The 40,532-nt window shown below is 64.3% G+C and carries 38 protein-coding genes and 6 pseudogenes; 20 read left to right on the top strand and 24 right to left on the bottom strand.

Translation table 11 applies throughout. The annotated features are described in order from the left end of the window. The first annotated feature begins 60 nt into the window (after positions 1-60). The 3 genes from istB to H0W40_RS07785 all read left to right on the top strand — a co-directional run bounded on the left by istB (position 61) and on the right by H0W40_RS07785 (position 4,399). Positions 61-849 (top strand): IS21-like element helper ATPase IstB, encoded by a 789-nt coding sequence (gene istB / locus H0W40_RS07795; protein WP_292445020.1) that lies wholly within the window; start codon positions 61-63, stop codon positions 847-849. 1,140 nt (positions 850-1,989) lie between these two features. Beyond that, on the top strand, positions 1,990-2,463 hold the full coding sequence (locus H0W40_RS07790) for a hypothetical protein (RefSeq protein ID WP_292445017.1): 474 nt from the start codon (positions 1,990-1,992) through the stop codon (positions 2,461-2,463). Between the two features lie 106 nt (positions 2,464-2,569). Then, positions 2,570-4,399: a hypothetical protein gene (locus H0W40_RS07785; protein WP_292445014.1), complete on the top strand. Its 1,830-nt coding sequence runs from the start codon at positions 2,570-2,572 to the stop codon at positions 4,397-4,399. A gap of 502 nt (positions 4,400-4,901) precedes the next feature. Here H0W40_RS07785 and H0W40_RS07780 read toward each other — a convergent pair. Continuing rightward, on the bottom strand, positions 4,902-5,423 hold the full coding sequence (locus H0W40_RS07780; protein WP_292445012.1) for a hypothetical protein: 522 nt from the start codon (positions 5,421-5,423) through the stop codon (positions 4,902-4,904). 603 nt (positions 5,424-6,026) lie between these two features. Here H0W40_RS07780 and H0W40_RS07775 point away from each other — a divergent pair. The 10 genes and pseudogenes from H0W40_RS07775 (at position 6,027) to H0W40_RS07725 (ending at position 13,533) form a co-directional block, all read left to right on the top strand. Beyond that, entirely contained in the window at positions 6,027-6,200 is a 174-nt protein-coding gene (locus H0W40_RS07775; RefSeq protein ID WP_292445009.1) for a hypothetical protein, read from the top strand. 378 nt (positions 6,201-6,578) lie between these two features. Next, positions 6,579-6,815 carry a type II toxin-antitoxin system Phd/YefM family antitoxin gene (locus H0W40_RS07770; RefSeq protein ID WP_292445006.1) on the top strand — a complete coding sequence of 79 codons (237 nt, stop codon included), beginning with the start codon at positions 6,579-6,581 and terminating at the stop codon, positions 6,813-6,815. Beyond that, on the top strand, positions 6,797-7,246 hold the full coding sequence (locus H0W40_RS07765; RefSeq protein ID WP_292445003.1) for a type II toxin-antitoxin system VapC family toxin: 450 nt from the start codon (positions 6,797-6,799) through the stop codon (positions 7,244-7,246). Before H0W40_RS07770 ends, H0W40_RS07765 begins: the two co-directional genes overlap by 19 nt. A 22-nt stretch (positions 7,247-7,268) precedes the next feature. After that, positions 7,269-7,594: pseudogene (locus H0W40_RS07760) on the top strand (phage integrase N-terminal SAM-like domain-containing protein); the annotation flags it as partial. Between the two features lie 642 nt (positions 7,595-8,236). Beyond that, on the top strand, positions 8,237-8,512 hold the full coding sequence (locus H0W40_RS07755; protein ID WP_292445000.1) for an oxidative damage protection protein: 276 nt from the start codon (positions 8,237-8,239) through the stop codon (positions 8,510-8,512). Between the two features lie 83 nt (positions 8,513-8,595). Continuing rightward, the gene (locus tag H0W40_RS07750; protein WP_292444997.1) at positions 8,596-9,003 is read left to right on the top strand and encodes a DUF971 domain-containing protein; all 408 of its coding nucleotides are present in this window, start codon (positions 8,596-8,598) and stop codon (positions 9,001-9,003) included. Positions 9,004-9,013: 10 nt separating this feature from the next. Next, positions 9,014-10,459: a CUAEP/CCAEP-tail radical SAM (seleno)protein gene (locus H0W40_RS07745; protein WP_292444995.1), complete on the top strand. Its 1,446-nt coding sequence runs from the start codon at positions 9,014-9,016 to the stop codon at positions 10,457-10,459. Continuing rightward, positions 10,411-11,712 carry an ATP-grasp domain-containing protein gene (locus H0W40_RS07740; RefSeq protein ID WP_292444992.1) on the top strand — a complete coding sequence of 434 codons (1,302 nt, stop codon included), beginning with the start codon at positions 10,411-10,413 and terminating at the stop codon, positions 11,710-11,712. Before H0W40_RS07745 ends, H0W40_RS07740 begins: the two co-directional genes overlap by 49 nt. Before the next feature lie 256 nt (positions 11,713-11,968). Further along, a pseudogene (locus H0W40_RS07730) lies at positions 11,969-12,058 on the top strand (SAM-dependent methyltransferase); the annotation flags it as partial. Between the two features lie 419 nt (positions 12,059-12,477). Next, on the top strand, positions 12,478-13,533 hold the full coding sequence (locus H0W40_RS07725; RefSeq protein WP_292444989.1) for an IS630 family transposase: 1,056 nt from the start codon (positions 12,478-12,480) through the stop codon (positions 13,531-13,533). A 472-nt stretch (positions 13,534-14,005) separates the two neighbouring features. On the opposite strand, the gene H0W40_RS07720 is transcribed toward H0W40_RS07725, so the two are convergent. From H0W40_RS07720 to H0W40_RS07700, 5 genes are all read right to left on the bottom strand, one after another. Continuing rightward, on the bottom strand, positions 14,006-14,389 hold the full coding sequence (locus H0W40_RS07720) for a hypothetical protein (RefSeq protein ID WP_292444986.1): 384 nt from the start codon (positions 14,387-14,389) through the stop codon (positions 14,006-14,008). Then, entirely contained in the window at positions 14,365-17,046 is a 2,682-nt protein-coding gene (locus H0W40_RS07715) for an AsmA family protein (protein WP_292444983.1), read from the bottom strand. The genes H0W40_RS07720 and H0W40_RS07715 overlap by 25 nt, the downstream gene beginning before the upstream one ends. Then, positions 17,043-17,258 carry a hypothetical protein gene (locus H0W40_RS07710; protein ID WP_292444980.1) on the bottom strand — a complete coding sequence of 72 codons (216 nt, stop codon included), beginning with the start codon at positions 17,256-17,258 and terminating at the stop codon, positions 17,043-17,045. The genes H0W40_RS07715 and H0W40_RS07710 overlap by 4 nt, the downstream gene beginning before the upstream one ends. A 129-nt stretch (positions 17,259-17,387) precedes the next feature. Beyond that, positions 17,388-17,771, bottom strand: coding sequence for an AsmA family protein (locus tag H0W40_RS07705; RefSeq protein WP_292444977.1), 384 nt, complete (start codon positions 17,769-17,771; stop codon positions 17,388-17,390). Positions 17,772-17,783: 12 nt separating this feature from the next. Then, the gene (locus tag H0W40_RS07700) at positions 17,784-18,434 is read right to left on the bottom strand and encodes a hypothetical protein (RefSeq protein ID WP_292444974.1); all 651 of its coding nucleotides are present in this window, start codon (positions 18,432-18,434) and stop codon (positions 17,784-17,786) included. Positions 18,435-18,676: 242 nt separating this feature from the next. Between H0W40_RS07700 and H0W40_RS07695 the strand changes: the two are divergent. Further along, a pseudogene (locus H0W40_RS07695) lies at positions 18,677-18,909 on the top strand (phospholipase D-like domain-containing protein); the annotation flags it as partial. A 70-nt stretch (positions 18,910-18,979) separates the two neighbouring features. Here the strand turns inward: H0W40_RS07695 and H0W40_RS20020 are convergent. The 8 genes and pseudogenes from H0W40_RS20020 to H0W40_RS07660 all read right to left on the bottom strand — a co-directional run bounded on the left by H0W40_RS20020 (position 18,980) and on the right by H0W40_RS07660 (position 24,357). Then, positions 18,980-19,639, bottom strand: a complete 660-nt coding sequence (locus H0W40_RS20020) for a PRC-barrel domain-containing protein (RefSeq protein WP_367153769.1) — start codon at positions 19,637-19,639, stop codon at positions 18,980-18,982. Positions 19,640-19,758: 119 nt separating this feature from the next. Further along, positions 19,759-20,295 carry a hypothetical protein gene (locus tag H0W40_RS07685; protein ID WP_292444971.1) on the bottom strand — a complete coding sequence of 179 codons (537 nt, stop codon included), beginning with the start codon at positions 20,293-20,295 and terminating at the stop codon, positions 19,759-19,761. Then, on the bottom strand, positions 20,292-20,522 hold the full coding sequence (locus H0W40_RS07680) for a hypothetical protein (RefSeq protein ID WP_292444969.1): 231 nt from the start codon (positions 20,520-20,522) through the stop codon (positions 20,292-20,294). The genes H0W40_RS07685 and H0W40_RS07680 overlap by 4 nt, the downstream gene beginning before the upstream one ends. Then, positions 20,519-21,841, bottom strand: a complete 1,323-nt coding sequence (locus H0W40_RS07675) for an alkaline phosphatase D family protein (protein WP_292444966.1) — start codon at positions 21,839-21,841, stop codon at positions 20,519-20,521. The genes H0W40_RS07680 and H0W40_RS07675 overlap by 4 nt, the downstream gene beginning before the upstream one ends. A 91-nt stretch (positions 21,842-21,932) precedes the next feature. Continuing rightward, positions 21,933-22,631, bottom strand: coding sequence for a glycerophosphodiester phosphodiesterase family protein (locus H0W40_RS20015; RefSeq protein WP_367153766.1), 699 nt, complete (start codon positions 22,629-22,631; stop codon positions 21,933-21,935). Positions 22,632-22,729: 98 nt separating this feature from the next. Next, positions 22,730-23,161 (bottom strand): annotated as a pseudogene (locus tag H0W40_RS20010) (glycerophosphodiester phosphodiesterase family protein); the annotation flags it as partial. Between the two features lie 265 nt (positions 23,162-23,426). Continuing rightward, a complete protein-coding gene (locus tag H0W40_RS07665; protein WP_292444963.1) occupies positions 23,427-23,669 on the bottom strand; it encodes a hypothetical protein in 243 nt (80 codons plus the stop codon). 67 nt (positions 23,670-23,736) lie between these two features. Continuing rightward, complete coding sequence (locus H0W40_RS07660; RefSeq protein ID WP_292444960.1) at positions 23,737-24,357, bottom strand: methyltransferase domain-containing protein; 621 nt, start codon at positions 24,355-24,357, stop codon at positions 23,737-23,739. A 599-nt stretch (positions 24,358-24,956) separates the two neighbouring features. On the opposite strand from H0W40_RS07660, the gene H0W40_RS07655 reads away from it, so the two are divergent. Next, positions 24,957-26,585, top strand: coding sequence for a Mu transposase C-terminal domain-containing protein (locus H0W40_RS07655; protein WP_292445023.1), 1,629 nt, complete (start codon positions 24,957-24,959; stop codon positions 26,583-26,585). Between the two features lie 65 nt (positions 26,586-26,650). Here H0W40_RS07655 and H0W40_RS07650 read toward each other — a convergent pair. The 7 genes and pseudogenes from H0W40_RS07650 to H0W40_RS07620 form a co-directional block, all read right to left on the bottom strand. Then, a pseudogene (locus tag H0W40_RS07650) lies at positions 26,651-26,761 on the bottom strand (SWIM zinc finger family protein); the annotation flags it as partial. A 414-nt stretch (positions 26,762-27,175) separates the two neighbouring features. Beyond that, positions 27,176-29,941: a DEAD/DEAH box helicase gene (locus H0W40_RS07645; RefSeq protein WP_292444957.1), complete on the bottom strand. Its 2,766-nt coding sequence runs from the start codon at positions 29,939-29,941 to the stop codon at positions 27,176-27,178. A 32-nt stretch (positions 29,942-29,973) separates the two neighbouring features. After that, positions 29,974-32,145, bottom strand: coding sequence for a phage integrase family protein (locus H0W40_RS07640; protein WP_292444955.1), 2,172 nt, complete (start codon positions 32,143-32,145; stop codon positions 29,974-29,976). Beyond that, positions 32,142-32,804 carry an N-methyl-D-aspartate receptor NMDAR2C subunit gene (locus H0W40_RS07635; RefSeq protein WP_292444953.1) on the bottom strand — a complete coding sequence of 221 codons (663 nt, stop codon included), beginning with the start codon at positions 32,802-32,804 and terminating at the stop codon, positions 32,142-32,144. The genes H0W40_RS07640 and H0W40_RS07635 overlap by 4 nt, the downstream gene beginning before the upstream one ends. Positions 32,805-32,819: 15 nt before the next feature. After that, positions 32,820-33,176: a hypothetical protein gene (locus H0W40_RS07630; RefSeq protein WP_292444950.1), complete on the bottom strand. Its 357-nt coding sequence runs from the start codon at positions 33,174-33,176 to the stop codon at positions 32,820-32,822. 26 nt (positions 33,177-33,202) lie between these two features. Continuing rightward, positions 33,203-33,661: a type II toxin-antitoxin system VapC family toxin gene (locus H0W40_RS07625; protein ID WP_292444947.1), complete on the bottom strand. Its 459-nt coding sequence runs from the start codon at positions 33,659-33,661 to the stop codon at positions 33,203-33,205. Further along, a complete protein-coding gene (locus tag H0W40_RS07620; RefSeq protein WP_292444944.1) occupies positions 33,661-33,906 on the bottom strand; it encodes a type II toxin-antitoxin system Phd/YefM family antitoxin in 246 nt (81 codons plus the stop codon). Before H0W40_RS07620 ends, H0W40_RS07625 begins: the two co-directional genes overlap by 1 nt. A gap of 305 nt (positions 33,907-34,211) precedes the next feature. Between H0W40_RS07620 and H0W40_RS07615 the strand changes: the two genes are divergently transcribed. Together H0W40_RS07615 and H0W40_RS07610 are read left to right on the top strand one after the other, a co-directional pair. Further along, on the top strand, positions 34,212-35,012 hold the full coding sequence (locus H0W40_RS07615) for a Fic family protein (protein ID WP_292444941.1): 801 nt from the start codon (positions 34,212-34,214) through the stop codon (positions 35,010-35,012). 50 nt (positions 35,013-35,062) lie between these two features. After that, a complete protein-coding gene (locus H0W40_RS07610) occupies positions 35,063-35,392 on the top strand; it encodes a hypothetical protein (protein WP_292444937.1) in 330 nt (109 codons plus the stop codon). A 20-nt stretch (positions 35,393-35,412) separates the two neighbouring features. Here the strand turns inward: H0W40_RS07610 and H0W40_RS07605 are convergent, their stop codons facing one another. Both H0W40_RS07605 and H0W40_RS07600 read right to left on the bottom strand, forming a co-directional pair. After that, entirely contained in the window at positions 35,413-36,438 is a 1,026-nt protein-coding gene (locus tag H0W40_RS07605; RefSeq protein ID WP_292444935.1) for a ParB/RepB/Spo0J family partition protein, read from the bottom strand. After that, positions 36,438-37,706 carry an AAA family ATPase gene (locus H0W40_RS07600; RefSeq protein ID WP_292444932.1) on the bottom strand — a complete coding sequence of 423 codons (1,269 nt, stop codon included), beginning with the start codon at positions 37,704-37,706 and terminating at the stop codon, positions 36,438-36,440. Before H0W40_RS07600 ends, H0W40_RS07605 begins: the two co-directional genes overlap by 1 nt. A gap of 707 nt (positions 37,707-38,413) precedes the next feature. On the opposite strand from H0W40_RS07600, the gene H0W40_RS07595 reads away from it, so the two are divergent. After that, a complete protein-coding gene (locus H0W40_RS07595; protein ID WP_292444929.1) occupies positions 38,414-39,733 on the top strand; it encodes a RepB family plasmid replication initiator protein in 1,320 nt (439 codons plus the stop codon). Between the two features lie 109 nt (positions 39,734-39,842). On the opposite strand, the gene H0W40_RS07590 is transcribed toward H0W40_RS07595, so the two are convergent. After that, positions 39,843-40,082, bottom strand: coding sequence for a hypothetical protein (locus tag H0W40_RS07590; protein WP_292444927.1), 240 nt, complete (start codon positions 40,080-40,082; stop codon positions 39,843-39,845). A gap of 57 nt (positions 40,083-40,139) precedes the next feature. Between H0W40_RS07590 and H0W40_RS07585 the strand changes: the two genes are divergently transcribed. After that, positions 40,140-40,316: a hypothetical protein gene (locus H0W40_RS07585; RefSeq protein ID WP_292444924.1), complete on the top strand. Its 177-nt coding sequence runs from the start codon at positions 40,140-40,142 to the stop codon at positions 40,314-40,316. Positions 40,317-40,387: 71 nt separating this feature from the next. Then, a pseudogene (locus H0W40_RS07580) lies at positions 40,388-40,532 on the top strand (zinc metalloprotease HtpX); the annotation flags it as partial.

Here is a 40,532-nt window from a genome sequence, read left to right as displayed (position 1 = left end):
GAGCACGACAACCTGCGCGGTGCCGCGTACTTCCATTGACCCGCATTGAAGGACTTCCCCATGATGATGAACAACACCCTGGCGCAGCTGCGCGACTTGAAGCTCGCCGGCATGGCGTCTGCCGTTGAAGAGCAACTCTCCAGCGCAGCCAGTACGGCGCTGAGCTTCGAAGAGCGCTTGGCATTGATGGTCGACCGCGAGGTGCATCACCGCGATGACAAGCGCCGCGCCGCGCTCATGAAGAGGGCCGGCCTGAAGTACCCGCAGGCCTGCGTCGAAGATGTCGACAGCAAACCCGGGCGGGGATTCGAGCGCAGTTCCTTGATGAGCCTGGCGCTGTCGCGCTGGGTCGAGGACGGCACCGCGATCCTGGTCACCGGTCCGACGGGTTCGGGCAAGTCGTGGCTGGCCTGCGCGCTGGCGCAGTACGCCTGCCGGCGCGGGCACTCGGCGCTGTACCTGCGGGTGCCACGCCTGGCGGAGGATCTGCGCGTGCTGCACGGCAACGGCGGGTTCGGGCGTTGGCTCGCCGCGGTGGCGCGCACCGATGTCTTGCTGTTGGACGACTGGGGGCTGGCCGCCATGGACGGCCCGACTCGCGCCGATCTGATGGAGGTGATCGACGACCGGGCGGGGACGCGCCCGACGATCGTGACGAGCCAGTTGCCTGTCGAGCACTGGCATGCGTGGATCGGCGACGCAACCGCCGCCGACGCGATCCTCGACAGGCTGCTCTCGCGCAGCCACCGGCTCAACCTCAAGGGCAAGTCGATGCGGCCGAGCAAGGCAGCCGTCGTGAATATCGAAGGCAGCGACACCACGGCACCGCAAGACACCGCCGCCGCCTAGCGACGCCGCCTCCGACAACGTCAACCATGGAGCCGCTCAACCACCTCAAACAGCCACTTCCTACAATTCAGCTTGGGCACCAACCCCATCCACGGTCGTTTGGAGATTGAGGGGGCGCATGAATCAATGGCCGGCGCACTGAAGGGGATTCTGGGTCGACGCGATGGTTCGCCAACCTAGATATTGTTGTCGGCGGCTCAGCCGAGTTCTGGAGTCGATTCGACGCCTTCTCGGGGGGCGCCGCGTCGCTACAGCGATTTTCGCTGACGAATTCCATTTCACAATAACGCAGACAGCGACCAACACGTTGCATTTACGTTGATGGCGCGGCCATGTTCAGACGCCTCCAGAAATTAAGCCAAGAGATATAATGCGTTTGAACGCCACATAGATTGGCCCAATTGCGCTCAGTCCCAGCTGGCGTCAAGACATCAAATGCATTCGAGAATAGACTGCATCGAACAATTCTCGATCTGTCCGGCGGCGAGTAACGCATAAATATTGCTCACATCAAGACGACGCCTAGTTTCTAGCCGGTGATTCTAGGGGCAGGGCTTTTCGAGCCGGCCAGGCGCCTTGAACGATGAGTATCGTCAGACGACGGAGGACGATAGTTCTGCCTGCCTCGTCGGTCTATCGATTCAAAATGATTTGGACCGAGTCGCCCCTGGCCATCTGCGCAAGCCGGCTCGGCGGGAATTTGCGTACTTCCGTTGGCACAGTTCGCCCGTCGCAGTCGAGAGCCTGACCCTTTGACTTGCGCGACATTGCCTCGCCGACGCGGACGCCGTTCCCCCGAGGCCCCCCGCTGGGCCATCAGGTGCCGGCCTTTGGCTTCCTGAAGGACGTCCCTCATCTTCAGCGCGCTGTCCCGGTGCGCTTGATCGTGGTCTCGCAGCCTGATGTCACTGACCCATCCTGACTGCGTCACGTTCGCTCGCGGTGGCGCTGCCACATCGCCCCGTCGGAAGGTCAGCGCCGCGGTGGAGCGTGTCCGCACAGTCGGTCGCCCTTAGTTTTTCCGCGAACTGGTCGATATGAAGCGAGCAAGGGCTAACTCGACGGAGTGAGGATCGGACCAAAGATGCTGGTCCCGCGGCGCGTTGGCCCCCAGTCTCGCTTGGGAACCGGACCGAAAAGATGCCTGACAAGTTGGACAAGAAGCCTGGCCCCGTCGCGAAGCCGGGCGAGCGTCGCATGTACCGCATCGGGGTGTACTTCAACGCCGCCGAGCTCGTGGACCTGGAGCGCGTGCTCGGCGAGCCGGGGTTCGCGGCATCGATCATGGACGCCGGGCCCCACATCCGCAAGGGCATGAAGGCGGCCAGCCGGTACCTGCGCTGCTGTGCGGTTGGCAAGCGGGCACCCCGCCCGGTGCCGGTGCTCAACCGCGCGATGTGTGCTGAGCTTGGCCGCCTCGGAAAGAATGTCCGAGACATTGGGGACGGCCTCACGGCGGGTTCCATCGATCCGACCGAACCAGACATGATTGAGTCGATCTTCGACGAATTGAATTCCCTGCGCAAGCAACTGGTCAAGGTACAGCGACTGGCTCCTGATGTCCCCGAGTTTAAAGATCTGATGCCTCACGAAGAGTTTTTTTTCGGCAAGTAGTCGCATGAAGGGGATGCAGAAAATATCTCGTGGGGCCACCTTCGATGGTGTCCTCCGATACGCATTCGCTGACCCGCACGCGAAGTTTCTGGGGACGAGTGCGTGCATGGCCTCAAACGACGAGGCGGGTCTCGCCGCCGAGTTCTCCATCACCCAGTCGTTTCGAACCGATATCAAGAAGCCGGTCTGGCATCAATCCTTAAGATTGCCGGATGATGAAATCGTCGAACACCCGCGCCAACTCGCCATCGCGCATGACTACATGGCACGGATGGAATTCGATCCGCGCCGGCACCAATACGCGGTGGTCGCGCATGGCCGCAACCATGTGCACATTATTGCAAGCCGCATCGATTTCAATGGTGCTATTTGGTATGGCCGGCAGGAGAATCTGATATCAACCCGTGTCACCCAGGAACTCGAAAGACTTCACGGTCTGCGAATCACCCGTGGTCCGCAGTATCAGACCATTCTCGGTGCGCGCGGCGCCCCGACGTATCGCATTGTGGAGCTCCCTGAGTTCAAAAAGCCGCGCCGCAGGGAAGTTCAGCGTCACGAACGGCTGCAGCGTCGGTCGGTATTGAAGCAACCGCTTCCCAGAAATCGCGTCGCCGCGATTCTCAAAGAAGCCCGGCAAGCGGCACTCGCCGGCACCTTGGCCGACTTCATCAGCGTGGCCGAAGCGCGCGGACTGGCCGTCTATGCCGGCTTTGATGCATCCGCCAAGCCCGCCCCGGATGGGCAAGTTCGTCCGCCCCGGTTCACCGGATTTGTCTTCGAACTGCCGGCCCGTGGCCAGGCCGAGATCCGAATCTCCGGCAGCAAGGTCGGCGCCGCCTATTCGGGCAAGCGAATCCTGGAGGCCATCGGCGTCGACGAGACCAAGGTCTCTGCGCTGCTGGCGACCCGACATGTCCCGTTTGGACCGCATCGGTATCTGAAGCCGGTCTGGCAACTTCCCCAAAGACTCAGCAGGATAGAAAGAAATGAATTCAACCCCCCCGTTGCCGGACTGGCTCCAGCACATGCCTTTGCGCCCGGTCGTTGGCGAACTCTCGACACCATCCCAACCCTCGACAGTCTGCACGCGCTGCCCGGCGGCCCTGTGGTACTTGGAGTCGAAGGGCACCGAGACAGCGAAGGCCTACGCCTTTTGCCGAACCATGAGCGTGATGGTGTGGCAGCCACACGAGCAACACCTTCTGCTGGACTGCGACCAACTTCGGGCGCTGGCGGCCAAGGCCATGCAGCAGCAGGCCGAGAAAGCGCAGGCCAAGCTGGAGCGGGAGGAAAAAGCCAGGGCCAGGCGGGAAGCGAAGGCCAACAAGGCCAAACTCGTCCAAGCGGCACGCGCCCAGTCCCCGTCTCCAACGACACCACCGCTGGTTCAACCGATCTAGGTCGGCGCCGATCCGCGCCGGCAAGGGCCAATGCAAGCCACACCGCAAGCGGCCCCTCGACTGCCGGGCGACCGTCCGGCCATGCAGGAGCCCATCTGCCGAGAGCCCAAGCGCAGGCTCTCCGAGAGCGGACCTGGTCGGAGCGGCTCGCGAGAATCGTTGCATCCCACGCGCCCGGGCTTGGCGCCCATAGGCCAGATCTCGAGACGGCTTACCTGCGCAAGGCCGCCACGTTCTTGACCGAGAGTCGGGCACGCGGCGTCGATCCGGACGCAGCGGGCTGGCGCGCGTGGGACCTATCGGTCGGCGTGCCACTGTTGGACGGCGAGGCGGACCATTCTGCACTGCTCACTCGACTTTCTCTTGGCGCCATCAACTCCGTCGAGACCATCGAGATCCAGATCAACGCGGGGCTTCCGCCTGATCCCGTCGCGCGCGACTACGGTGGCGCCGTGGTGCGTGAGTCGCGCCATGCGCGGTCGATTGTCAACGTCTCGAAGCCAGCGCTCACTCGGCGCCCGAGGATGGGGCGCTGACCCGGGAGGCGCAGCCGCGGAGAGCGACCTGAACCTTCGCCCGCGTGCCCTGGTCAGGTCGCGCCGGACTCTGGTGACGGAGATTGGAGCTTGGCCTGTACAGCGTCAATCTGGATGGCCGGTCGACCATGGCGACAACCTCGGCGCCCGCGGTGTCTGGGGCAAGTCGACGATGTTCGAGGAAGCGGCAGCGATGCCGTTGATCGTCGCCGGTAGGAGCCGTATGCCCGAATCGGGCCCGTACGGATCTGTGCGGGGGTGTCCGGTAACGGGCATCTCTACCGCGATCAACACCCACCCACGTAAGGTGTGCACATGGATAAGACGACGCAGTACTGCCAACTCCAGCCCGAGGATCGCATGACGTTGGCCAGCATGAGGCAGCAGGGGTTCAGCGCCCGGGCCATGGCCGGGCGCTGAGCGGCAGTCAGCGAGGCTTCACTTCAGCAAAACTTTTCGCCTGCATGGCGTCTCTCTCGTTCGTCCAACAAGTTTCGCGCTGTCAGGAGTGGCGTTCCTTTGCCGAGGCGCTTGGCCCCTTGAGCGTCAACCAGGCTGACATCACCGCGAGCCAGTCGCGCAGGTAGTCGAACGCGGCGATTTCCCTGGGGGTGATATCGAGCGCCTTCGCCAAGCGGGGCAGCGACGCATTGAAGTTCCGGTATCGCGTCCAGATGGCCGCCCCGCCCCGCGTCTTCTCGCCGTGCGGCGCCTTGGCGGACAGAAACCCGCGCACCGCCGCAACGACCTTCTCTGGGTCGTTGTCGTGCGTCTTCGGGTCCTGCCCGGCGAGGTCGCTCAACGTCTGCTTGTCCTGGTACGGCACCGCGGCCATCAGCATGAAGTCTCTTTGCGGTGTGCCGGGCGGCCGGAAGCCGAATCGAATCGCTGCCATCGCCAACCCGCACTCGAACGGCATGTTGAAGCGCGGCAGCTTCGACTTGGCAGATGTTTCGACCCGAGAGATGTCGTGAATCGAGTAGCAGGACTCGCGAATGATGCGCAGTATCTTGTCGATGCGCATCTCGTTTGAGCCGGTGTCTTCAACGGCCAAGCGCGCAATGAAACCGCAGTCGTGGATAGCAAAGAGCATCGCGTGCAGCAGCGGCAGGTAGTCCGTGTCGAACGGGCAGTTGACGAAAACGCAGCGCTCGAACGGCGGCGCGACCTTCGTCGGTGTATGAAGAGCGCCCGCTCTCACTCGAGGGCGACTAAGGCTTCAGCAATCTGCTGCTCGGTCACGTGCTTCGGCCGCATCACGGAGCCGAACACCTTGTAGCCACCAACCTGCGACACGCGGACGGTGACCCCCACCCTCGCTTGGGCAGGAGCCTTCTTGGCTGCAGGCTTGGCCCGCACCAGAGACGCGTGCTTGGCAGGCGCCTTCTTTGCGGCCGGAGGTTTCCTGTACATGCCTTCAGTTTAGCCCGCTGGGGCTACTTCCGCTCGCTGGTCCGCGCCGGCGCAGACAGCGACACCGCGCAGCGCGTTCACGATCTGGTGACGGGCCACGCAGCACGACGCGCCGGCCGCGCTGGGGTCGACTCCCGACGCACGGCTGCTCGTCGACATCGACCTGTCCATCCTCGGCAGTCCCGCCGAGCGCTTCGAGCGCTACGACCAGGACGTGCGCAAGGAGTACGCGTGGGTGCCGGGCTTCCGCTACCAGGAAGCGCGCGCCCAAGTCCTACAGAGCTTCCTCGATCGGCCGCAGTTTTATCACGGTGACGCGGCCGTAGCCTTGATCGGAGTTCAGGCCCGTATCAACCTGGCAGCCGCGTTGTCGCGGCTCGCGCAATGAATGCCCGCGACGTCAAGGCGCTGCCGGCGCTGGCCAGAAGGGCGAGCGCCCAGCGCAGGGCGCTCTGGCGCCGTTGTTCGGCACGTCAGTCACCACGACTCGCAGCCCCACCCCGGCCAGCGCCGCGCGACAACGCAGGTTGCTCGTCGGCCACTTCGCCTTCATGCGTTCGGTGGTCCAGGCCTCGACCCCCGCGACAGCTGGGGCGCTACTTCCGCGCCGAAGGCCAGGCTACCGATCAGCGCACCTTCCGCGCCACCATCGCCTGAATCCGCGACGAGTTCGCCGCTGCCGCGAAACGCCAGGACCGCTTCCGCAGGATTGGCGCTAGACTTGCATCCATAGTCTCATCCCATAGACACATTAGGTGTTACCCCCATGAATTCCTCCGAAACGACCATCGGTGCCGGCGAATTCAAGAGCACCTGTCTGAAGTTGCTCGACGAGGTCGCGCACAACCGCATCCCACTGGTCATCACCAAGCACGGCAAGCCCGTGGCCAAGCTGGTGCCGATGCCGCCAGGCACGCAACTGTTCGGTGCGCTGGCCGGCAGCGTCTTGGATGAGGCCGACATCCAGTCACCCATCGACATGGAGTGGGACGCCGCGCGATGACGGTAGAAGACCTCAGCTCTGTCGTGCTGGACACTCACGCACTGGTCTGGCTGATGCAGGGCAGTGAGCGCGTCGGCCCGCGGTCGCGCGAGTTGATAGCAGCGGCAACCGAAGCCGACGCGGTCTTCGTGGCGGCCATTTCAGCCTGGGAAATTGCGATGCTGGTGGCCAAGGGCCGCCTTGCGCTGGATCGCGATGTGGGGACGTGGCTGGATGCGGCCCTGCGCCTGCAGGGTTTGCGCTTGGCAGCGCTCGATCCGCTGGTGGCCGTGGACTCCACCCGTTTGCCCGGTGACGTTCATGGTGACCCGGCCGACCGCCTGATCGTCGCGACCGCGCGCCGTCACGCCGCCGTGCTGATCACCGACGACCGGCAGATCCTCCAGTACGGCGCCGCCGGGCATGTCAAAGCACATCGAGCCGGCGCCTGAACGAGACAGGCCCAAGTTTGCTGAGCACACGCAGGCAGGCTATATCCGAGCCGTCCGCAAGCTGGCTGCATTCATTGGCCGATCACCTGACACCGCCAGCACCGAAGATCTTCGGCGCTTCCAACTGCACTTGGTGGACGCGGGCAACGGCCCGGTGACGATCAAAGCCACCATCACGGGGCTGAGGTTCTTCTTCGACGTCACGCTGAGCCAGCCCGATCTGATGGCCAAGATGCAGCATGTGCACGTCCCGCGCAAGCTGCCGGTGATCCTCAGTCCCGAGGAGGTGTCCGCTTGATCGCAGCGGCGCCGAACCTGAAGCACCAGGCTGCGATGTCGGTGGAATACGCGCCGGCGTCGCTGAAGTCGGCGACGAGGCTTGTGCGGGGGTTCGCGACCTGGCTCGACCACAGTGGGATCTGTGGCCGCAACGTCGAGATCGGACTCGTCGATGAGTACCTGGCCGATCGATTCGTGCATCGATGGCCCAGGCGCGGCGAAGCCTTCACGCTGCGCGAGTTCGTCGGCCTTGTTTCGGTCGATGGCAACGCAGCTGCCAAGCAGCCGATGGCAGTAGCACCAGCACTTCAGGTGCGCCGCAAGTTCGCCGTTTTTGACAGCACTCACAAAACCACCGCAAAGACTGAAGAGCCCGATCAGCTCTACTGGTACGACGCGGAAGGAAGCCGTCACGAAGTGAAAGAGAATTATCCAGACATGCGCGCGCCGGTGGAGTAGCCTAGTTTACATGGGGGAATTCGCTCGATTCACAGAAATATCCGCCAGAATTTCGAACACGAGCCGCTGTTGCGCTTATTGTAAACTGGGTTCAAGCGTGTCCGGCGACATACCATGCGCGAAGATGACGCCCAAGCAGCCTGCACCTTCCAGCGGCAGTGCAATGATTTTGCCGGGATGCAAACATCTAACTCATGTTGATGCGCGACCAGTAGGGTCTTAGATTTACCTGAGAGGAGCGTCGAAATTACCATGCCTAGAACAGTGAATTGCATAAAACTCGGACGCGAAGCCGAGGGGGTTGATTTCCCGCCGTATCCGGGGGAACTCGGCAATCGGATTTTTGAAAACGTGTCCAAGGAAGCGTGGAAAAGGTGGCTCGAGCATCAGAAGATGCTGGTGAATGAAAACCGGCTTAATCTTGCGGATGCCAACGCGCGAAAATATCTTGCCAGACAAATGGAAGCGCATTTTTTTGGCGCTGGCGCCGAAGTAGCTGCAGGGTATGTTAAACCCGGCAGCAAATGAAAACTCATTGACTCGCGAGCAAGACGTTACGCATTGCACAAGGTGATTATTATTCACGGTGACCGGCCTCGCCGGTAATATCCATGTCAAGACTCGATAAATTCACGCCCGTCCCCACGGAAATCAAGCTGCACCAAGTTTCCAGCAAGCTGGAAATCGCATTTGACAACGGCAAACGGTTCGAGTTGCCGTACGAGTTTCTGCGGGTGTCTTCGCCGTCAGCCGAGGTGCGCGGACACGGTCCGGGCCAGGAAGTCCTGCAGGTCGGCAAGAAGAACATCGAAATCAAAGGCATCGAGCCGGTCGGCAACTACGCCGTGCAGCTGACTTTTTCCGATGGTCACGATACCGGCCTTTTTTCGTGGGACTATCTCTATGAGTTGGGCGAGAACCACGCCGAATTGTGGGGTCGTTATATGAGCCGGATGGAGGCCGCGAGCGCTTCGCGCGAACCGCTGGCCGGTGCGGTAGCGCGCCCGAAATCAAAGTGACGATGCGCTAATGAACATCTTGCACGGCAGCACCCGCGCTGCGCAATCTTCTCCGGCCGTCGCTTTCAAGGCCGCGCTCATCAACCCTTACGAACTCGGCCGCCAATCGTTCAACCTGGCCGCGCCCGCGGCACTGCTGAAAGCGGCCGGCTTCGACGTCGTCTGCCTCGACCTCACGCTACAGAAGCTCGATCCCGATGTCTTGCGCGGTGCGGGACTGGTGGCGATTCATCTGGGCATGCACACCGCCACCCGCATCGCCGTTGCTGCGCTGCCCAAGATTCGGGCGCTGGCGCCTTCCGCCCATGTGTGCATGTACGGCCTGTACGCTGCGATGAATGAAGCGTTGCTGCGTGGGCTCGGTGTACAGACGCTGTTGGGCGGCGAATTCGAAACGGGCCTTCTCGCCCTTGCCGGACGCCTGCGCGACGGCGACGACGGCGACGACGGCGCGCAGCGAGAGCCTCTCGTCAATTTTTCACGCGTCGCCTTCGTCACGCCCGACCGAACCGGTCTGCCCAAGCTGGCGCAGTACGCTCACCTGATATTGCCGGACGGCGGCGCCAAGATCACCGGCTTTACCGAGACCACTCGCGGCTGCAAGCACTTGTGCCGCCATTGCCCGGTGGTGCCGGTGTACGAGGGCAAGTTCCGCACCGTGGACAAAGAGGTGGTGTTGGCCGACATCGCGCAGCAAGTCGCGGCGGGTGCTGCGCACATTTCGTTCGGTGATCCGGATTTCTTCAACGGGCCCACGCATGCGCGCAAGGTGCTCGAAGCCATGCACGCGCGCTTTCCGCAACTGACGTTCGATGCCACGATCAAGATTCAGCATCTGCTGAACCACGCTGAACTGTTGCCGGTGCTTCGCGAGTTCGGCTGCCTGTTCGTCACTTCCGCTGTGGAATCGGTGGACGACGGGATCCTCGACCATTTCGACAAGCACCATACCCGCGCGGACTTTGAACGCGCGCTGACGTTGTGTCGCGCGAGCGGCATCTCGCTCGCGCCAACCTTCGTCTCCTTTACGCCGTGGACGACGCTGGACGGCTATCTCGACCTGCTGCGTGAGCTGGTGCGATTGAAACTGCAGGAAGCGGTGCCCGCGGTGCAGCTTTCCATCCGGCTGCTGGTGCCGCAGGGATCGTATTTGTTGCGCCTGCCTGACTTCGTTGATCGGTTGGAACCCTTCGATTCGGAACTGCTGGGCTATCCCTGGCACCATGCCGATCCCTCCGTCGACGCACTGCAAAGAGAAGTGCAGGCCGTGGCGATACGGATGGAGAGCGCGACGCGCGCGGAAGTCTTCGGCGAGATTTGGCGACTCGCCCACGCTGCCGCCGGACGCAAAGAACCGAGTCTCGACGGCGTCGATCCCGGCCCACCCGTGCCCCGATTGTCCGAGCCGTGGTATTGCTGCTCCGAGCCTACGGAACAGCAGCTGCAATCGTTCTGACAATGCCGCGCGTTTTGCTGCTCTTGCCGGCCGCCGGCTATCGCAACGAGGATTTTCTCGCCGCCGCGCAAAAGCTCGGCGCCGAGGTGATAACCGCCGCCGACTACTGCCACCGGCTCGCGCCGCTCATGGGCATGAGCCCGATTTTTTCGTTGCCCTTCGACCAGCCGGAAATCGCCGTCGAACAGGCGCTTGCTGCATTGGGGCGGCGCGTCGACGCCGTGCTGGCGGTGGACGACCACGGACTCGAACTGGCCGCGCTGCTGCGGCAAAAACTCGGGCTTCCAGGCAATCCGTTGCACGCTGTGCGCACCACCCGCGACAAGCTCGCGTTCCGGCGATTGCTCACGACGCACGGGTTCAACTGCCCGCATTTCCAGGCGCCGATCAGCGAAGCCGATGCCCTGGCACTTGCCCCGTCATTGGACTATCCCGTGGTGGTGAAGGCTCGGCGCTTGTCCGCCAGTCGCGGCGTTATCCGTGCCGATGACGCGGCGTCGTTTGCCCAGGCGGTTGGCCAGGTGCACCGAATCCAGGCTGTCGCCGATCGCGACGCCACGCAACTTGGGCTGATCGTCGAAGCCTTCATCCCTGGCCGCGAATACGCGTTGGAAGGTTTGCTGGAAAACGGTGCATTTCGTGTGCTCGCTTTATTCGACAAGCCCGACCCGCTGGACGGCCCGTATTTCGAGGAAACCATTTACATCACACCGTCGCGCCTACCGACCGACACGCAGGCGGCAATCGCCGCGGAAGTGCAACGCGCGTGCGCGTTGGCGGGGCTGACCGGCGGACCGCTGCATGCGGAAATGCGCGTCAACGATCAAGGCGTCTGGCTTCTGGAAGTGGCGGCGCGCTCCATCGGTGGCCTGTGTGGGCGCGTACTCGATCAGCGCCTCGGACTGTCGCTAGAAGAATTGATCCTGCGGCATGCGCTCAACATGCCGCTGCCGATGTCAGCCAACAGTGATGCGTCCGGAGTGATGATGATTCCGATACCCGAACGCGGCGTCTTTCATGGCGCAACGGGGCTGATGGCGGCGCGCGCGGTGGTGGGTGTCAGCGACATCCGGATCACCGCGCAACCCGGGCAAATGGTTGCACCGCCACCGGAAGGCGAAGGTTATCTCGGCTTCATCTTCTCCCGCGCCGCTGGACCTGAAGCGGCCGAAGCCGCGCTGCGCGCCGCCCACGCCAAGCTCGCCTTCGACATTAAGGCGGCATTGCCGGTGACCCGGGCTTGTGCGCAATGACGGACGATCACGCCAGCCATGGAGGTGGCCGCCGTCCAGGCGCTGCGCCAAGCTCGCGCTCGAGCCGCCGACCGAGTCGGTCGGCGCCGCCTACGGCGGCGTGGCGCTCATGTTCGGGCGCGCCTCGATGGGCTGCAGCAGCGCCGCGATGTTCTGGCCGACGTCGTGATCGCGTGTGCCTTTCCAGAACTCGTGCGCGTGCTCGTTGTCATGCGCGAGCGTCCGGGCGACGATCCGATCGAGTTCTTCAGCGCTCGGCTTTGCCGAGCTGGAGCACTACTTTCGCCCTGACGGGCTTCCGCGCGAGCAGCAACTCTGGCTGGCGTCGGCGTGGCGCGCTGTGTGATCACGGTGGCGGGACGGACAAGCCGGCCGTTCTGCATTCGCGCAAGCCTGCCGTCACCGCTCCGGCAGATCCCTGACAAAGTTGCGTTTCACCTTGTACTGCGTGCGAAGCTGGTCGAGCCACGCGGACCGCGGAACGTGTCAATGACTTTGCGCCACCCGGCGTCATGAATTTACTGTGCAAGGCTGTGATGATTTCGGGGTGATGACCTCCGACGTTGGTGGGTTGATCCACGCCGCAGTGGGCAGCGCAGGCGGTTCAGGACGGCGGCCTTTGAATCGGTTTGGCGCGGCACGGAATGCGTCATCCAGCGCGGCCTGGCGGACGCTGCGTAGCGTAAGCGCGGCCTCAAGGCCCTCTTGACGCTGTCCCATTGAGTGGGGCGACGATGCTCAGACGTCGAGCACTTGCCGCAGTGCGTGGAATGGCACTCGCCAAGTCCCGCCCTCACCGGTGCCCAGGGTGGCCGTACGTTGGTTGATGCGTACGATCACGCCCGTGATGTTGCGACCCTCTCGATCGTCGAACGTGACGGTGTCGCCTCGTTGGAACGCTCGAGCGTGGGTCGGCGCGGCGACGGGCTCCGGCGGCGGCTCGACGGCGGCATCGATGCCCTTCGAAAGGACGCGCCGCGTTCGGGTCGGCCTGCCACGGTCACGGCCGAGGTGGAGTCGAGGGTCGTGCAGGCCACGCTGCATGACAGACCGATCAATGCCACCCACTGGAGCACCCGCACGCTCGCTGAACACTTGGGTGTTGGTGCCACGACCATCCGCCGCGTGTGGCAGAGCAACGGCCTGAAGCCGCACCTGAGCCGGTCCTTCAAGCTCTCTCGCGATCCGCGCTTCGAGGACAAGCTGCTGGACGTGGTGGGGCTGTACCTGAACCCGCCCGAGCATGCCCTGGTGCTCAGCTGCGACGAGAAGAGCCAGATCCAGGCGCTCAACCGCACGCAGCCCGGTCTGCCGCTGAAGGCCGGTCGAGCCGGCACCGTCACCCACGACTACAAGCGCCATGGCACGACCACGCTGTTCGCGGCGCTCAACACGCTGGACGGCAGCGTGATCTCGATGTGCCAGCCGCGGCATCGCCACAGCGAATGGCTCAAGTTTCTGCGGCTCATCGACCGCCGCACGCCCAAGCACCTGAGCCTGCATCTGATCGTGGACAACTACGCCACCCACAAGCATCCCGATGTGCAGAAGTGGCTCGCCAAGCACCCGCGCTTCGTCATGCACTTCACGCCCACCAGCGCGTCGTGGCTGAACATGGTCGAGCGCTTCTTCCGCGACATCACCGACAAGCGTATCCGGCGCGACAGCTTCACCAGTGTGGCGGAGCTGGAGCTGGCGATCGACTTGTACGTCGCTCATCACAACATCGATCCCAAGCCGTTCATCTGGACCGCACGCGCGTCCGACATCCTGGCCAAGGTCACGCGCGCCAAGACGGCACTTGCCGCCGTCGTTGGATAAGTACAAAACAGAGCGGCGCACTGCACTAGCACGCGCATGATCGCCGGCTCGCCGGCCAGCAGCGGCAGCGCGCGCGCCGTCGCCGGCCGATGTGCCCCCAATCAGGCGGCGCGTGCCGATACGCCGGCTCTGGTGCGCCAGGAAGGGCTTCGCGCTGTCCTCCCCGACCGGCACGCCGGGCTCGCTCGACACAGGTACGAGCATCGTGATGACAGGGACGAGCGGCTCGACCTCGAAGCCGCGCAGCGCGCAAAGCCGCGGGCGCCGCATGAAGTCGATGTTGACCGCCTGGTGCAGCGTTGGCCCGACGCAGCTCGAGCCGGCGGCAGATCTTGTTCAGGCGCTCCATCTCAAAAGCGAGCTGTTCGCATCCCAGATCGTCCGGGGTGCGATCGAGGAGATGTCATTGCGGGCATCTCCCCGATAAGATTTTGCATTCTCTCAGAATGGAGAATGAAATTCAATCCGCTTCTCATTCTTCCTCTAATGGGCAAAATGCGCTTTCACCCACGCCAGGTTCGATCAGCGCCAGTAGCGCCAACGGCGGCGCGATTGCTCCAAGCGCCACGGCCGCGGCACCGCGGGCCAAAAGACCTCCCCACGACGGATGCAACTTGGGCGTTTTAAATGTGCCGTCGATGATGAGCGGGGCACGAAGAGCGAAAATGCTGAAGTCCTTGGGGTGCGCCTTCACCACCAGATCGAGCGACTCGTTGCCGAAGCCGACCTTGCCCTCCATCGTGAATTTTGTATCGGTCGTGTCGACAATTGCCGTGTCAAGCGAGAGGACGCCGCTTTGCGCGCTGGCATCGATAAAGGCGCAACGCACTTTCACCGCCGTATCTTCCCCAGCCATGTCAGCAGCGCCTCTCCACCGTCCAGGCCGCCAAGCTCCACCAGCATTGCATCAAGGGCACCCCCTGCCATCATGAACGACGCCTGGCCATCAATGGAAGCAAGCATTTTCGCGACGGACTCTCCTCTGGTCTGAAACGTGGCCTGACCGCCGATGGAGCCGAAGCTCTCGTCGGCAATGCCGTACGCGTTGGCGATATTTTCTAGGCGAAGTCTGTCGACCTCCAACTCGACCTCGCCGCGAACCGGCCGTTCGCCCGGTTTATCCACCAGGCGAATGTTGGCTTTCACCACGCCTCCTGCTGCGCCGATCAGAACGGGTTTCACCAGAAGGCGGCCATCTTTCAACGAAAAGTTCAGCGTCATGTACTCCAGCGGCAAGGTGTCGGAGTCGATGCGGTCGGCATCGTAGCGAACGTCCGCATTGAATCTGGAGAGCACGTCAAACTCGAAATCTTCGTCCGGCAGCACGGTATTGCTGTTTGCCAGTGCCGCCGATTTCTCCTTCTGTGCGGGAGACGCGACTTCGCCTGGCTCCGTGCCGGGAATGCCGCCGATGATCCCGGCAAGGTCATCGAAATCGAGCATGTTCGAATGGAGATCGGCATTGACATACGGCTTGCCTTTCTGGTTATCGACGATGATTTTTCCGGATAGGTCGGAGTCGCCGACCGTTCCCTTGATATCAGTAAACCGCCAGATGTCTTTCTGCCGGAACAAGTCTCCCTTGAGGCGGTAGGGCGGCAGTTCAGGCAGGCGGAAGCCGACCACGGGTTCGGCCCGTCTCGGATTCGGCCCTGAGATTTCCAGCGAGGACTTCAGGCCGTCGAACGCCAGCGGCTCGCGCAGTGAGCCGGCCATTTGGCCGCTCGTCTCGAGCATCTTGAAATAGATATCGAACGGATAGCGATGGTCGCTGACGAGGCGCGACAGGGGGCCTGCCGTGCCGCTGAGCCGGAACGGCTCGCTCAGGAACGTGCCATCGCCTTTGAGGACGGTTGCGGATGGCGTCTGCGAGAGCGCGAACTCCAGGTTGGTCCCCTGCCTGTCGTCGTACCGAACCGTGCTCTTTCCCGTGCGCTTTCGCGCTTCGGGGCCGAGCGCGATATCGATGTCGGCATTCAGCCATCCCGGCACGTTGTCTCCCAGGCCCAGAGGCTTCAATGCTTCCGCCAGATGCACGTTATCGACATCGGCCTTGACTGTTCCGCGCAGGCTTTTCTTCTTGTCCGTTCCCTTTATTTGATCCACTCTCACTGCGGCGTTCGCGGCCACCTTGCCGCCTGCGACCTGGAAGCGCATCAGTGTCAACTTGAACAGGCCATCCTTCAGGACACCATCAAGACGGATATTGCGAAACACCACCTGTTTGGGCGCGATCGCACGCTTGACTGCGACCTCGACGTTGGCGTTGAGCTTGTCGAATTGCTCCAGCCAATCGGTCGACTTGCCGCCCTTGCCGAAAAGCTGATCGAAATCGGAGTGGGCAAGCGTTTCCGAAGCCAGATCAAGTCCGATGAACGGTTTGCCGTCGCCCAGCATATTGCGCACGATTGCCGAGCCGGCGAGGTCGCTTGTGCCAAGGCGCGCGCGCAGGGCCTCCACCTTGACGGTGTCATGATCCCTCACGATATGGCCCGATGCCTTGTAGCCCGGAAGGTCGGGCAGATCGATTGCGGTGATCCGGGACAATCTGTCTGTTCCCGGGCCGGCCATCGACGCATTCACGTTGATCAGGTTTCCAAGCTCGGCGACGGTGCCTTTGATGGCTGCGCGGGTGTCGGCAAGAGTCAGGTTGAGATCGACAGGCACGGCGGCGTTCGGATCGTCCAGAAGATGAAAGGGCTGGCCGGTGAAACTGCCCTGCGCAGGTGCGCCACGGAACGTGCCGTCGACACTGACCTGCAGCAGCCACTCCTGCTCATTGCGTACGCGGTCGAGTTTGAATGTCAGATCGGTGCCTTTCTTCGGTGCAATGTAATGCAAGCGGCCATCTGCCGTGCCAATGCTGTCCGATGAAAAACCCACAGTGAACTGGCCATCGACTATTCCACCGATGTCGACAGTCTGGACAAAGGGATCGAGCAGCGGGGAGACAGGAACGTCATCAAACCGCATCGCAATCTTTCCGGTTGGCTCGGGTACCGATGCATCCAGCCTGATCTCCGCGACAAGCTTGCCACCAGCAACGCCCAGCTTGAAGGGATTGATGACCAGCACGCCGTCCTCGAGAGCAAGATCGAGCGCGAAATCATCAAGCGGAAGGTCGGTTCCCGTTATCTCGCTGCTTTCAAGATGCACGAGTGCGTTCACGGTCTTCAGCATGTCCAGCCCGGGAAATTGCTGTGGCGTCGCATCCGGTTTGTCCGGCTTGCCGCTTGTGAGGCTTTTCAGAAAGCCGACATCGAGCTTGCGGGACTTGATGTCGGCCTGGATGAACGGCGTTTTCCTGCTCATGTCCAGCAGGGCGTCACCCCGCAGGCTGCTCTCGCCAAGGTCTCCTTCAATACTGGAAAGCTTCCATACATCGCCATTGCTCACTAGCCGGCTTTCGAGGCTGAATGGCTGATGCAAAGCAGGAACATCTGCTCCCGGAATCAGAGGCGCAAGCGCTTTTCCTTCCAGCCGCATTTTGACGTCCACACCATCCAGTTTCATCGGCGCAGCAATCGTTCCTTCGGCGTGCGCCTGTATTGCCTCCATATTGACGTCAGCTTGACCGGATAGGGCGTGGCATCGTCCTGCAATCGCTGAAGCGGGCCGGCACTTGCTTCAAGCCGGTATGGTTCTCCTTCGAACTGGCCGTTTGCGCTGACCTGGACCGGCTTCTGCTGCGGCAACTGCCCAACGAGTGCATCGACGGTTGTCACGAGTTCCGTGTTTTCTGCATGATCGATGTAGACAAGCTTGCCGTTCCTGACGTCCAGATCATTGATGACAGGAATGCTCTGTTTCTGCTGGCCGGCGCTGACCTGCTGGCTGGCAGCGCTCTCGTTGCTTTATGCGCTGCCAGAGAAATTCCAGTTGACGGCACCGTTTGCGGATTTTTCCAGATATAGCAGTGGTTCCGACACACTGATTGCAGGCAGCACGATCCTGCCGTCGAACAACGCGCGCAAATCGATTGATGCCGTGAGGGCGCCGGCCTCCAGCATGTTGGGTCGCTTGCTCCAGTCAACATTATCGATGCGTACCCCTGTGGCATGAATCGTTGGCAACATCGAGTAATCGATATCGACGCTTTCGGTGATTTCCACATTCCGCCCGAGCGCACGGCTCGCGCCAAATTCGATGAGGCGTTCGGTAAAGAACGTGACGGCAATCGCGATCACCAAAATAATGGCAAGAAGGATGATTCCTGCCCATCGTAGACTTTTCAGCATGGTTCTAGTCAATCAGCGCATCGGCTCGATCTCGATGGCTGCCGCCTGGCGGTAGCCGGTCACCAGCTGGTCGTCGAGCTTGATCTGCTGGAGTGCCTGCTCGGGCACCTTGACCTCCACCGGGACACCGTCGGTACCCCGCAAGGTCAGGATGCTGTGCTCGCGGTCGATCTGGAAGACGTTGGCCACCGTGGTGACACTCTCCACCGCCGCAAGACCCGGCTTGCCGCCCGGCAGCGCCTGGCGCGCCGCGTCGGCTTGAATCTTGGTGCGGATCTCACCCAGCTTGTAGTCGTTGCCCGTGCCGTCCTTGGCGATGGCGATCGCGACCGCTTGGCTGTAGCGCACCGCCGCCTTGTCGCCGACCTTGAGGTTGTCGAAGTTGTTCACGTTGGGCCCGACGGCGATCGTCGCCGTGCGGCCCTTGTCACCCTCCACCCGGATCACCCGCTTGGCGGGATCGATGGCCGTGATCTTGCCGGCAATTCGGGTCACGTCGGCCGTGACGACCGGGCCGATGACCTTCGGGTTGACCGTCGCCGAATTCGTGGTGCCTGGTTCGACCATGGTCTGGCCCGGCGCGGTCTGCGCAAGCACGGCCACTGGGGCGCCGAGGCCCAAGGCGCAGGCCGCGATGGCGAGTCTCGAAGATGATCGTTTCATGCTGCTCTCCTTTGCCTACCAGGCGATGGAAGTGAAACGGGCAATGAGCCCGAGACCCATGCCCTGCAAGGGGCGTTCCCACGCCGTGCCATCAATTCCGGTGGCGCCGCGCACGGCACGCTGACGAGGAATCATTGACGTGAAGACGTTGCGGAGTCTCGGCGGTCTGACGTGGCGCGAGTTGGCCGAAAACGCTGCGCCGCGCGGTCCAGGATGCGGTGTTCCCAAAGTTCACCCCAGACGTGCGCCGCGCATCGCGCGCCGGGTGGGGCAAGCTGCTCGCTGTCGGCGCCGAGATTCACGAATACCAGCCGACCATGTTCCATTCCAGGTGATGGTGGTGGATCGGCTGTGGGTCTCGGTCGGCTCGACCAATTTCGACAACCGCTCGTTCAGCATCAATGACGAGGCCAATCTGAACGTCTACGACGCGGCCTTCGCGCGGCGCCAGCGCCGGCCCGTCGATATGTTCGAGGAGGAGCGCGCCCACCTCAAGCGGCTCAACCCCGTCGGGTTCGACCTCGCACGCGTGCGCACGGTCAGCGTCAACAAGCAATTCCGCGTCGCGCTGGACTCCAACACCTACTCCGTGCCCTCGCGCCACGTCGGCCAGCGCCTAACCATGAAGGCCTGGGCCGACCGCGTGTGCATCTATGCCCAGGGCGAACTCGTCGCGCGCCACCCGCGCAGCATGCAGCGGCACAAGGACATCGAGCTGCCCGAGCACGCGCAGCAGCTCGTCGTGCAGGCGCTACGCTGCTGCGCGCGGCGGACAGACGCGCCACGTGTTGCGGGTCGATGTCGAGCAGGAGCCGGTCGACCGGGCTTTCGATCGCGCCCACGACCTGGCCCCGCAGCGAGCCGACAGGCACCGCGAGCTGCCGGCCGCCGCCCGGCAGCAGGCCTTCGCCGACTGTCAGCACGGCATGGCGGACCTCCCCACTGCAGGTGTCGATGACCAAGTCTTCGACGGAGCCGATCGCGTCGCCCCGGCGGTTGTGGACGGTGGCACCGAACAGGTGGGTAGCGCGGTAGCCGCGGTGGCTGGCGATGGCCGGGCCGGACAGTGCGGCTGCGGCCTGTTCGACGCGCACGGCGCGTTCCGGATCGCCCGGCTGCTGCGCATGCGCCGACGCCACGAGGACGGCCACGACGCCAGCCCCGGCCAGTAGCACGCGGGCGCGCAACAAGTCGCCTCTCGTCATGAGTCACGCTCCGTTATGCAAGGGTGCGGCAAGGGTACGGCTCGGCTCACAAGACGTGCAGCGCCGAGGGCGAGCTGCCGATGATCGCCTGCCCTCGCACCCCCTTGGCGCCTATGTACTCAGCGGCTCGGCGACGCGGCAGCCGGATCGCCCTGACCGGCCATTGCGCCGCCCTCGTCAATCGACACGGCCGCCGCCTGGCGATAACCGACCACCACCTGGTCATTGAGCTGGATCTGATCGAGCGCTTGCTTGTCGGGAACCTTGATCTCGACCGGTACACCGTCGGTGCCTCGCAACGTAAGCACGCCGCGCTGGCGGTCGATTTGGAACACGTTGGCCACCAGCGTGGTCCTCTCCATCGCCGCCATGCCAGGCATGCCGTCCTGCGCCTTTCGGGCGGCGTCGGCTTCGATCTTGGTGCGAATCTCGCCGAGCTTCACATCATCCGTGCCGATGCCGCCCTTGGCGATGGCCAGCGAAACCGCTTCGGTGTAGTGCATCGTCACGCGGTCGCCGAGGTCGATGGTGTCGAAGTTGGGCACGTTCGGCCCGACCACCAGCGTGGCCATGCGGCCGTCATCGCTGCGCACGGCCACCGTCCGCTTGGTGCGGTCGATGTGGCTGACCTTGCCGGTGATGGCCACCGTATTCACTGCGACGGCGGGGCCCTTGACGGCGGTTGCGCCCGGGATCGACGGCGCAGCAGGCCGGTGCTCTGCGCGAGCGCGGCGCCCGAAATGCCGATGCCGATCGCCAGCGTGGCAATCGTGAGAGAGAGAGAGGGAATCGATGTTGCATGGCTGTTCCTTGAATAGAGCAGGCTTGGCGCCTTCGCGCCGGGCCTATTTCTATGAAGCTGGCCGGCGCGGGCGACGATCAACGCGCAGGTACGGCGGTGTAGTTGTCCGTGAACTCTTCACGGCTGATGCGGCCGTCGTTGAGCACCTTGTCGTGCTTGATGTGGGTGAGCAGCTCGGCAACTTCGAACTCGCGCCCGAGGGCCGGGCCGTCGCCGTTGGTCGGGCCCTCGAAACGGCTGCGGTCCTGCGCGTCGCGACCGTCGCCGATGAGCAGTCCGATCGGCATGTCGGCGGCGATCACCTTCCAGGCAGCGCGCGAGCGCGACAGCTCGCGCTCGAGCCAGTTCAGCTGCTCGCGGCCGAAGAGGGCCGTCTCAGGGCCGGGCGCCGTCTGGCGGTTGAAGCTGTTCGGGCCCCGGTAGCTGCGCATGTCGACGACGAACACGTCGAGCAGCGGCCCGTGGCTGAACTTGCGGTAGATGCGCTCGGACTCCACCGCCCCGAAGGGCCGCATCGGCGCGTACTCTAGGAAGGCGCGGCCACCCCGCGCGGTGAGCAGCGGAACGTTCTTTTCGGTATAGCGGCTGTCGCCGGAGAGGTCCTTGGCGTCGGACCAGTTGTTCGTCACCTCGTGGTCGTCCCACTGCCAGATCTGCGGCACCTCGGCATTGAAGCGGCGGACGTTCTCGTCCAGCAGGTTGTAGCGGTAGCGCCCGCGGAACTCGTCGAGGGTCTCGGCGACCTTGGACACTTCCGGCGTGACGATGTTGTTCCATGTGCGGCCGTTCTCGGCAACGAGCGAGGACGTGATCGGGCCATCGACATAGATGGTGTCGCCGCTGTGGATGAAGAAGTGCGGCCGGCGCTGGCGCATCGCTTCGTAGATGCGCATGCCGCCGAAGGCCGGGTTGATGCCCCAGCCCTGACCGGCGGTGTCACCGCCCCAGACGAACCGGATGTCGCGAGCGCTGAGCGAAGGGGTGCGCAAGCGGCCGAGCACCGGCTCGCTCAACGCACGGCTGTTGTCCAGGCCCTGGAAGCTGGCACGCACGAACACGTCGCGCCCCGGCGGCAGACCGACCAGTTCCTGGCGGACCGTGTAGTCGGTCGATTTCAGTGCGTGAGGGCCGATGACCTTCCTGGCATCTGCGAACTGCTCGTCGAGCGCGTACTCCACGATCAAGCGCGCCGGGCGGTCGCTTCGGCTCCACACGATGGCGGATCCTGCGCGGGAATCGCCGAACTGCAGGCCCTGGGCCGCGACGGGGCGTGCGCTCGGGTCGGTGATGACGGCCGGTGCTGATTGCGCCTGTGCCCAGCGCGGTAATGTGGCAACGCCAAAAGCAGCCGCGGTGGTTTTGAGGAACCGACGGCGATGATTCTCGATGCGATCGTTCATGAAGGACTCCAGTGTTTCGGTCGGGACGATGGAGGACGCCAGAAAAGCGACACGAGTCAGGCGGCTCTGACCGCACCCACTCGCGGTGAACTCAGTCGCAGGCTCGCCGCACCGAGCGGGTCAGGCATTCGGCGTACTCGGGGTCGACCTGCAACCGGTGCAGGGCGCGCGCAGCGACCGCGGTGTCGAAGAAATCCGAGAACATCCCGTCAACGCCGAGTGCGTAGAACTGCAGGTACTCGTTGAGCGGATTCCCCGCGTAGTCGCCGGCGAGGCGAGGCTGCTCGCTGCGAAAGGTGTAGGGATGCACCAGCAAGCCGGCCTGGTGGGCGCGTGCGACCAGATCGCTCGGCGGTGCCAGCTTCAGGCTCGCCTCGCCCGGGCCGCTGCCGGCCGGATCGGCGACGGTCGAGACGATGTAGCGCTTCCAGGGCCCGATACCGTCGGCGTAGGACGCAACCTCCTGCAGGCCCGCGTCGGTCGCGAAGTAGCCGAAGGTGCGCGCCAGCAGCTGGGGGTCTCGAGAGGCCGTCCAGTCGTAGGGACGGTCGAACGGAGCGCTGTAATCGAGCGTGCCGTCGGGCTTGACGTTGTTGGCATCGATCAGCTGTATGAGCCGCACGCGCGTCATGCGGTTCAGGGCCTTGAGGTTGGACTGTTCGACCGACTGGATGAATACGGGCGCCTCGCGGTAGTTCCAGCCGTGGCGCGGCAGCACGGCCAGCAGGCGCTCCTCGAGCGGCAGGCCGAGCTGAGCGTGGTAGGTGGGGTGCTTGGTTTCGGGGTACACACCGACGCGGCGGCCGACCTCCTTGGACTTGCGCTTGGCCAGTCGATCACTTCGTCGAAGGTCGGGATACCGAATCGGCCGTTGAACTGCTGCGGCCGCTCGGCAAAGGCTTGCTTGGCACGCAGGCTGCGGATCTCGGCGAGGGTGAAGTCCGAAGCGAAGAAGCCTTCCTCGGCGAAACCGTCGACCACCGCCGTGCGTCGGCGCGAAGCGAACTCGGGCCGGCTCGCGACGTCGGTCGTGTTGAGGATGTTGAGCTCATGCCGCACGATCAGGTGACCGTCCTGGGTCGCCACCAAGTCCGGCTCGATAAAGTCGGCGCCGAGCTCGATGGCCAGCGCGTAGCCTTCGAGCGTGTGCTCGGGCAGATAGCCGCTCGCACCGCGGTGGCCGATCTCCAGCGGCGCCTCCGCCGGCGCTCGCCGATGCCCGTGCTTCCATCGCTCGGACGCGGCAGCCGATGCCGCGAAGCCAGCCAGGCCGGCGATCAGGGTCAGCGTCGCGACGCCGGCAGTCAGAAGCTTGATCATGGAGTGCTCTGCGAGTGAGGGGCCAGCCACACGATAGGCAGGGCGCGTGACGCCGGGGTGACTTGCCAACCGGGAAGGCCAGTGACCGCCGGTTTTGCGGCGCCCCTTCGCAGCATCTCTCGATGCAAGACGGCTGGCGCATCGACAGCATCGTCGCTCGGCGGCACCAGGACGGCTCTCAGGCCTGCCTCACCACGCCTATGCCTGCGAAGACAGCTCCGTCAGCGTCGAAGGAGATCTTGAATGGCTCATGCCCCGGTTCAGTTCATACCCAGCGAATAGACGCATAGCCGTCGGCGGCCAGCACGGTTGCGAGCAGGACGGCGGCGAGCACGCGCCGCGAAGTCGGGTGGATCGTCATGGTGCAGGTCCACGTGCTCGGGCGGGCGGCGAAGGCCGTCCCGTCATCGGCGCCGTCCGGCTGAATCGGGAACGCGAGCTGAGCCCGCAGCCGCGCGATGTCGGTCTCGATGTCCAGGCGCGGTCCCCATGTGCAACTCGATCGCATCGCGGCATGCTTCCAACACGGCTGGCAAGGCGCAGGCCGGCGCAAAGGGCTCGGGTCCGCGCCTGGCCTATGTCCCGGCCGCAGCGGCGGCGTGCGGCTTGCGCGCGATCACGGTGGCGAAGGACTTGATCCGCCCGCCGGGCGCCTCGAAGTCGCTGAACTCCGAGCGCAACAACTCCCACTGGGCAAAGTGGTCTGCCAGCGCGGCACGCTCGAACAGGCAGTGGCGATCGGCATCGAACATGTCGAGGTAGGTCGTGCCTTCGATCAGCACGTTGACGATCGCCGTGCCGCCTTCGCGGACGTGCGCCTGGATGTCGCCAAGAGACCACCGGGCGCTCGGACAATCGAAGAACATCAGCAAGCCGATCGACACGGTCGTGTCGAACGTTTCGCCGATCTCGTAGTGACTCAGGTCGACTTGAGGTGCCTCCACGTCGAGGCGCTCGGCGGCCGCGACGCTACGCAAATGCTCGATGGCCGTCGCACTGCCATCGAGCGCGAGCACCGAACAGCCACGCCGCGCAGCCGCCACCGCGAGGTTGCCCATGCCGCACCCCAGATCCAGTACGCGTCCGTTCAGATGCGGCAGCGCCGCCAGCTCGAAGGGATTGAGCGCGAGGTCGTGCTCGCGAACCTGCCGCTCGAACTGCTTGTCGAAGAACTCGACACTGGGATTCCCACTCATGTTCCAGCCTTGCCGGTGCACACACGGCTGAAGGATAGCGCCGCGCTCGCGTTGCTGCGGGCCAATCAAGATCGGGCGCCGGTCAATGCGAATGCCAGTGGTGCTCGTCCGGAAAGTGCTCGTGCAACTGCGTCAGCGGCTCCTTGCGATGGCGGTGCGCATGTTGCATGCCTGGGTCGGCCGCCGGATGGTGGTGCCCCTGGTGTCGAAGAACGAATAATCTGGCAATTTGAACGAATGATCTGACAACGGTCATCTCTTGCAAGCGCCAGATCTGGCGCGGCCTGAATGGCACTCTTACCGGCGTTGCCGTCTGTTGCCAGATCGCGACGCTGCGCGCGCTTTGAACGAATTCTCTGGCAATGCGTGGCACGACGAACGCAAAAACTGGCAACGTGTTGCACTGATCCTGCGCCGTTGTAGTGGCCAAGAAGCCTGCCGCGAAGTCCCTGCCAGCCCACAACCGAGCCGCCGGTCGACTCGAACAGATTGCTGACGCAAGATGGACACACGTCGAACGCGTTGTTGAGACGATTCGATCGCTCGGTGATGCACCGCTGGCCCTCGCCACGGCCGAACGCCTGGCCAAGCGCCTCGGGGTGAGCTGGCGGACCGGGTACCGCTACCGCGACCGTCTGCAATCCGTTGACGAAGCCACTGTGCTGGGCCTGAAGCGCGGCTGGAAGCCCCCTGCAACTCGCCTGTCGGCCAAGCAAGAACAAGCCGTCGAAGAAGCCATCAACGCCCTGCGAAAGAAGCCGGGGCCGCTGCGCGTGGTCGACCTGGTCGAGGAAGTCGGCGCGCGGTGCCGGCTGCTGCGCGTCCGCTGCCATTCTCGCCCGGCTATCGACCGACGCCTCAAGCGCGCTAAGGGCGTCAAGATCCTCCGCCGCGGCGTGGCCGCACCGGGCACCGCCGACCCCCGCATCTCGCCCGGCTCGTTCATTGTTTCGCGTCCTCTGGACGTCGTGCAGATCGACCACACGCCGATGGACATCGTGGTGGTGGACGACCTGTACCGGCAACCGCTGGGCAAGCCCTACCTGACGATGGCCACCGACGTGGCCACGCGCTGCGTCGTCGGCTTCGTCATCTCCTTCGTGCCGCCCGGCGCCGGCACCGTGTCGCTGTGCATGACCCTCATCGTTTCGCCCAAGGGCGCCTGGTTAAAGCAACTCGGGCTCACAGGCGAGTGGCCGATGGCGGGCCTGCCCAAGACGCTTCACCTCGATGGCGCAGCCGAGTTCAAGAGCAAGGCGCTGCGCCGCGGCTGCGGCCAATACGGCATCGAGCTCGTCTACCGAGAGCGCCCGCATTACGGCGGCCACATCGAGCGGCTCATCGGCACCAAGATGAGCAAGCTCAAGGCCCTGCCCGGCGCCACCGGCGGCTCGCCCAAGGCACGGCGCTCGTATGACCCCGACAAGCATGCCGCATTGACCCTCGGCGAGCTCGAGGCCTGGTTCGCGCAGCAGATCGTCGGCCGCTACCACCAGGAACCGCACCGTGGTTTGAAGGGCGGCACACCCGCCGGCGCCTGGGCACTGCACCCTGCCCCGGCCCTTGCCCCCGGGCCGCTCAAGCGCTTTCGGATCGCGTTCCTGCCGGCCATTAGCCGCACGCTGCGCCGCGACGGCATCGTCTTCGAGCACCTGCGCTACTGGCACCCGATCTTCGCGCAGTGGCTGGCGCGCCGCGAGCGGCTGGTGTTGCACTTCGACCCGCGCAATCTGTCGAAGCTGTACGTGCCGCACGAGGGCGACTACCTGGAAGTGCCGTTCGCGGACTTGCGCTTGCCGCCGAGCTCGACGACGACCGGCGTCTTGCGCACATGGGCGAGGATCACTGGATCGACTACCCGACGGCGCGCGAAAGTTCCCGCACGCAAACAGGCCGCCTTGAACGATCATTGCTTCGACTGGGACTTGCGCTTGCCGGCATCCGTCGCCCGTCCCTTGGCTTTGGGTGCCTTCGGCAAAGCAGCGGATGCAAGAAGCTTGGCGCCCGACGCCTTCGCTGGCGAACGGCCTGGCTCCGTCAGTTTCTTCTTGGGCGACGGACGCAACGGACCCTTCACGCTTGCCTTGGTTTTCGGCTCGGGCTGCGTGCCCTCCATCTCGAGACCGAAGAGCGCCGAGAGGTCGTCACCGTCGAGAACTTTCGCCGATGTAGGCGTCTTCGTCGAGAGGGTGCGTCCCTTCGCGGCGCTGACGATCAGCTCAGCGTGATCGACGGCGCGCAGCTTGAACGCGAGCTCGGGCTGCTCGTCGAGCCGGGCGCCGATGCCGTAGAGCACGGCCGCCACATGCTTGCACATCGAGGCCCAGTCCGGGCAGCTGCACGACAGCTTGATCTCCGCGGGGGCTGGAAAGAGACCCACCCTCTGCTGGCAAACGCGCTCCATGACCGCCTTGGAGAGGCGCCCCTGCAGGAGTTCGACCAGCGAATCGATCGAGCCCGAACAGTCCTTGCAGATCGCGCTCCAGTGCGCCTTCGGGATCGGGGAGACCCTCGCGGTCACCTTGTACAGCTCAGAGCCCATGACCATGGCCCGGATCTCGCCGCCGTTCACCTGGAGATCGACCACCGAACCGTTGCGAACATAGGTTCGCCCGCGCGGAAGCCGGTTGGCAAAGTCGCTGTACGACTCGAGGTTGTCGCACCAGGCTTTGCCCCAGAACGTCGTCCCGAGCTTGCGCCCTTGAATGGTCACCGGCGAATGCGAGTGCTCCTTCTTGCGCAGCTTGGCCATTTCACGCTCGGCCTTCTTGCGCCGCTCGGCCACGCTGACATACGGTTTCCAGCCGAAGGACATGGTTCAGTTCTCCGCCATCGCAGATTGAATGTCGAGCGCGACCAGCTTGAGCAGTTCGTCGTCTTTCATCTCGGTCAGCATCAACTCCGCGCCCCCTTCGAGCAAATCCGTCGACAGCTGGCGTTTGGCCTCGATGAGCTCGTCGATTTTTTCCTCGACCGTGCCCCGGCAGACGAACTTGTGCACGAGCACGTTGCGTCGCTGCCCGATCCGGAAGGCGCGGTCGGTAGCCTGATTCTCCACCGACGGGTTCCACCAGCGGTCGAAGTGAATGACGTGTGAGGCGGCGGTGAGGTTGAGCCCGGCGCCGCCGGCTTTGAGCGAGAGCACGAAGAAGGGCAGCGCCTCGTCGCCCTGGAAACGCCGAACCAGCTCCTGCCTTTTCTTCACGTCAGTCTCACCGTGCAGAACCAGGCCCGGGCGTCCGAACACCGAGCCGAGAAAGGCCGCAAGCGGCGCCGTCATCTCCCGAAACTGCGTGAACACCAGCACCTTCTCCTGCTTGGCCGCAATGACCTCGGCGAGCTCGCGCAGGCGGCCCCACTTGCCGCTGTCGTTTTCACCCCAAGCGTTGTCCCCCAGCCATTGGGACGGGTGGTTGCAGATCTGCTTGAAGCGCATCAGGAACGCGAGCACGATGCCGCGGCGTTGAATGCCGTCGGCCTGGTCGAGGTGGGCCGCGAGCTCAACGACTGCCGCCTGGTAGAGCGCGGCCTGCTTGCGACTGAGCGGGCAGTACGCCCTGACCTCGGTCTTGTCGGGCAGGTCGGCAATTACCGATTTATCGGTCTTCATGCGCCGCAGGATATAGGGGCGCACCAGCTCGCGCAGCGGACCGTAGGGGTTGGGTCGCTCGGCCAGGCGCTTGACCAGCGTGGCGAATTGCTTGGAAGAGCCCAGCAGCCCGGGGTTGATGAAATCAAAAATCGACCACAGGTCACCGAGCCGGTTCTCGATCGGCGTGCCGGTCAGGGCAATCCGGGCCTCGGCGCCGAGCTGCTTGGTGGCGCGGGTCTGCTTGGCATTCGGATTCTTGATCGCCTGCGCCTCGTCAATGACGACGAGACGCCATGGCGTCTCCTTCAGCCACGGCAGGCGCAACAGCGTGCCGTAGCTGGTGATGACGAGGTCGAGCTTGGCCAGTCGGTCTGCGTCGATCGCTGCCAGTTCGTTGGCGGGCAACGCAGAGGGATGCGCCACGAGCACATCGAGGCTCGGCGCGAAGCGCGCGATCTCGCTCGCCCAGTTGCCGAGCAGCGACGCCGGGGCGACCAGCAGGCTTGGCTTCGCCGACGTTCGGGCGTCGGTGCGCTTCAGGTCCACCCGCTTCAAAATCAGCAGCAACGACAGCACCTGGATGGTCTTGCCCAGCCCCATGTCGTCGGCCAGGCACGCACCCAGGCCGAGCTGGGCCAGCAGATGCAGCCAGCGCACGCCGACCTGCTGATAGGGCCGCAGCGTCGCCTGCAACGCCGGCCCCGGGTCCAGCGCGTCGAGTGCCTGCGGGCTGCGCAGACCGTGCAGTGTGTCGGCAAGCCAGGGACCAGCCACCACCTGCGACCAATCCGCGCCGGCTTCGGAGGCGGCCCCTGTATCTGCTTGATCGGCGCGCGCGAGCATCCTCATGGCATCGCCGAAACTCAAGCCTCCCGACGAAGCGGCCTCCTGCGCGTGCTGATAACGCTCGAGCACCGCGGTGAGCTTGTCGTGGTCGATCTCGACCCAGTGGCCGCGAATGAGCGCAAGCCCGTTGGACTGGGCGAGCAAGGCCTCGATCTCGCCGGCGTTGAGCGGTTCGCCTTCGAGCGTGACGTCCATCTGAAAGTCCAGCAGGGCGTCGCGTCCCAGCGTCGAGGGGGTCGCCGCACCGAGGGTGGCCGTCACTTGGGCGCGGGCTGGCCGCCCTGCGCGCCAGCGGGCGGGCATGCGCAGGACGATCCCCGCCGTCTCCAGTGTCGCGGCGTCGCGCAGCAGCGCGAAGGCGTCTTCCGGTGTCCAGCGCAAGGGATGGAAGATCTCGCCGCTGTCGACCATCGCCTTGAGCCAGGCGCACTGCTGCGCCGCTCGCTGGACTGGCAGCAGCAGTGACAGCAGTTCCTGGTTCGACGCGTCGGCGTACTCTCGCAGCGCCCGCCCCAGGGGAAGGTGCTGGGCTTTGGACTGCCTGGACAGCCGGGTCGTGTAGGTGGCGACGAATGCGAACGGCGCCTCGTCGTCCTTGCGGTTCTCGGCCAGATTGAAGTGCACGCGACCGACGAGGTTCCAGGCCGGGTCGTGGCGTCGGAGGAAGTCCTGAACGGTGCCGCCCGCCTCGATCAGCTCGGCGGCAAACGCCGCGTCGAGGTCTCGCCAGAGTGCGGCAAGGGCGGTCCCCGTCAGGTACTCGGCGCCCTCCATGGGAGGCGCGGCATCGGCCAGCGACGCCAACACCTCGTCGGCGGGTGGAGCGACATGAACCGGGGCGCCGCGCTCTTCGGCGTCCGGCAGTGTGCACAACGCGGTGACGTAGCGCGCCGCGAAATCACGCCAATAAGACAGGACTGCAGGCAGCGCGCTCGCCACCTCGCCCGCGCCGAGCTGCAGCAGGCCATGGCCCGAGCCGCGCGTGAACGCCTGCAGAAGGCGGCCCGCGGTGGCGGCTTCAAGCAAGGGCGCCTCGACCGCAGGACTCAAGGTGAGACGGCCGTGCGGCGTGAACACCGGCGCCAGCGACACCGAGCCCGCGGCGTGAAGCGTGCTGTCCGCGTTGTCCGACGGCAAGGGGCTCATCGGGGCGCCCGCCGAGCCTCCCACGGTTTTGTTCAATCTGCGCTCTTCTCCACTGCGCGGCCGGTTCCCCAAAACGTCTCCACGGCTCTCATCCGCCGGCGCTTCTCGGTCGTGACGTAGACGGTCGTGGTGGCCAGCGACGCATGCCCCAGGTTCTGCTGCGCGATCTCGATTGGCATCCCGCCGGCGATTGCGTGGCTCGCGTGCGAGTGGCGCATCCAATGCGTGCTGGCCCGCGCAAAGCGCTCTGCTCCCTTTGCATCGCCCTGCCCTCGCAGCACGCTGGCACAGTCCGCAAAAAACGCCTTGATCTGGTCATAGAACGTCGTCGCTGCGATCCCCTGCCGAGGGTCGATCGCTTGCCCGGTGCTGAGCCCGGGCGCGCGTTCCGCAGCGTCGCTGGCCTTGCCGAGCAGGAACGCCCCTTGATTGCCGATGTCCTCCGGGTCCGCATCGAGTCCCCGCGAAACCAAGTACCTCGCCAGTTCGCCCACCACGTCGGCCGGCAGCGGCACCTCGCGTTCCTTTTGGCCCTTGCCGACGACGCGCAGCAGCCAGCCCTGCATCGGTTCGTCGTCGTGCGCATCGGCCGGGTACTCGACCCACTGCATGTCGTCGACCGTGGCAGCCACCACTTCCGACAGCCGAAGCCCAGTCGCGTAGAGCAGGTGCAGCCCGAAGACCAGCCGCTCGTTCGCCGAGGTCGCCGGCAGCATCTTCAACTGCCCTTCGATGAAGTCCCACTGCGCCAGGCTGAAACTCCGCCCGGCGTTTACCTTGGGCCCCGCGGTGCGTGGCACGCCGACCGCCGACCAGGGGTTCCCCATCAGGTAGTTCTGGTCTACCAGGAACCCATAGAGGTTCTTCAAGATCGTGACCGCATGTCGTTGCGCCGACGCCGACAACGGCCCTTCAAACGGCCGCCACAGCGGCGACCAGCGCTCGCGTCCACGATCGCCACACCAGCGGCTGCGCGGCTGCGGGTCGGCCAGGAAGTCCCGGTACTCGATGCAGTCCTCGTTGCTCATCGAGGACAAGGCCTTGCCCTTGTGCGTGATGGCCCAGAGCAAGAAGCGCTCGGCTTCTTTCCGATACGCGCGCTGCGTGTTCGACAGCGCCTGCAGCCAGTCCATGCTTTGCTCGACGCCGTGGTTGCCTATGACATCGCGCTGCCGGCGACGGGCCTTGAGGTGGGCCTTCTGATCTGGTGTGAGGCCGTGTTTGGAACGCAGCCAGGCGAGGATGGCCTGGTAGTCGTTGGTCGCCTTCAGCAGGCACTGGGCCTGCGGGCGCCGGTACAGCCCTCGCGTGCCGTCGAGCTCGGCCGGCACGATGAACTTTTCCAACGGGCGGATGGCCGTGGCCGGCGCGACGACGGCGTTGAGTTCGTGTGCGTAGAGCTTGCTGCGCGCCATCGCCACATGGCGGCCAAGCTGCAGCTCGATGCTGTCCGGGTGCCCGCGCAACCACTCGACGATGCGCAGGGCCTTGCTCTCCCCCATCGCCCTGATACCGGCGTGCCACCGCCGGCCGACGCCGTTGATGCGCTCGACCAGCTGGGCCAGCGTGAAGATGTCGGCCGCCTCCAAGTGGCTGGCCAGTGTCGGGTTCAGCCAGGCGGCAACCGAATCGCCGGCCTTCGGGGACTGGGCGACGAGGCCTTCGAGCCAGCGCAGCGCTTCGAGCTGGCGGGCGATCAAGCGGGCGCGCCGACGCAGTCGCTGCGTCGCGCGGCCGTACTCGGCTTCGTAGGCGGCCATCTGCTCGGCCTGGCGCTCGTCTTCCAGGCCATGCCCTTCGGCGAAAGCTTCGAGGCTCGGGAGTTCAAGCGACGGGTCGGCGATGCGGGTGGCGTCGATGCGCACCAGGCGCGCCGTGCCGAACCGATCCTGGCGCTTTGCAGCGGCAGCGAACTCGTCGCGAATCCAGGCGATCGTGGCGCGCACGGTGCGCTGGTCGGTGGCCTCGCCTTCGACACGGAAGTAGCGCTCCCAACTCTCGCGGGGATCGAGCCCCTGGACCACCGAGCGCATGAAGGCGAAGTGGCCGACGTGGAGCTTTCGCTGCCGTGCGGCGCTGACCGAGGCGAGGCTGCGCGACAGGGTGCGGGTGGACGTACCGAACAGCGGCGCCAGAGCGCCCTGCCCTGCACGCTCGCCCTTCATGCCAGCTCCGGCCAGTGCTTTGGTGTCGCGGGCATTCATTGCGCGAGCCGCGACAACGCGGCGACCAGGTTGATGCGGGCCTGGCTGTCGAGCAGGGCCACCGCCCCCTCACCGTGGTACAGCCGCGGCCGGTCGAGGAAGCTTTGCAGCACCTGCGCCCTCGCCTCCTGGTACCTGAACCCCGGCACCCAGGCGTACTCCTTGCGCACGTCCTGGTCGTAGCGCTCGAAGCGCTCGGCGGGACTGCCCAGGATGGACAGGTCGATGTCTACGAGCAGCCGTGCGTCGAGACTCGACGCCAGCGTGGCCGGCGTGGCCCCATGCTGCGTTGCCATCACCAGATCGTGAACGCGCTGCGCCGTGTCGCTGTCGGCGCCGGCGCGGGTCAGTGAGCGCGCTACCCACGCGGCGCTGTTCAGCTCGTTGCTTCCGTCTCGGGGGGCGTAGATGGCGTCGTGGAACCAGAGCGCGATGGCGACCTCGCCGGGTCGTTCGCAATGGCGTTGCCAGCGCGTCCACAGCGCCAGGCATTCACGCAGGTGCCGCTGGTCGTGATGGTGCCGGTGGGGCTCGGACCATGCGGCCATCAGTTCAGACAGCAAGCCCGCAGGCGCCGGCCGGCCGAGCGACCACCAGGCCGCGTCCCAGGTCGCGCCGAGCGCGGCGTCGTCGAGCGGGGCCGGGTAGGTGTCAGACACCGGCACGGCCAACCGTCACAGCGACTCGGACCACTTCAGACCCCACTTCTCGATTGCCGCTTGCACCCGCCGGTCGCCGTTGGGCACCAGGCGGTACAGGTCGGACTGGCCCCAGCGCAAGGCGTCGATGCACAGCAGCATGTCGTCGCTGATCGCTTCGTCGACCGCGCGCAGCTCGAACAGGTCGAAGGGGAAGGCCTCGCCGTTGTAGGTCGCGGCGATGAACAAGGCGATTCGGTGGATCTGGCCGGAGTCGTGGGTTTCCGCGAGCTGCAGCAGCCGCTGGTAGGCTTGACCGCCCTTCTCGGTGGCTTCGGCCTTGCGCAGCACCATGCGCTGCATGTCATCGTCAGGGTCCAGCGGGTTGGCCATGCGGGCTGCCTCGGGTCGTTTGCGATTCAGTTGCGGATGTCTGACGCAGCACTCAGCACCGGGTGGCCGAGGGCCGCGGCGGCGGCGATCAGGCGGGCGTCGAGGCTGACCAGAACCAGGGACCGGCGCAGGGCGAGCTCGAGGTAGGCCGCGTCGTAGGCGCTCAGGCCGTGTGCTGCCGCCAGCCGGTCCAGACTGACGAAGTCGGGGATCTCCGGGTCGAGGTGCACCGGCAAGGCGCTCAATTCGGACGCGATTTCCGCCCGGCGGTGGGCGTCGATGCGACGCCGTCGCTGCGCACTTTGCAGGACGTTGGTGCACTCGAGCACCCAGAGCGCCGGCGCCCACAGCACTTGGGCGCCCAGCGCATCGAGCAGCCCCTCGGTGAACGGCGTGGCCTCGTCCGCGAAGAACCACGGCATCGTGACCGACGCGTCGATCACCCATCCCGCCGTAGCCGGGCCGGACGACGGCTCCGGGGCCATCAGCGCCGGCCCTCTTCGATCATGTCCCGGATCGAGCCCCCGTCGCCCGGCGCCTGGCCTGCGCGGCTGCGGCGGATCCTTGTCGCTAGGGCGTGCGCCTGGCCGATCGTGTCCGGGGCCCGGGGCGGCATCAAGCGGGCGACCTGCTGGCCGCGTCGGGTGATGACGATCTCCTCCCCGCGCGCGGCGCGCTCCACGAGTTCGGACAGGCGGTTCTTGGCTTCGAAGATGCCGAAGGACGTCATGGTGAAGACTCCAGGGCCATGGTCACCGTGTCGGTGACAGCTAGCTGTCTAGATTGTAAACACATGGTCCCAGAGGCTGCCGAGAGGTTCTACGGGCACCTCCGGTCTGACTGGTGTACAGACGCAAGCATGAGGATCAAGCACTTATGTGATTGTGTCCTGGAAAAGTCCCGTTTGTCATCACGTTCTGAGCACGATGATAATATGACTTATCATGTATTGCACTGCAGCGCCGTGCCACCGCCCTGCGCGGTCGTATCGGGAAACACTTCATTGATTCCGTCTCGCACCCTCCCCCCTTTGCGATGACGAGACGCTCAGGCGTCGCCATGCTCAGGTGTGAGTTGTGTATTGAGGAATGCGCTCCAGCGAAGCTGTCCGGCGGACAGGCTGGCCTGCGGTATGACCCGGCAAAGGTGGCGGCGGCCGTGGCCTTCGCCCGCCGGGCGCAGGGCGCCGTGGAAGGCAAGCTGGCGGCCATCGGCTTCGAGCAGCGCCAAGAGATCGCGGCTGAAACCTGGACACAGGAGGCCCTCTCGACGGCAGCCATCGAGGGAGAACGGCTGGACCTGGCAGCGGTCCGCCCGTCAATCGCGCGCCGCCTGGGGGTCTTTCAGTCGAAGAGCACAGACACCCCCCGCCACGTCGAGGGATTGCTGGACGTCATGGACGACGCCGTAACCCAGGCCGACAAGCCGGTGACGCATGAGCGCCTACATGCTTGGCAAGCTGCGCTGTTTCCTACGGGGTTTTCGGGCATGAGCCGGATTCGGGTCGGAGGCTACCGGGAACATGCCGAGCCGATGCAAATCGTCACTGGCCGCATTGGGCGCGAGACGGTCCATTACGAGGCGCCGCCCTCGGCCGCCGTCCCCGTGGAAATGGAGAGGTCCCTGGCATGGCTGGACGGTCCAATAGAGCCGAGCGGCCTGGTCAAGGCCGTGCTGGCACACCTCTGGTTTGAGACGATCCACCCCTTCGAGGATGGCAATGGTCGAGTTGGGCGTGCCATCGTCGATCTTGTTCTGGCCCGGGATGCAGGCGAACCGAGCCGAGTGCTACGAATCTCCCAGCAACTGCTAACACGGCGCGGCGACTATTACTAGCAGCTTGAGCGGGCACAGCACGGGGCGCTGGACGTCACTGCCTGGGTCGTGTGGTCGACCTATCGCTGGCCAAGGCGATGTTTTGGAACCAGCACCGCGCCAAGAACCTCAGTCCACGCCAGCGCATGGCCATCAATGCGTTGCTCGACGCTGGTCCAGGGGGCTTGGAGGGCGGCGTGAGCACCCGCAAGTACGAGAGCCTAACCGGTGCCGCGCGAGCAACGGCATCACGCGACCTGATCGAGCTGGCGGCGTTGGGTTTGCTGGTTCAGGTAGGCGCTGGCCGTGAAACGCGTTACGACTTGCAGATAAAAGGTTGGGCGCTGGCCTTTTCGCCCCTCCCCGGCTCGCCCCGAAGCTCACGGCCACCTGGAAAATGAGCGCAGTAGAGCATTCGGCTTCAGCCCTTGAGGAAGTCCTCGATGACCTTCACCAAAGCCTTGCGCTTGGTCTCTGGCAGCGCCCCGGCCTCGAAGCGGACAACCGCCCTCCCCTTAGCATCTGCAGTGAGTCTTGCCGCGACCTTCCCTGCCTTTGAAATCGTCAAAGCCTGAGATGCCGACCGGCCAGGCGCCGGCTCGGGCAGTCCGACCAGCTTCGACAGGACAGTGGTCGCGCCCATATCGCCGCGCTTTTCCGCGATAGCGCGCGCTCGTGAAAGCGTGCCGTCTGGGTCCTTCTGCATCGCCTCCGTCAGCGGCGCAGCCCAACGGAATTGGATGTCGAGAGGGCTTTGAAATGCCGCGACGACAGCTTCAGGCAACCGCGCCAGCGAAACGCTCTTGGACACCAGCGAAACGTCGACACCAAGGCCCTCGGCCAATCGGCGAAGTGAACTATAGAGCCCGTCATCAAGTGCCCTTCGGTACATCGTGCCTTGCTCCCAGGCAGACAGGTTCTTGCGCCCGCGGTTCTCTCGCTCCATCTGTTCGAACAGGCTGACGTCCGACGCCTCTTCGATGGCCGAAAGAACCGGAATGCCCAGCTCCGCGCAGGCGCGATGCCTGCGATGTCCGAAGATCAGCTCGAAGGTCGGTCCACCGGGGGGTGTTGAACCGTTCAACACCGACACAGGGCGAACCTTTATGGGCTGCACGTTGCCTCCCGCCGCCGCAATCTCAGCCTTCAGTTCCTGGAACTCAGGGGTGAGAAACGACGCTTCGTGGCGGTTGGCCCACTTGGACTGTCGGATGAAGGATGGATCGAGCCTTCGAAGTGGCGCTCCTTCTTCCAGCGACCTCACGCGCGCCTTCAGCGCTTCAGCCTCCTGAACCGCGCCCGATTGCGCCGTCAAAAAACCCATCATCGTCCCCGGCGCCGTCTTGGCCTTTGATGACTCTGCCGCGGGGACGCCGTCGCCAGCCGCCTTAGGCCCGGCCTGCAAACCCGGGATCAGGCCTGCCTTCTCGAACATCTTCCTAGCCATCACTCAGCCTCCTTCTCAGCGGGTGTTGAACGGTTCAACACCGTGGCCGAACGACCTGACGTCTCGGTCGCGCCTGCGTTCGATTCAACCTGCCGACGCCACACGGCTTGAACCGAAGTTTCGATGTAGCTCACCATCAAGTCGTAAGCATCCCTGGCGCGCTTGAAGGTTCTTGCATTGCCGTCGTACTTGGTGATGTCAAAGACCGTACCGAACTCAACCGTCGCCGACGCGGTAACTGCCGACTTTGGTATCTCCATTGGTAGCACGGAGACCCGGTTGGCATAGGTGCTCTGAATCCACTGCTTGACGATCGCGCCCGTGGCATCCGAGCTGTCGACTCGACTGAGCAGAATGTTCATGAAATCGAACTGCTTGTCGTGTCCACGGTTGGTGAGCAACTGCGTAGTCAGATCAGAAAACAAGGACCAAAACTGAGCCGCAGAAGCGAAATCCAACGTGCTGGGTGGCAGCGGCATGATGATCCCGTTGCTGGCCAACAGCGCATTGATTGTCGTGTAGGAGAGGGCAGGGGGGGTGTCGATAACGATGACGTCGTAGTCGGCGCGCACGTCGTCGATGCCATAGTTCAGGACGTTCCAGAACTCGAAACCTTCCTCCTTGGTTTGTCGAGCTGGCAGCGCGAACTCTGCTCCAAAAAGCAAAGGCGACGCTGGGACCAGGTCGATGCCGTCCCAATAGGTCGGGCGGATCGCATAGCGAATCGACATCTCTGCGCCCATCACCAGAGGCAGGATGGTGTCCTCCTCCTCCACTTCTGCGTCGGGCAAGATCCCGAACAAGGTTGTCAACGAGCCTTGCGGGTCGGTGTCAATGACGAGCACCCTGTGCCCGAGCAGCGACATCCCCTGAGCCAAAGTGATCGCCGTCGTCGTCTTGCCGACACCGCCCTTAAAATTGGCAATACTGATGGTTACGGCCTCGGCGCCGCTCGGCCGCAAACTCTCTTTGCGGTACTCCCGCACCCAGGCCCTAACCTCGGGCAGAGTGAACTGGCGGCGATTGCCGACATCGTTCAGCGTGCCAGGCGGTAGATCTCCACGCCCCATTCGGTGTGTCAGCGATCCCTTCTCAATGCCAAGAAGCAATGCGAGCTGGCTCAGGTTCCAGATGGGTGCTGCTTTGTGTGTCGTCGGCGACAACATTGCAGATCGGATCTGCGACATCATTTCGACTGAGTGGGCCGCCTGTTCTGCGATGTCCGTAAGGCCAATCGGGGCAGGCGCCTTAATGTTGAGCTTTGACATGTACTCCTCCAAACTGGAGTTTACCGCTCGCTTTACGCTTATCTGGCCCTTCAAGGTAAGAACGTCTACAGGTCAACTGGTCGACTCGTTGAAAGCTGGGCCGACTACCGCGGGTGCTTTTGTACTGGTTTTTGAAACCAAAGTCCCTTGGCGCGGGTTCAATAGGTTGCAAATCTTCAATACCTTCTAAGATCTTTAGACCCGAAAATCATGTTATTAATCAAGCACTTAGCGCAATCTACGCGAGGGGATATAGGAGATGACGTGAGACTGTTTAGGGGGTAAGGTGAGTGGGTATGGGCCGTTGCGTGAGAGTCGCTAGGCTGTCTAGTGAGTGGATATGGGTTTGCTTCGCATGGCGTGTCGCAGAGGGCCGGCCGGCGCAGGAAAGGCCGTAGCCGCCTTCACGTGAGCTGTTTTGGGTGACTCCGCCTGTTCCCGCCGTGTTCTCTGTCGTGAAGTCGGCGATCGCCTTACCAACGAATGAGCCGCGCAAGATCGGACAGGCCGCGGGCGGAGTACTAGCGAGACGTGAGGGCTTCGGGGCGACCGACCGCTTGCGCAACGTGAGGACTTTTGGGTACCAGGTGCGTACCCAGCGATCGGCCGCCACGACAGGGAAAGCTGTGACGTGAGGACATTTAGGGCATCGCAATAGAACGTGAAAGATGCTTTTCACGCTACGATGGCGGAATGGACCTTTTCACATGAGCCGTCAGGGCGCCGCGCACAGGGATCTCATTGAGAACCCGCTCCGCAAGCCGGTCAACACGCTGGCTATCGTGCCCACGAAGTCCAGCAAGATCACCGTTCTGGCGCGCAAGGCGTACAACGTGTTGCTCTACATCGCGCAGGAACAGGGCATTGAACAGGAAGTCTTTCGGGCGCCCCTGCAGAGCATCTTGCGCGGCGTGGACTTCAATTCCAACGCCCGCGAGATCGTCAAGCAGCACCTGCGCGCGATGGTCAGCACGACGGTTGAATGGCAATCGCCGACGGCAGGGGAGGGCGAGGCATGGAACGTTGCCGGTCTGCTAGCCCACGCGAAGGTCTATAAGCAGAGAGGTGAAAACTGGGTTGAGTGGTCGTTCGCGCCCAACATCAAACATGAACTGCTTGAGCCGCAGCGGTTCGCTAGGTTGCGCCTCGACGTCATCTCGCAACTCAGGCGCCACTCGGGCGTTGTGCTCTACGAAATCTGCGCCCGATACCGCGATGTCGGCCTGACAGCGCGGCAGCCATGGCCATGGTGGCGGCCCGTCTTGACCGGAAGCCCGGATACCGAAGACTCGGTCAAGCAGGAGTACCGCTTCTTCAAGCGCGACGTGCTGAAGCTCGCTATCGCCGAGGTCAACGCGGTGACAGACCTCGACGTCGAGCTGATCGAGCACAAGGCCGGGCGCTTCATCGCCGACATCCAGTTCAGGGTAGGGAAGAAACAGCAGGAAGCGCTGCCATTGCGGCACCCGCCTGTGCCTGTCGACCTGTCTCAGGTGGTGCGCGCGACGGCCGCCGGCATCCGCTCTGAAGATGCCGAAGCGTTGATCCAGACGCATGGCAACGAGGCTATGACGGTTGGGCTCGACGCACTTCTGAAGCGCATCGCCAACGAATTTCCGGAGCCCTTGCGCGACCCGTACCGCTACTTGCGCGCGCTCCTCGAGTCCAACTCTGCAACGGCGGCCAAGAAGGCTGCTGAGGGCAGTGCCAACCCACCAGCGAGCAGCGCCGCTGCAGCTGCAGCCTTGGAAGGGTGGACCTCTGAATGGGTCAATAGACGGCGAGCGCAGGTGTTGGCAGAGTTTGAAGCGCTGTCGCCCGAGACGCAAGCGGACTGGGTCGAGCGGCTGCGGGCGCACCTGCATGAGCGCGGCGTACACCCGTCCATCCGCAAGCGGCTCGAAACCAATGGATGGAAGCACCCGATGGTTACGGGCGAACTGATCCGATTCTTCAAGGGTGCGGACTGGGACAAACCCACGCCCCAAGAGTTGCTCACGATCGCTGCGCAGCGTGGCGGCCGGTAGATCGCCGAGCACGAAGGGCTGCCCGCGGATCATGCACATATCGCGGGCGGCCGGTCCGCGGCCGCAAGCTGAGTCCCTCCCAACGGCACTTCGGCGCCTACGTCGGCGTCTATAGCGGCGGCCACTTGGGCGGCAGAGTGAGCACGCTGCCCCGCGGAAACCGATTGGGCCGGTCGGCCTGCCCGGCACCCGTGCTGGCTCGCGCGATCAGCTCCCACTTCAGTGTCCGACTCGCCGCCTGCACGCCGGTCGCGATCGATTGCAGCACCGCGGCCGCCGCCGCCTGAGCCATGTGGCGAACCACCGCGCCATCCAGGCGATCCTCGACGCCCGGGCCGAGGATCGCCAATCTCCGAAAAGCTGCAGAAGCTCTCCGGCGAGCACCCTGCTGAAGTCCGTCGCAGGCATGCAGGTGGTCGAAGGCATGCAGGTGGTCGAAGGCGAAGCCACGGTGCGCGCCGGACAGAAGTTGTTCACCGTGCAGAGCACGACGCCGCGAGACGCCGCATTCACCCAAACGCTGTGTGCCGACGTGCAGGGTTTCAGCAGGCGCGGGCTGGGGCGCGGCGCTGACCGCCAGTGAAATTCCGCACCGGCCCTAACATTCGCGCTGTCGCCACCCCCAACGCCGCGCCGCCGGCGCGCAGAAGTCAAATGAAACGTGTGCTGCTATTCATCGTCACCAACCTCGCCGTGATGCTGGTGCTCGGCGTCGCCGCCAGCGTGCTGGGCGTCAACCGCTTCCTGACCGCCAACGGGCTGAACCTCGGCATGCTGCTGGCGTTCTCGGCGCTGATAG

Source organism: Methylibium sp. (genome assembly GCF_013817345.1).
Taxonomy (GTDB): domain Bacteria; phylum Pseudomonadota; class Gammaproteobacteria; order Burkholderiales; family Burkholderiaceae_C; genus Methylibium.
This window is presented reverse-complemented; position numbering and strand designations above follow the sequence as displayed.

Coding starts and splice junctions, on each gene's coding strand:
- H0W40_RS07715 (WP_292444983.1), bottom strand. CDS start 17,046: ATGAAACTGGATGGTGTGGACGTCAAAATGCGGCTGGAAGGAAAAGCG.
- H0W40_RS07745 (WP_292444995.1), top strand. CDS start 9,014: ATGAACATCTTGCACGGCAGCACCCGCGCTGCGCAATCTTCTCCGGCC.
- H0W40_RS07770 (WP_292445006.1), top strand. CDS start 6,579: ATGAATTCCTCCGAAACGACCATCGGTGCCGGCGAATTCAAGAGCACC.
- H0W40_RS07660 (WP_292444960.1), bottom strand. CDS start 24,357: ATGAGTGGGAATCCCAGTGTCGAGTTCTTCGACAAGCAGTTCGAGCGG.
- H0W40_RS07625 (WP_292444947.1), bottom strand. CDS start 33,661: ATGGCCCCGGAGCCGTCGTCCGGCCCGGCTACGGCGGGATGGGTGATC.
- H0W40_RS07750 (WP_292444997.1), top strand. CDS start 8,596: ATGTCAAGACTCGATAAATTCACGCCCGTCCCCACGGAAATCAAGCTG.
- H0W40_RS07620 (WP_292444944.1), bottom strand. CDS start 33,906: ATGACGTCCTTCGGCATCTTCGAAGCCAAGAACCGCCTGTCCGAACTC.
- H0W40_RS07600 (WP_292444932.1), bottom strand. CDS start 37,706: ATGTCAAAGCTCAACATTAAGGCGCCTGCCCCGATTGGCCTTACGGAC.
- H0W40_RS07595 (WP_292444929.1), top strand. CDS start 38,414: ATGAGCCGTCAGGGCGCCGCGCACAGGGATCTCATTGAGAACCCGCTC.
- H0W40_RS07780 (WP_292445012.1), bottom strand. CDS start 5,423: ATGCGCATCGACAAGATACTGCGCATCATTCGCGAGTCCTGCTACTCG.
- H0W40_RS07755 (WP_292445000.1), top strand. CDS start 8,237: ATGCCTAGAACAGTGAATTGCATAAAACTCGGACGCGAAGCCGAGGGG.
- H0W40_RS07630 (WP_292444950.1), bottom strand. CDS start 33,176: ATGGCCAACCCGCTGGACCCTGACGATGACATGCAGCGCATGGTGCTG.
- H0W40_RS07665 (WP_292444963.1), bottom strand. CDS start 23,669: ATGCGATCGAGTTGCACATGGGGACCGCGCCTGGACATCGAGACCGAC.
- H0W40_RS07605 (WP_292444935.1), bottom strand. CDS start 36,438: ATGGCTAGGAAGATGTTCGAGAAGGCAGGCCTGATCCCGGGTTTGCAG.
- H0W40_RS07585 (WP_292444924.1), top strand. CDS start 40,140: ATGCAGGTGGTCGAAGGCATGCAGGTGGTCGAAGGCGAAGCCACGGTG.
- H0W40_RS20020 (WP_367153769.1), bottom strand. CDS start 19,639: ATGACGAGAGGCGACTTGTTGCGCGCCCGCGTGCTACTGGCCGGGGCT.
- H0W40_RS07785 (WP_292445014.1), top strand. CDS start 2,570: ATGGCCTCAAACGACGAGGCGGGTCTCGCCGCCGAGTTCTCCATCACC.
- H0W40_RS07675 (WP_292444966.1), bottom strand. CDS start 21,841: ATGAACGATCGCATCGAGAATCATCGCCGTCGGTTCCTCAAAACCACC.
- H0W40_RS07640 (WP_292444955.1), bottom strand. CDS start 32,145: ATGAATGCCCGCGACACCAAAGCACTGGCCGGAGCTGGCATGAAGGGC.
- istB (WP_292445020.1), top strand. CDS start 61: ATGATGATGAACAACACCCTGGCGCAGCTGCGCGACTTGAAGCTCGCC.
- H0W40_RS07700 (WP_292444974.1), bottom strand. CDS start 18,434: ATGAAACGATCATCTTCGAGACTCGCCATCGCGGCCTGCGCCTTGGGC.
- H0W40_RS07705 (WP_292444977.1), bottom strand. CDS start 17,771: ATGCTGAAAAGTCTACGATGGGCAGGAATCATCCTTCTTGCCATTATT.
- H0W40_RS07720 (WP_292444986.1), bottom strand. CDS start 14,389: ATGGCTGGGGAAGATACGGCGGTGAAAGTGCGTTGCGCCTTTATCGAT.
- H0W40_RS07790 (WP_292445017.1), top strand. CDS start 1,990: ATGCCTGACAAGTTGGACAAGAAGCCTGGCCCCGTCGCGAAGCCGGGC.
- H0W40_RS07615 (WP_292444941.1), top strand. CDS start 34,212: ATGACGAGACGCTCAGGCGTCGCCATGCTCAGGTGTGAGTTGTGTATT.
- H0W40_RS07645 (WP_292444957.1), bottom strand. CDS start 29,941: ATGAGCCCCTTGCCGTCGGACAACGCGGACAGCACGCTTCACGCCGCG.